General features: G+C 66.7%; 52 protein-coding genes (1 of these 52 running past the window's edge). 25 read left to right on the top strand and 27 right to left on the bottom strand.

The genetic code is table 11. From position 1 onward, the window contains the following. From BLR29_RS26060 to BLR29_RS26045, 4 genes are all read left to right on the top strand, one after another. Positions 1-405, top strand: the final stretch of a protein-coding gene (locus BLR29_RS26060) for a carbohydrate-binding family V/XII (protein ID WP_092141087.1). Its footprint begins 2,040 nt before the window's first position; the window shows 405 of its 2,445 coding nt (coding positions 2,041-2,445); its start codon lies beyond the left edge, outside the window; the stop codon is at positions 403-405. Positions 406-635: 230 nt separating this feature from the next. Then, positions 636-1,913: an efflux RND transporter periplasmic adaptor subunit gene (locus BLR29_RS26055; protein ID WP_092141085.1), complete on the top strand. Its 1,278-nt coding sequence runs from the start codon at positions 636-638 to the stop codon at positions 1,911-1,913. Positions 1,914-1,926: 13 nt separating this feature from the next. Continuing rightward, positions 1,927-5,100 carry an efflux RND transporter permease subunit gene (locus tag BLR29_RS26050; protein WP_255371448.1) on the top strand — a complete coding sequence of 1,058 codons (3,174 nt, stop codon included), beginning with the start codon at positions 1,927-1,929 and terminating at the stop codon, positions 5,098-5,100. After that, entirely contained in the window at positions 5,097-6,617 is a 1,521-nt protein-coding gene (locus tag BLR29_RS26045) for an efflux transporter outer membrane subunit (protein ID WP_092141083.1), read from the top strand. The genes BLR29_RS26050 and BLR29_RS26045 overlap by 4 nt, the downstream gene beginning before the upstream one ends. 75 nt (positions 6,618-6,692) lie before the next feature. Here BLR29_RS26045 and BLR29_RS26040 read toward each other — a convergent pair whose 3' ends face one another. From BLR29_RS26040 to BLR29_RS26030, 3 genes are all read right to left on the bottom strand, one after another. Continuing rightward, the gene (locus BLR29_RS26040; protein ID WP_092141081.1) at positions 6,693-8,063 is read right to left on the bottom strand and encodes an MATE family efflux transporter; all 1,371 of its coding nucleotides are present in this window, start codon (positions 8,061-8,063) and stop codon (positions 6,693-6,695) included. After that, positions 8,056-8,583 carry a winged helix-turn-helix transcriptional regulator gene (locus tag BLR29_RS26035; protein ID WP_092141079.1) on the bottom strand — a complete coding sequence of 176 codons (528 nt, stop codon included), beginning with the start codon at positions 8,581-8,583 and terminating at the stop codon, positions 8,056-8,058. The genes BLR29_RS26040 and BLR29_RS26035 overlap by 8 nt, the downstream gene beginning before the upstream one ends. 82 nt (positions 8,584-8,665) lie before the next feature. Beyond that, entirely contained in the window at positions 8,666-9,586 is a 921-nt protein-coding gene (locus tag BLR29_RS26030) for a LysR family transcriptional regulator (protein ID WP_092141077.1), read from the bottom strand. Between the two features lie 129 nt (positions 9,587-9,715). Here BLR29_RS26030 and BLR29_RS26025 point away from each other — a divergent pair, with 129 nt between their 5' ends. From BLR29_RS26025 to BLR29_RS26005, 5 genes are all read left to right on the top strand, one after another. Then, positions 9,716-11,242, top strand: a complete 1,527-nt coding sequence (locus BLR29_RS26025) for an acyl-CoA synthetase (RefSeq protein WP_092141075.1) — start codon at positions 9,716-9,718, stop codon at positions 11,240-11,242. A 55-nt stretch (positions 11,243-11,297) separates the two neighbouring features. After that, positions 11,298-12,278, top strand: coding sequence for a Bug family tripartite tricarboxylate transporter substrate binding protein (locus BLR29_RS26020; protein WP_092141073.1), 981 nt, complete (start codon positions 11,298-11,300; stop codon positions 12,276-12,278). Positions 12,279-12,399: 121 nt separating this feature from the next. Next, entirely contained in the window at positions 12,400-13,947 is a 1,548-nt protein-coding gene (locus BLR29_RS26015; protein WP_255371447.1) for a chloride channel protein, read from the top strand. Positions 13,948-14,123: 176 nt separating this feature from the next. Then, positions 14,124-14,432: a hypothetical protein gene (locus BLR29_RS26010; protein ID WP_092141071.1), complete on the top strand. Its 309-nt coding sequence runs from the start codon at positions 14,124-14,126 to the stop codon at positions 14,430-14,432. 84 nt (positions 14,433-14,516) lie between these two features. Continuing rightward, positions 14,517-15,272, top strand: a complete 756-nt coding sequence (locus BLR29_RS26005) for a hypothetical protein (RefSeq protein ID WP_092141069.1) — start codon at positions 14,517-14,519, stop codon at positions 15,270-15,272. Between the two features lie 172 nt (positions 15,273-15,444). Here BLR29_RS26005 and dapB read toward each other — a convergent pair whose 3' ends face one another. Together dapB and BLR29_RS25995 are read right to left on the bottom strand one after the other, a co-directional pair. Then, entirely contained in the window at positions 15,445-16,254 is an 810-nt protein-coding gene (gene dapB, locus BLR29_RS26000) for a 4-hydroxy-tetrahydrodipicolinate reductase (RefSeq protein ID WP_092141067.1), read from the bottom strand. A 43-nt stretch (positions 16,255-16,297) separates the two neighbouring features. Next, positions 16,298-16,747, bottom strand: a complete 450-nt coding sequence (locus BLR29_RS25995; RefSeq protein WP_092141065.1) for an Lrp/AsnC family transcriptional regulator — start codon at positions 16,745-16,747, stop codon at positions 16,298-16,300. A gap of 139 nt (positions 16,748-16,886) precedes the next feature. Between BLR29_RS25995 and BLR29_RS25990 the strand changes: the two genes are divergently transcribed. From BLR29_RS25990 to BLR29_RS25980, 3 genes are all read left to right on the top strand, one after another. Further along, positions 16,887-18,077 carry a saccharopine dehydrogenase C-terminal domain-containing protein gene (locus BLR29_RS25990; RefSeq protein WP_092141063.1) on the top strand — a complete coding sequence of 397 codons (1,191 nt, stop codon included), beginning with the start codon at positions 16,887-16,889 and terminating at the stop codon, positions 18,075-18,077. Next, the gene (locus tag BLR29_RS25985; RefSeq protein WP_092141061.1) at positions 18,074-19,597 is read left to right on the top strand and encodes an L-piperidine-6-carboxylate dehydrogenase; all 1,524 of its coding nucleotides are present in this window, start codon (positions 18,074-18,076) and stop codon (positions 19,595-19,597) included. Before BLR29_RS25990 ends, BLR29_RS25985 begins: the two co-directional genes overlap by 4 nt. A 282-nt stretch (positions 19,598-19,879) precedes the next feature. Continuing rightward, the gene (locus tag BLR29_RS25980) at positions 19,880-20,101 is read left to right on the top strand and encodes a hypothetical protein (protein ID WP_176861064.1); all 222 of its coding nucleotides are present in this window, start codon (positions 19,880-19,882) and stop codon (positions 20,099-20,101) included. A gap of 59 nt (positions 20,102-20,160) precedes the next feature. Here the strand turns inward: BLR29_RS25980 and BLR29_RS25975 are convergent, their stop codons facing one another. The 6 genes from BLR29_RS25975 to hemA all read right to left on the bottom strand — a co-directional run bounded on the left by BLR29_RS25975 (position 20,161) and on the right by hemA (position 25,346). Continuing rightward, positions 20,161-20,784 carry a UbiX family flavin prenyltransferase gene (locus tag BLR29_RS25975; protein WP_092141057.1) on the bottom strand — a complete coding sequence of 208 codons (624 nt, stop codon included), beginning with the start codon at positions 20,782-20,784 and terminating at the stop codon, positions 20,161-20,163. 8 nt (positions 20,785-20,792) lie between these two features. Continuing rightward, positions 20,793-21,104 (bottom strand): Grx4 family monothiol glutaredoxin, encoded by a 312-nt coding sequence (grxD, locus tag BLR29_RS25970; RefSeq protein WP_092141055.1) that lies wholly within the window; start codon positions 21,102-21,104, stop codon positions 20,793-20,795. 126 nt (positions 21,105-21,230) lie between these two features. Next, on the bottom strand, positions 21,231-22,112 hold the full coding sequence (prmC, locus tag BLR29_RS25965; protein WP_092141053.1) for a peptide chain release factor N(5)-glutamine methyltransferase: 882 nt from the start codon (positions 22,110-22,112) through the stop codon (positions 21,231-21,233). A gap of 144 nt (positions 22,113-22,256) precedes the next feature. Continuing rightward, positions 22,257-22,583 carry a hypothetical protein gene (locus tag BLR29_RS25960; RefSeq protein ID WP_092141051.1) on the bottom strand — a complete coding sequence of 109 codons (327 nt, stop codon included), beginning with the start codon at positions 22,581-22,583 and terminating at the stop codon, positions 22,257-22,259. A 249-nt stretch (positions 22,584-22,832) separates the two neighbouring features. Further along, positions 22,833-23,915 carry a peptide chain release factor 1 gene (prfA, locus tag BLR29_RS25955; protein ID WP_092141049.1) on the bottom strand — a complete coding sequence of 361 codons (1,083 nt, stop codon included), beginning with the start codon at positions 23,913-23,915 and terminating at the stop codon, positions 22,833-22,835. Between the two features lie 126 nt (positions 23,916-24,041). Then, complete coding sequence (hemA, locus tag BLR29_RS25950; RefSeq protein ID WP_092141270.1) at positions 24,042-25,346, bottom strand: glutamyl-tRNA reductase; 1,305 nt, start codon at positions 25,344-25,346, stop codon at positions 24,042-24,044. 157 nt (positions 25,347-25,503) lie between these two features. Between hemA and BLR29_RS25945 the strand changes: the two genes are divergently transcribed. Further along, positions 25,504-25,746 carry a hypothetical protein gene (locus BLR29_RS25945; protein ID WP_092141267.1) on the top strand — a complete coding sequence of 81 codons (243 nt, stop codon included), beginning with the start codon at positions 25,504-25,506 and terminating at the stop codon, positions 25,744-25,746. A gap of 60 nt (positions 25,747-25,806) precedes the next feature. Here the strand turns inward: BLR29_RS25945 and BLR29_RS25940 are convergent, their stop codons facing one another. Further along, positions 25,807-26,574, bottom strand: a complete 768-nt coding sequence (locus tag BLR29_RS25940) for a 5'-methylthioadenosine/adenosylhomocysteine nucleosidase (protein WP_092141047.1) — start codon at positions 26,572-26,574, stop codon at positions 25,807-25,809. Positions 26,575-26,755: 181 nt separating this feature from the next. Between BLR29_RS25940 and BLR29_RS25935 the strand changes: the two genes are divergently transcribed. The 3 genes from BLR29_RS25935 to BLR29_RS25925 are packed head-to-tail and all read left to right on the top strand — an operon-like array spanning position 26,756 to position 29,390. Further along, entirely contained in the window at positions 26,756-27,769 is a 1,014-nt protein-coding gene (locus tag BLR29_RS25935; protein WP_092141045.1) for a DUF2157 domain-containing protein, read from the top strand. Continuing rightward, complete coding sequence (locus tag BLR29_RS25930; protein WP_092141043.1) at positions 27,766-28,893, top strand: DUF4401 domain-containing protein; 1,128 nt, start codon at positions 27,766-27,768, stop codon at positions 28,891-28,893. The genes BLR29_RS25935 and BLR29_RS25930 overlap by 4 nt, the downstream gene beginning before the upstream one ends. Beyond that, complete coding sequence (locus BLR29_RS25925) at positions 28,890-29,390, top strand: GDYXXLXY domain-containing protein (protein ID WP_092141041.1); 501 nt, start codon at positions 28,890-28,892, stop codon at positions 29,388-29,390. Before BLR29_RS25930 ends, BLR29_RS25925 begins: the two co-directional genes overlap by 4 nt. A 134-nt stretch (positions 29,391-29,524) precedes the next feature. On the opposite strand, the gene ychF is transcribed toward BLR29_RS25925, so the two are convergent. Further along, positions 29,525-30,616, bottom strand: a complete 1,092-nt coding sequence (gene ychF / locus BLR29_RS25920; RefSeq protein WP_092141039.1) for a redox-regulated ATPase YchF — start codon at positions 30,614-30,616, stop codon at positions 29,525-29,527. A gap of 132 nt (positions 30,617-30,748) precedes the next feature. Here ychF and BLR29_RS25915 point away from each other — a divergent pair, with 132 nt between their 5' ends. The 5 genes from BLR29_RS25915 to BLR29_RS25895 all read left to right on the top strand — a co-directional run bounded on the left by BLR29_RS25915 (position 30,749) and on the right by BLR29_RS25895 (position 38,468). Beyond that, positions 30,749-32,056 carry a UbiH/UbiF family hydroxylase gene (locus BLR29_RS25915; RefSeq protein WP_092141037.1) on the top strand — a complete coding sequence of 436 codons (1,308 nt, stop codon included), beginning with the start codon at positions 30,749-30,751 and terminating at the stop codon, positions 32,054-32,056. 88 nt (positions 32,057-32,144) lie between these two features. Continuing rightward, positions 32,145-32,903 (top strand): DsbC family protein, encoded by a 759-nt coding sequence (locus BLR29_RS25910; protein ID WP_092141035.1) that lies wholly within the window; start codon positions 32,145-32,147, stop codon positions 32,901-32,903. A 129-nt stretch (positions 32,904-33,032) separates the two neighbouring features. Then, entirely contained in the window at positions 33,033-34,034 is a 1,002-nt protein-coding gene (locus BLR29_RS25905) for an acrylyl-CoA reductase (NADPH) (RefSeq protein WP_092141033.1), read from the top strand. A 109-nt stretch (positions 34,035-34,143) separates the two neighbouring features. Then, positions 34,144-35,958, top strand: a complete 1,815-nt coding sequence (locus BLR29_RS25900; protein ID WP_092141031.1) for a M61 family metallopeptidase — start codon at positions 34,144-34,146, stop codon at positions 35,956-35,958. Between the two features lie 8 nt (positions 35,959-35,966). Continuing rightward, positions 35,967-38,468, top strand: a complete 2,502-nt coding sequence (locus tag BLR29_RS25895; protein ID WP_092141029.1) for an FUSC family protein — start codon at positions 35,967-35,969, stop codon at positions 38,466-38,468. Here the strand turns inward: BLR29_RS25895 and BLR29_RS25890 are convergent. Together BLR29_RS25890 and BLR29_RS25885 are read right to left on the bottom strand one after the other, a co-directional pair. Further along, positions 38,465-39,889 (bottom strand): ABC transporter ATP-binding protein, encoded by a 1,425-nt coding sequence (locus tag BLR29_RS25890; protein WP_092141264.1) that lies wholly within the window; start codon positions 39,887-39,889, stop codon positions 38,465-38,467. The genes BLR29_RS25895 and BLR29_RS25890 overlap by 4 nt on opposite strands. Positions 39,890-39,899: 10 nt before the next feature. Further along, entirely contained in the window at positions 39,900-41,657 is a 1,758-nt protein-coding gene (locus BLR29_RS25885; RefSeq protein WP_092141027.1) for an ABC transporter permease, read from the bottom strand. 150 nt (positions 41,658-41,807) lie between these two features. On the opposite strand from BLR29_RS25885, the gene BLR29_RS25880 reads away from it, so the two are divergent. Then, positions 41,808-42,110, top strand: a complete 303-nt coding sequence (locus tag BLR29_RS25880) for an acylphosphatase (protein ID WP_092141025.1) — start codon at positions 41,808-41,810, stop codon at positions 42,108-42,110. A gap of 129 nt (positions 42,111-42,239) precedes the next feature. Here the strand turns inward: BLR29_RS25880 and BLR29_RS25875 are convergent, their stop codons facing one another. The 8 genes from BLR29_RS25875 to rpe all read right to left on the bottom strand — a co-directional run bounded on the left by BLR29_RS25875 (position 42,240) and on the right by rpe (position 49,729). Continuing rightward, positions 42,240-43,022 (bottom strand): uracil-DNA glycosylase, encoded by a 783-nt coding sequence (locus tag BLR29_RS25875; RefSeq protein ID WP_092141023.1) that lies wholly within the window; start codon positions 43,020-43,022, stop codon positions 42,240-42,242. 52 nt (positions 43,023-43,074) lie between these two features. After that, the gene (locus tag BLR29_RS25870; RefSeq protein WP_092141021.1) at positions 43,075-43,791 is read right to left on the bottom strand and encodes a CYTH domain-containing protein; all 717 of its coding nucleotides are present in this window, start codon (positions 43,789-43,791) and stop codon (positions 43,075-43,077) included. Positions 43,792-43,808: 17 nt separating this feature from the next. Further along, the gene (trpC, locus tag BLR29_RS25865; protein WP_092141019.1) at positions 43,809-44,612 is read right to left on the bottom strand and encodes an indole-3-glycerol phosphate synthase TrpC; all 804 of its coding nucleotides are present in this window, start codon (positions 44,610-44,612) and stop codon (positions 43,809-43,811) included. A gap of 5 nt (positions 44,613-44,617) precedes the next feature. Next, positions 44,618-45,646, bottom strand: a complete 1,029-nt coding sequence (gene trpD, locus BLR29_RS25860; protein ID WP_092141261.1) for an anthranilate phosphoribosyltransferase — start codon at positions 45,644-45,646, stop codon at positions 44,618-44,620. Between the two features lie 62 nt (positions 45,647-45,708). Next, positions 45,709-46,278, bottom strand: a complete 570-nt coding sequence (locus tag BLR29_RS25855; RefSeq protein WP_092141017.1) for an aminodeoxychorismate/anthranilate synthase component II — start codon at positions 46,276-46,278, stop codon at positions 45,709-45,711. 23 nt (positions 46,279-46,301) lie between these two features. Continuing rightward, on the bottom strand, positions 46,302-47,831 hold the full coding sequence (gene trpE, locus BLR29_RS25850; RefSeq protein WP_092141015.1) for an anthranilate synthase component I: 1,530 nt from the start codon (positions 47,829-47,831) through the stop codon (positions 46,302-46,304). Between the two features lie 438 nt (positions 47,832-48,269). Further along, the gene (gene gph, locus BLR29_RS25845) at positions 48,270-49,010 is read right to left on the bottom strand and encodes a phosphoglycolate phosphatase (protein WP_092141013.1); all 741 of its coding nucleotides are present in this window, start codon (positions 49,008-49,010) and stop codon (positions 48,270-48,272) included. Positions 49,011-49,027: 17 nt separating this feature from the next. Beyond that, a complete protein-coding gene (rpe, locus tag BLR29_RS25840) occupies positions 49,028-49,729 on the bottom strand; it encodes a ribulose-phosphate 3-epimerase (protein ID WP_092141011.1) in 702 nt (233 codons plus the stop codon). Positions 49,730-49,997: 268 nt separating this feature from the next. Between rpe and apaG the strand changes: the two genes are divergently transcribed. After that, entirely contained in the window at positions 49,998-50,372 is a 375-nt protein-coding gene (apaG, locus tag BLR29_RS25835) for a Co2+/Mg2+ efflux protein ApaG (protein WP_092141258.1), read from the top strand. 23 nt (positions 50,373-50,395) lie between these two features. Here the strand turns inward: apaG and BLR29_RS25830 are convergent, their stop codons facing one another. Then, on the bottom strand, positions 50,396-50,593 hold the full coding sequence (locus BLR29_RS25830; protein WP_092141009.1) for a hypothetical protein: 198 nt from the start codon (positions 50,591-50,593) through the stop codon (positions 50,396-50,398). A 96-nt stretch (positions 50,594-50,689) separates the two neighbouring features. On the opposite strand from BLR29_RS25830, the gene BLR29_RS25825 reads away from it, so the two are divergent. Next, positions 50,690-51,886 (top strand): murein transglycosylase A, encoded by a 1,197-nt coding sequence (locus tag BLR29_RS25825; protein ID WP_369804710.1) that lies wholly within the window; start codon positions 50,690-50,692, stop codon positions 51,884-51,886. Between the two features lie 49 nt (positions 51,887-51,935). On the opposite strand, the gene paaK is transcribed toward BLR29_RS25825, so the two are convergent. From paaK to paaG, 3 genes are read right to left on the bottom strand one after another with little or no spacing between them, the layout of a single operon-like run. Continuing rightward, positions 51,936-53,240, bottom strand: coding sequence for a phenylacetate--CoA ligase PaaK (paaK, locus tag BLR29_RS25820; protein ID WP_092141005.1), 1,305 nt, complete (start codon positions 53,238-53,240; stop codon positions 51,936-51,938). A 60-nt stretch (positions 53,241-53,300) separates the two neighbouring features. Then, complete coding sequence (gene paaI, locus BLR29_RS25815) at positions 53,301-53,744, bottom strand: hydroxyphenylacetyl-CoA thioesterase PaaI (protein WP_092141003.1); 444 nt, start codon at positions 53,742-53,744, stop codon at positions 53,301-53,303. A 47-nt stretch (positions 53,745-53,791) separates the two neighbouring features. Next, positions 53,792-54,634, bottom strand: a complete 843-nt coding sequence (gene paaG, locus BLR29_RS25810) for a 2-(1,2-epoxy-1,2-dihydrophenyl)acetyl-CoA isomerase PaaG (RefSeq protein WP_092141001.1) — start codon at positions 54,632-54,634, stop codon at positions 53,792-53,794. A gap of 242 nt (positions 54,635-54,876) precedes the next feature. On the opposite strand from paaG, the gene BLR29_RS25805 reads away from it, so the two are divergent. Next, positions 54,877-55,653, top strand: a complete 777-nt coding sequence (locus tag BLR29_RS25805; RefSeq protein WP_092140999.1) for an enoyl-CoA hydratase — start codon at positions 54,877-54,879, stop codon at positions 55,651-55,653. Positions 55,654-56,144: the final 491 nt, after the last annotated feature.

The following is a 56,144-nucleotide window of genomic DNA, read 5'->3' as shown; positions in this document are numbered from 1 at the left end:
AACGCACAGACGGGCCGGGTCGGTGCGGCGGAAGCCGGCGTGGCCGGCAACACGCAGACTGGAGCGCAAACGGCGGGTAGCCGCGGGTTTGTCGCCAATCCGGACAAGAACAACGCGGTTGCCTGGAACAACGGCAACGTCTACGCGGGCCACGACGGCAACGTCTATCAGCGCACGGACGACGGCTGGCAGAAACACACGAGTGACGGCTGGCAGCCAGTGCAGCCCAACAGCGATGTCAACAGCCGGCTGGATCAGCAGCGGCAGGCGCGGGAGGTGGGCCAGCAACGATTTGGGAATACGGCGGCGCAGCAGTGGCAGGGTCGCTTTGCCGGCGGAGGCTTCCAGGGGGGCGGTGGCCGCTTTGGCGGAGGTGGCGGCCATTTCCATGGCTTCCGCCGCTGACGTCGCGCCGGCAGCCTGAAGGCCGCGATGGCCATGCCGGGCGGCGGGCCTATGCCGCGATGGCTGCGTCGGGCGACGCAAGAAGCACCCACACGCCGCGCGATATCGCCGAAATCGCTTAATGCGGCGGCTAAAGATTTGAATGGTCGCGGCGACTGCGGCGACTTAACCTGCCGGATGGACGCAACGCGGCCAGCCGGCGTGACAATGCCTGACGGCAGGGAGTGCGAATGACCTTGGCAGACCTGGCAGCTCCGGCAGCGCAAGTGCGCCGGCCCGCGACAATCGGGCAGGCAACCCGCGCCATCGCGCTCACCGCCACGGTGCTCGCGCTGGCGGCGTGCGGCAAGTCCGAGCCGCCGCCCGCGGCGCAGCAGGCTGTCCCGGTCCAGGTCTTCAAGACGGTCGCGCAAGACTTGCCCGTGACCTTTGACTTCGTCGGCCAGACGCAGAGCGACCAGGCCGTGGATATTCGCGGACGTGTCGCCGGCTTCCTCGTCAAGCGCAACTACGTGGAAGGCGCGGTGGTCAAGGCCAACCAGTTGCTGTTCGAGATCGACCACAAGCCGTTCGAGGCGCAGCTCGACGCCGCAAAGGCGCAACTCGCGCAGGAGAAGGCCCGGCTGGAAGTGGCGCAAGCCAACCTGGCGCGCGTGAAGCCGCTGGCTGCGCGCAACGCGCTGTCGCAAAAGGATCTCGATGACGCCAACGGCAATTTCCATGCGGCGTCGGCGGGTGTCGAGCAGGCGCAGGCCGAGGTCGAGACCCAGAAGCTGAATCTCTCCTATACCTATGTGCGGTCGCCGGTGGACGGCGTATCCAGTTTTGCCGTGCTGCCCGTGGGGGCCTATGTCAGCCAGACCAACAGCCTGCTGACCACGGTTTCCACGCTGCAACCGATGCGCATCAACTTCAGCGTGTCAGAGCCGCAGACGCTGGCCTTGCGCGCGCAGCAGAAGGCGCATGCGCTCGTCGCGCCGGCGGACGAGCGTTATACGGTGACCGTGGTGATGGCCGACGGCACGCACTATCCGCACAAGGGCCTGATCACGTTTGCGGATGCCACCTACAACCAGCAGACCGGCACGTTCCTCGTGCGGGCGGAAATGCCCAACCCGGATGGCCAGTTGCGCCCCGGCCAGTTCGTGCGCGTGCTGGTCAACGGGGCCACGCGGCCCGGGGCCATCGTCGTGCCACAGCGCGCGGTCATGCATGGGCCCAAGGGCGATCTCGTGTTCGTGGTCGGCAAGGACAACAAGGCCGAGCCGCGTCCGGTGATGGTCGGCGAGCTTTCAGGGCCGATGTGGCGCATCGCCAAGGGCCTGCAGGCCGGCGAGACCGTGGTTGTCGACGGAGCCGGCAAGCTGACCGCAGGGGCGCCGGTGCACGTGACCGGCCAGGCGCCGGACGCCGCCGTGGGCGAAGGCAGCGCCCCGGCCTCGCTGCGCCCGGTCAGCGCGCCCGCCGCACCCGCCGCACCCGCCGCACCCGTGGCCGGCGTGTCCTGAACCGGAGGCCGCCATGCTTTCCGCCTTCTGCGTCAACCGGCCGATTTTTGCGATCGTGATGTCGCTGATCATCGTGATCGGTGGCGGCGTTGCCATGTTCGCGCTGCCGATCGCCCAGTATCCGGACATCACGCCACCGCAGGTGACCGTCACCGCCACCTACGCGGGCGCGGACTCGGACACCGTGGCCCAGACCGTTGCCGCGCCGATAGAGACCCAGGTCAACGGCGCGGACAACATGATCTACATGCAGTCCACGTCGTCACCCACGGGGTCGATGACGCTGAACGTCTATTTCGACATCGGCACGGACCCGGACACCGCCCAGGTGCAGGTGCAGAACCGCGTGAACCTGGCGTTGCCGCAGTTGCCGGATACCGTGCAGAAGACCGGCATCAACGTGCAGAAGCGGTCGTCCAGCTTCCTCCTGTTGATCGGCGTGTACTCCTCCGATGGTCGCTACGACCAGCAGTACATCAACAACTACGCCAACCTGTACGTGCTGGACGCGATCAAGCGCGTCAACGGCGCCAACCAGGCGCAGATCATGGGTTCCGCGGACCTGGCCATGCGCATCTGGCTGCGGCCCGACCGCATGGCGGCGCTCGGCATCACGGCGCAGGACGTGCAGCGCGCGGTGCAGAGCCAGAACGAGCAGTTCGGCGCCGGCAGCGTAGGCCAGGCGCCCAACGCCCGCCCGGTGGAGTTGTCGTTCCCGCTGGTCACGCCGGGCCGCCTGACCACGCCCGAGCAGTTCGATGACATCATCCTGCGCGCCGATAACAACGGCGCCGCCATCGTGCGTCTGCGCGACATCGGCCACGCGGAAGTCGGCCAGCAGCAATACACGTTGCGCTCGGCGCTGAACGGCAAGCCGGCGACGATCATCGCGGTCTACCAGCAGCCGGGCTCCAATGCGTTGCAGGTGGCGAAGGAAGTTCGCAAGACGCTCGACGAGATGTCGAAGACCTTCCCGGCCGGCGTGGCGTACAAGGTCTCGCTGGACACCACCGAGTTCGTCAGCGCATCCATCGAGGAAGTGGTCCACACGCTGGTCGAGGCCGTGATCCTGGTGGTGCTGGTGGTGTTCATTTTCCTGCAGAATCTGCGGGCCACCGTGATCCCGGTGGTGGCCGTGTTCGTGTCGATCATCGGCACGTTCGCGGGGCTGCTGGCGCTCGGATTCTCGATCAACCTGTTGACGCTGTTTGCGCTGGTGCTGGCCATCGGCATCGTGGTGGATGACGCGATCGTGGTGGTGGAGAACGTCGAGCGCAACATGGCGGAGTTCAAGCTGTCGCCACGCGACGCCACGCTGCGGGCGATGAGCGAGGTGACCGGGCCCGTGATCGCCATCGTGCTGGTGTTGTCGGCCGTGTTCATCCCGGTGGCCTTCGTGTCCGGCACGACCGGGCAGTTGTATCGGCAATTCGCGCTGACGCTGGTGATATCGGTGGTGATCTCCGGCTTCTGCGCGCTGACGCTGTCGCCGGCCATGGCCGCGATGATTCTCAAGCCCGGTCATCACACGCCGTGGCGCGGCTTTGTCTGGTTCAACCATCGCTTTGACTGGGTGGTCCATCACTACGGCAACTGGGTGCGCACGTTCATGCGCCGCGCCGTGATCGCGCTGGCGATGTTCGCCGTCATGCTGCTGGCCACCTGGCAGCTGTTCGCGCACATTCCCACCGCCTTCGTGCCGGCCGAAGACCAGGGCTATGTGCTGGTGGCGGTGATCATGCCGGACTCCGCCAGCCTGGATCGCACGGAAAAGGTGACGGCGCAGGTGGCCGAGATGTTCCGCCAGCATCCGGCCGTGGAGGATGCGTCCGCCTTGTCCGGGTACAGCTTTATCGACAGCCAGTACAAGACCAACGCCGGCACGGTGTTCGTTGGCATGAAGGGCTTCAAGGCGCGGGATTCCGCGGACCTGTCGGTGCCCGCCATGCTGGCGTCGATGACGGGCAAGCTGCGCGCGATACCGGAGGCCATCATTATCCCGGTCAACCCGCCGTCGATTCCCGGCCTGGGCTCGCAGGGCGGCTTCGAGTTCTGGATCCAGAATCGCGGCACCGGCGACACCGCCGAGCTGGAGGGCGTGACGCGTAAGTTCATCAAGGCGGCGGCCAGCCACAAGGAACTCGGGCGGCTGACCAGCACGATCCAGTCCGCTTCGCGCCAGATGCGGGTGGAGGTGGACAAGGAAAAGGCCGAGACCATGGGCGTGCCGATCGCGGACGTCTACGGCACGCTGCAGACGCAATTCGGTTCGCTCTATGTCAGCCAGTTCTCGCAATACAGCCGCGTCTGGCAGGTGATCCTGCAGGCCGAGCCGCAGTACCGCGCCTCGCCGGACAACCTGGAGTACCTCTATGTGCGTGGCCGCGACGGCAAGATGGCGCCGGTGTCCGGTCTGCTGCGCAACTACTACGCCAGCGGTCCGGATCTGCTTTCGCGCTTCAACAACTTCCCGGCCGCCAAGATCACGGGCGACGCCGCGGGCGGCTACAGCTCCGGGCAGGCCTTGGCGGCGATGGAGGCCGTCGCGAAGGAGACGCTGCCGGCCAGCTACAGCTTCGGCTGGAGTGGCGAAGCCTTCGAGCAGAAGAAGTCCGGCAACACCACCGTCATCGTGTTCGTGTTCGGCATCGTCATGGTGTTCCTGATCCTGGCCGCCCAATACGAGTCGTGGTCGCTGCCGCTGTCGATCCTGACGGCGGTGCCATTCGGGATTTTCGGCGCGCTCGTGGCGATCCTGCTGCGGGGGTTGTCCAACGACGTCTACTTCCAGATCGGCATGGTGACGCTGATCGGGCTGGCCGCGAAGAACGCCATCCTGATTGTCGAGTTCGCGGTGATGAAGCAGAAGGAAGGGCTGTCGCACGCCGACGCCGCGGTCGAAGCGGCCAAGCTGCGCTTGCGGCCGATCGTGATGACTTCGCTGGCATTCATCCTCGGTGCCGTGCCGCTGTTTATCGCCACCGGTGCGGGATCGAACTCACGACATTCGATCGGTACCGGTATCGTTGGCGGGATGATCGCGGCCACGTCGCTGGCGCTGCTGTTCGTGCCCTTGTTCTCGTGGCTCGTGGGCACGGCCGCCGACAAGTGGGCGGCGCGCGGTCGCAGTAAGAGTGAGCCCACATCCGCCACACCGGCCACACCGACAGTCGGAGAATCGCCATGAGCGCCGTAATCCGCAACCCCGTGATTCGCCCGGCTGCCATCCGGCAGGCCAGGCTCTGCAATGGCGCGTTGATCGCCGCCGTACTCGCGCTGGCGGGGTGTGCCGTCGGGCCCGATTACCAGCGGCCCGAGGTGGCGCAGCCCGCCACCTACCGGCTCGATACCGGCGTGCTTACCGTGGCTGCCGACAGCGACTGGTGGAACAGCTTCGACGATCCCGTGCTGACCGCGCTGGTGGAGACGGCGCTGCGCAACAACTATGACGCCCGCATTGCCGCCGCCCGTATCGACGAGTTTCGCGGCCAGTTGATGGTCGCGCGTTCGGGCTTCTATCCGCACTTGAATGCCACGGCGGCGGCCGGGCGGCAGAAGGGCGGCACGTTTGGCGGCACGTTGGCGACCGGGTCCGGTGGTCCGCGCAATTCTTATGAGGCGCTGCTCAACGCCAACTGGGAAATCGACCTCTGGGGACGCATCCGCCGGCAATCGGAAGCCGCCGAGGCGAGCCTGTGGAACGCGGAGTACACACGGCGCGGCGTGGTGCTATCGCTGGCGGCGTCGGTGGTGCAGGGCTATGCCACGCTGCGCGGCCTCGATGCGCAGCTGGACATCGCGCAGGCAACGCTGGAGACCCGCGGCCGCGCGCTGGATATCTTCAAGCAGCGCTACGAGGGCGGCGTGATCTCGCAGGTGGAGTTGTCGCAGTCGGAGAATGACTACTACTCGGCCGAGGCGACGATCCCGCCGCTGCGCACGGCAATCGCCCAGACCGAGAATGCGCTGTCGGTGCTGCTGGGAAGAGAGCCGGGCCCGATCGAACGGGGCAAGTCCGTCATCGAGTTGCAGGCGCCGCCTGCCGGGGCCGACCTGCCGGCAACCTTGCTGTCGCGTCGGCCCGACGTGCTGCAGGCCGAGCAATCGGCGGTGGCCGCGAACGCCCAGGTGGGTGCGGCCCAAGCGCTGTTCTTGCCGGCGGTGAACCTGTCCGGACTGTTTGGTGCGCTTGCGACATCGCCGGCCGGGCTGTGGCACAGCGCATCGGAGGTATGGGGCTTTGGCGCCAGCCTCACGCAGCCGGTGTTCCAGGGCGGCGCGATTCGCGGGCAGGTGACGAGCGCCGAGTCCGTCCGCGACCAGTCGATGCTGGCCTATCAGGCGAGTGTGCTGAACGCGTTGGCCGACGTGAACAGTGCGCTGGCCAACGGCATCGAGACGCGCAACCGGCTGGGCAGCCTGCGCAGGCAGGAGCAAAGCCTGACGATCTACGCGGACCAGTCCGACGCGCGCTACGAGGGCGGATATTCGAGCTACCTTGAGGTCACCGACGCGCGGGAGAAACTGTTCGCGGCGCAGCTGGCCGCGGTACAGGGACAGGTCGATGTACTCACGGGCACCGCGGCGCTGTACAAATCGCTGGGCGGCGGCTGGACGGCCGTGCCGGCGGATGTGCGGGACGCCGGCCTGGGTGGGGAGGCGAAAGCCGTGGCGCGCCAGCAGGCCGATTCCCCCAAGCCTTGATCGCTGGCGCCGGTGGGCGACGATCGACGTGCCCACAAGAAGGCGATGCCGCGCCCAGCCGGGGGAGCGGCGATCTCAGGCGCGCGGCGACCACTCGCCCTTGCGTACGCCGATCGCCGTGATCAGCCCGTAAGAGGTGATCCCCAGCGCCACGCCCAGGAAATGGCCATCGAGGCCCATGCCCGCGACGTTGGCCAGCAGCCACCCGCCGCCGGCCGCCAGCGCGATGCGGCACAGTCCTGCCACAATTGGCCAGCGCATCCGTCCCGCACCCATCGACGCGAAGTAGAGCGCCATGCCCAGCCCGAAGCCACCGAACGCCGGGCCGACCCAGGACAGCGCGCGCGCCGCGATTGCGCCCACCTCGGCATCCTTCGTGAACATCGCCGCGAATTGTGCGGGCGCGAGGCCCACGGCCGCGCCCACCGTGCCGGCGATGACCAGCGCCAGCAGCGCGCCCACCCAGGCGGTGCGGCGCGCGGTATGCCAGTCGCCGGCACCCACGGCGCCACCGACCAGCGCGGTCAGCGCCGAGCCGACGCCGAAGGCCAGCGGGATCATCAGGAATTCCAGCCGCGCCGAGATGCCATAGGCCGCCACCGCCGTGGTGCCGAAGTGCCGCAATTGCGCGGTGATCAGGATCGTGGTCAGGTTGGCGACGGATGCCAGCGCGCAGGCCACCAGCCCCACCGACAGGATCTGATAGAACAGCGCGCCGGACGGCCGCACGCGCAGCGTCGGCACAAAGCCCGCCCCGCCCCGGATCACGACAAGCGCCATGGCCAGCGCAGCCGCCCATGACACGGCGGCCAGCGCGGCGCCGATGCCGGCGAGGCCCATCCCCACGCGCTCGGCCAGCCACCACGACAGGATCGGGAAGACGATCCACATGCCGCACAGCACGCGCGCGGCCAGTGCATGACGTCCGCCGCCGCGCAGTACCGAGGCGAGGGTGTTGGCCAGCCACGCGGGCACCGCGCCGGCACCGAACAGCCAGATCGCATAGGGCGTCGCGGCCTCCGCCGCGGTGGCGCCGGCCACGGCGCCAAACACGCGCTCCGGAAAGCCGGCCAGTGCGATGGCAAAGGCCAGGCCCGCCGTCACCGCGATGATCACGGCATGGAGCACGAGCGAGGATGCTTCCTCGCGCCGTCCGGCGCCGAGGGCGCGGGCGATGGCGGACACCACGCCGCCGCCCATCGCCCCGGCGGACATTTGCTGGAGCAGCAGCGCGAACGGCAACACCACGGCCCAGCCGGCCAGCGCCGCCGTGCCCTGGCGCGCGGCCAGACAGGTTTCGATCAGTTGGGCACCCGCTTGCAGGATGGCGACGAGGCTGGTTGGCGCCGCCAGTACGGCGATGCGGCGCGCGATGGCCGTCGCGGGCACGAAGTCGCCCATGGTGGGCGAGGTGCCGTCGAGCACGAGGGCGTCCGGCTTAGTCATGACTCCCGGCCTTCGTGTCGGCGGTGACATCGTCGGCCGCGGGTTCGCCGAAGCGGGAGCGCAGGTAACGGCCGGCACCGGGTCCCGGGCGCACGCGCAGATCGTCGACGGTGATCGCGCTGCCGTCCGGGCGCGCCAGGGTGGCGGCAACAATCTCCTTGCCGTCGCGCTTGTCTTCGAGCACGGTCAGCGGACCCTTTTCATCGGCCATCCAGCGGTCGGCCCAGCCCTTGAGCGCAACGTAGACCGGGAAGAAGTCGCGGCCCATCTCGGTCAGCGTGTAGATGTGGCGCGCACCGCCGCCGGGCGCGGGCGACTTCTCCAGCAGCCCGTGGCTGACCAGCGTCTTCAGCCGCGCGCTGAGGATATTGGGGGCGATGCCCAGATGCCGTTCGAATTCATCGAAGCGCGTGCTGCCGTAGTACACCTCCCGCATCAGCAGGATCGCCCAGCGCTCGCCGAGCATCGCCATCGACCGGGCGACGGGGCAGGGCATGTTGGCAAAGTCGGTGGGGGCCATGGTCTCGTCGTTTTACTTTTGAAATGCAAGTAAAAACGGATCATAGCTTGCGAACTGAAAGCTCGCCGGAAAAATCCGTGATCTATTCGGCAGTGAAGACGTCGAGGCCCGCGATGGCATCCCGGAGAAACGTGATCAGCGCCCGCGTCGCCATCGACAGGTGCGGATTCGGCGTAGTGATGATGTACAGCCGGTTGCCGAGCCCCTCGGGTTTCCAGTCCGGCAGCACGGGCACCAGCGTGCCGCGCCGCACGTCCTCCCAGCCCGCATAGACCGGCAGCAGGCTGATGCCATGGCCCTCGCGCACCGCGTGCATCAGGAACGTGAAGTGCTCCGACTGCAGGGAGGGTGCGATCTCCACGTCTTCGCGCTCCGGGCCGTCGCACGTGTCTCGGCCCAGCGTCAAGACGAAACGTCTCGATGTGTAGGGCGGGCACAGGAAACGGCATTTGGCCAGGTCCGAGGGGGTCCGCACGGGCGGAATGCTGGCGAGGTAGTCCGGCGATGCGCACAGCTGCCAGCGGATCGCACAGACGTCGCGCGCCACGGTGTCCAGCGGCGGCGTGGACGTCACCTTCAGCGCCACGTCGATTTCCGCCGCGATCAGGTCCGTCACGCGATTGGCGAAGAACACCCGCAGCGAGATCCCCGGATGCCGCCTGGCGAACTGCAGCAACAGCGGGGCGATGAAGGCGTCGCCGAGGCCGGTGGGCACGCTCACACGCACGTGTCCGCGCAGCGTCTTGCCCAGGCTGTCGATCTCCGCCTGCGCCGCGGCCACTTCCTGCAGGATGCGCAAGCCGTGTTCGTAGAGAGATTGCCCCGGGTCGGTCATTTCCAGCCGGCGCGTGGTCCGGCGTAGCAGCCGGATGCCGGCCTGCTCTTCCAGTTGCGCCAGCTGCCGGCTGATTTGCGATCTCGTGACGCCGCGCCGGCGGCCGGCTTCCGCGAGGTTGCCGGCTTCCACGATGTCCACGAAGGCCTGGATCAGGTTGAGGTCCATGCGAGGCGTCCGAATGATTGTCGAGTCAGGCGCAACATTGTGATTCCGGGGCACCGCATTGTCGATAGCCGCATGCACCGCTACAGTGGCCGTTCGCCCGGCTTCAGACCGGGAATGATGGAGACGAGAATGCCCGCAGACCTCTGGTTCGAATCGTTGCACCGCCCCGGCGCGGAAGTCCAGGACCGCGGCACGCGGCTGGCCGGGGGATTGCGCCGGCTGGGGCTGGAAGAGGGCGCGGTCGTCGCCGTCCTGCTGCGCAACGATCCGGTCTTTGCCGACGTGGTGTTTGCGTGCCGCACCGCCGGCACCTACTACTGCCCGATCAACTGGCACTTCACGGCGGAGGAAGTCCGCTTCCTGCTGGAAGACAGCGCCGCAAGCGTGCTGATCGTCCATGCAGACCTGCTGCCTGCGATCCGAGGCGTCGTTCCGGCCGGCGTCGCCGTGCTGACCGTCGGTGGCCGCCATGACGGTGAAAGCGGTGATGTGGAGGGTGACGGTGGTGGCGCCTCGGCATACGAGCCCTGGCTTGCCGGGCAACCCGCCTATGACGGCCCGCGCGTGGCGCCGCGCGGGCACCTGGCCTATACGTCGGGAACCACGGGACGCCCGAAGGGCGTGCTGCGGCATCCCGTGCCGCTCGACGAACTCGACGACCAGCTCGCCCGCATGCGTTCCGTCGTGGCCAAGGCCATCGGCATCGTACCGGGCTGCCGTGCCCTGATGTCGGCGCCGCTCTATCACAGCGCGCCGGGGGTGTTTATCCAGAACGCGCTGCAGATGGCCGAGCGCCTGGTGCTGACGCCGCGCTTCGATGCCGAGCAGGTGCTGGCGCTGGTGGAACGGCATCGCATCGACGTGCTCTACCTAGTGCCAATCATGTACGTGCGGCTGCTGAAACTGCCGCCGGAGGTGCGCGCGCGCTATGACCTGTCGTCGATTCGCTTCGTGGCCTCCACGGGTTCGCCTTGCTCGCCCGAGGTCAAGCGCGCGATGCTGGACTGGCTCGGGCCCGTCATCCACGAGACCTATGCCTCCAGCGAAGCCGGCATGATCACGGTGGCCACGCCGGCCGATGCGGCCGAGCGACCCGGGACCGCAGGGCGCCCGGTCGATGCCGCCAGCCTGCGCATCCTCGACGAAGCCGGCAACCCCTGCGCGCAGGGAGACGTCGGCCTGATCTATGTACGCCAGCCCGCCTACCCGGACTTCACCTACCTCAACAACAACGTCGCCCGCCGCGCCATCGACCGCGACGGTCTGGTGACGCTTGGCGACATGGGCTATGTGGATGCCGACGGCTACCTGTTCATCTGCGACCGCGCATCGGACATGGTGATCTCCGGCGGCGTGAACATCTATCCGGCCGAGATCGAGCACGAACTCGTGCGCTACCCCGGCGTGGCCGATTGCGTGGTGTTTGGCGTGCCCGACGACGAATACGGCGAGCGCCTGCATGGCGTGGTCCAGCCCGTGCAGGGCGTGACGATCGAGCCCGCCGCGGTCATCGACTGGCTCAAGGGCAGGCTGTCCGGCTTCAAGGTGCCGCGCACGATCGAGGTCACGGCGCAATTGCCGCGCGACGAAACCGGCAAGCTCGCCAAGCGTCGGCTGCGCGATCAGCACTGGGCGGGACGGCAGCGCCGCGTCTGAGTACCCCCGCGACGCCTTGCCACAGCAATCCACAATAAGAGAGAGGAGACCACCGATGTATCGCAGAACTGCCATGCTGGCCGCCAGTGCGCTCGGACTTGCCGTCGCCGCCGGCGTCGTGCCGACTGCCCATGCCGCCTACCCCGAGCGCCCGATCAAGCTGGTCGTGCCCTACACCCCGGGCGGCTCGACCGACCAGTTCGGCCGCGCGCTGGCCGAGGGGATGTCGCGCGAACTGAAGCAGCCCGTGGTCGTGGAGAATCGCCCGGGCGCCAACACGATGGTCGGCACGCAGAGCGTGTCGCGCGCCCAGCCGGACGGCTACACGATCCTGATGGGCACCAGCGCCAGCATGGTGCTCAACCCGATGCTCTACAAGAAGCCCGGCTACGATCCAAAGGACTTCAAGGTCATCACGATCGGCATCGAAGTGCCGCTGGTCGTTGTCACCAACAACCAGGTGCCGGCCGGCAACACCCGCGACTTTGCCGGTTATGCCAAGGCCGCTGGCGGCAAGCTCAACTACGCGTCCGTCGGGCTGGGCAATCCGCTGCAGTTGGCCACCGAGATGCTGAAGTCCGAACTCGGCGTCGACATCACCCATGTGCCATACAACGGCAGCGCGCCGGCATTGTCCGCGCTGCTGGCCAACGACGTGCAGCTGATGGTGGATGTGGTCAGCACCTCGCTGCCGCATATCAAGGCTGGCAAGCTCAAGGCGCTGGCAGTGACCGGTCGCTCGCGGCTGGACGTGCTGCCCAATGTGCCCACGGTGGCGGAAAGCGGCTATCCCAATTTCCACGCCGCCACGTGGTTCGGGCTGGCCGTTCCGGCGCAGACCCCCGCCGATGTCGTGGGCAAACTGCAAGCCGCAGCGGCGCGTGTGCTGGTCGATCCGCAGTTCCGCAACACGTTTGGTGCGCTGGGGCTGGTCGTCCAGGCGCCGCGCACGCAAGCGGAAATCGACCGCTATGTGACGGCCGACCGCGAGAGCTGGGGCAAGGTCATTCGCGCCAACCACATCAGCCTGGACTGATCGGCGGCGCGGGGCCGGGATCGGCGGGCTATAGTACGAGGACGCTGCGGCATGCCCGGTGCGGCTACCGCCGCAGGGGGCGCGGCGGACGTCTTCGTTGCCACTGCTCTCGCGCGCCTCCATGACCGAGTCCGTCGAACCGCCTGATTCGCCCCGATCCGTCCCGCGTCGCGATGCGGCCAAGCCGACCGATGAGTCGGATTTATCGCGTGAATCGGATCGACCGGATCGCACCACTGCCTCCACCTCACCTCCCGAATCCGCCCCCGGTCTCCCCCTCGATGACAAGCCCAGCGGGGCGCGCCGGCTGCGACAGCAAGCCGCGCGCGCCGCGCAACGCAAGACGCGGCAGGTCGGCCGGATATCGCGCACGTCGCTGCGTTACGCGGTGTTCATGTGCGGCGCCGGCTGTGTGGCGCTGTTTTCGATTCTCTTTGCCTATATCGCCGAACTGGCATTGCGCTGGAACGGGCGACTGACTTCGGCCACGCCGTGGCTGGCGTTTGTGATGCTGCCGTTCGGGCTTGCCGCGCTGCGCTGGCTCACCATCCGGCTGGCGCCGCAGGCGCGCGGCAGCGGCATTCCGCAAGTGATCGCCGCCGTCACGCTGCCGCCGAACGGCGTCGCGCAGAATGTGCTGGTGTCGTTCCGGCAATCGATGTGGAAGGTGTTGCTGACAACCGGCGCGCTGCTCGCCGGCGCATCGGTCGGCCGCGAAGGGCCGTCCGTGCAGGTGGGGGCTGCGGCCATGCTCGCCTGGGGCCGGTGGTGCCAGGAAAAGCTCCGGTTCCGCATTGGCTTTCACCCCAACGCGCTGATCGCCGCCGGCGCTGCGGGCGGCCTCGCGGCGGCGTTCAACACGCCGCTGGCGGGGGTGGTGTTCGCCATCGAGGAACTCGGGCGCGGCACGGCCGTACGCTGGGACAGGCTGGTGCTATCGGGTGTGCTGACCGCGGGTTTCCTGTCGCTGGCCGTGTTCGGCAACAACCCGTATTTTCACGTCGAGGTGCCGATGCTGGTCCTCCACGAGGCGTGGGGGCCGGTGCTCCTGTGCGCGGTGGTCAATGGCGTCTTCGGCGGGTTGTTCGCCAAGGTACTGGTCGGTGGCGTGCCGGGCCTGCTTCCCGTGAAATGGCGGGGATGGCCCACGGCGCATCCGATCTGGGTCGCCTTTGGCTGCGGACTGATCGTCGCGATCCTGGGCTGGGCGACGGCGGGCGCGACCTTCGGCACGGGCTACGAGCAAGCCTCCGGCCTGATCAATGGCGAACCCCACAGCACGTTGTGGTTCGGGTTTGCCAAGCTGGTTGCCACGGTGGTGTCGTACTTCGCCGGCATCCCCGGCGGTATCTTCACGCCGGCGGTGGCGATTGGCGCGGGTATCGGCGAGACCGTCGCGCATTTTCTTCCCGGCATCACGGAGCCGCGCGTGCTGGCGCTGGTGTCGATGGCGGCCTTCCTGGCCGCGGCGACGCAGGCACCGATCACGGCCAGCGTGATCGTCATGGAGATGACCCGCACGCAGGACCTGACGGTGTATCTGCTGGCGGCATCGCTGCTGGCGTCGTTCCTGTCGCGCCAGTTCAACCCGCATCCGTTCTATCACCACATGGCCCACGGGTTCCGTCGCGAGGCCGTGGCGATCAGCCGCAAGGGGGTGTCCACCTGAGTGTGTGGGATTCACCTCACCGACTGGCAGCGTACCGGTAGCGCATGGAGCGTCTTTGTCTTAACATGTGCCGCGCACGGATCGCCGGCAACAGACCGGTCGGCCGTGTAGTGTTCCGGCGGCACATCTGACTCGCCGGTTTTGCGTATCGCAGGACTTCGGGAGGGGAGTACAGGATGGCCACGCAACGACCGGCCGGCACACGCCAGGCCAAGGCGCCCACAAACAAGCCAGTCAAGGCGCCAATCCAGAGGCCGGCCGCGACGCCTGCCAAGGACAGGCCGCCGCTACGCGATCTGGGGGCAGATACGACGATCTGGCACACGCGCGGGCTGCAGACCAATTCCCGCATGCGCATCCCGCTGGTGCAGCGCACGCCGCCGCGCCAGTTGCCGCCGAGCGCCGTGCCACGCCTGATCCTGTGGGCCGTGCTCCTGGGCGCCGCGCTGGTGCTCTATCATTTCGGGAAGCAAATGCTTCGCTAGGCACCTGGCGCCACTCGACAGGGCGCGACAGGAACCCCTGGCCCGAGGCGGGCTCCAATCGGGAGCCGTTTTCAGGAGTGTGTTTTGAGATTTCCTCTTGCCGGGCTGGCTGCGGCCAGCCTGCTGGCGACGTCTGTCGCCCTTGCTGCACCCGCTTCCGCACCCGCATCTGCACCCGCGGCCGCCGCGCCGCAACCCGCCACCGCAACAAACACCGCCACCGCTGCCACCGCCGATACCGGTGCCCTGGCGCCCGTGCTCGACACGCTCGTCATCGGCAGTCCGCTGCCCGCGCTGCCCGATTGTGCCGACCATCGCACCCCCGACGGGCGGGACGTGACCGCGTTCTGCGTGGAGTTGCGCGGCGATGGCGTGATGCGCCAGGTCGGCGTGCCGCGCGACAAGCGACCCGCGTTCATGGATGGCCCGAAGCTGCTGGCGCTTGTCGATGGCAACGCGCTGGTTGGCGTGATGTTGCCAACGGACGGCATCCGCTCGCAGGACGCTGCGGTACGGGCGCTGAGCACGCGCTTTGGCAAGCCGTTTCGCCAGGAACAGGTCGACATGAAGGACAAGGCGGGCAAGCCCGTCAAGAGCGTTCACGCGGGCTGGATGCAGCGTCCGCTGACCGTGGAGCTCTACGCGATTCCCGAAGATCCGAACGAAGGGACGATCGAGTTGCTGCTGCCGCAGGCGCGCGCGCTGATGGCGAATCGCGATGCGGAGGTGGAGAAGTCGCTCGCGCCGCCGGCATCGGGCGCGGCAGCGAAGAAGCCGGAGAAGACTGAAAAGTCGGACAAGAAGGCGCCGGCGAAGCCGGTCAATCCGGGTAGCTGGTAAGCCCGGGCGGAGGGCCGGGGAGACTGCTCCGCGAAAGGCCTTTTGGAGGATTTTCGAGAGGGGCCGAAGCCGCCGGACTGCCGGGAAAGCCTCCCGTCGTGAACTGCACCCCAGAAGTTGGACACCTGTTCAACCTTTGGGGTGTTTTTCATGGCGGGCGGCAACGCCCGCGTCAGAGTCCTTCCATCACCTTGTCCAGCCCCCGTACCACGCCGCGCAAGGTGTGGACCTTGCGGATGGCCAGCAGCGCGCCGGACACGTAGGGCTTGGACCCGTCCCCGGCCTGGTGTTTCAGGTGCAGGCGCTGGCCGTCCGCGCCAAAGATCACCTCTACCCCGAGCTGGTATCCCGGCAGCCGCACCGCGTGCACCTGCGTGCCGGAGATCGTCGCGCCACGCGTCTCCCTCGGGCCGCTGACCTGGTCCACCGGCACCGCCTGCGCGGCGGCTTTCACCTGGCCAAGCCGGAACGCCAGCTCGCGCACCGTGCCCGACGGCACATCGACCTTGCCCGCCTTGGCGTAGTCGATGATTTCCCAATGGTCGAGGTGTCGCGCCGCCATTTCCGCGAATTTCTGCAACAGCACCACGGTAATGGCGAAGTTGCCGCAGGCCAGCACGCCACGGTCGGCCTTGCGCGCGGCCGCGTCGATCTCCGCATAGTCGTCGTCGGACAGCCCCGACGTACCCACCACCACGTGCGCGCCGTGGGCCAGCGCCTGCAGGATGTTGTGCTTGGCGATGGCCGGCCTGGTGTACTCGACGTAGACGTCGTAGGGCGTAGCGCCGAGGGCCTCGATGCTGGCCGCGGCCACGCCGGGTGTATCGGCATGGCCGGTCAGTTGCGACAGGGGTTGTCCCGCCGCGCCGCGCGACAGGCCGGCCACCAGGGTCATGTCGGGTGCGTGCGCTACGCCGCGCGCCAGCTCGCCGCCGGCCCAGCCGGTGACGCCGCCCACGGCGACGCGAATGCCAGTGCTCATCGTCTTCTCCTGATTCGGTTTGAAAGCGATCAAGGATAGCGCGCTAGCCGGCCGCGCGCCGGCGGTCGATCTTGCGGGCGAGCACGATCGACGTCGTGGTGTGGTTCACGCCATCCAGCATGCCGATTTCGTCCAGCAACGTGTCCAGCCGCGCGTGGGTGTCGCAGCGAATCACGGCCATATAGTCCACCGGGCCGCTGACGGAGTTCAGCTCTTCCACCTCCGGCAGGCGCTGCAGCGCGCGGACCACGGCCGGCGCAGCCTTGGGTTGCACGGACAGGCCGCAGAACGCGAGGATCGCGTTGTCCTCCATCTGGCTGCCCATGCGCACGCCATACCCGGCGATCACGCCAGTTTTCTCTAGCCGGGCGATCCGCGCCACGACCGTCGTGCGGGCGATGCCGAGCACGCGGGCGAGGTTGGCCGCGCTCTCGCGCGCGTTGCCCTGCAGCAGCGACAGCAGGTGCCGGTCGATTTGGTCGAGGTCCGCCATGGCAGTCTGACGTTTCGTCACAAAGGATGGTCGATGCGTCGGATTATGCCGGGCTTTCGTCAATCTTGCGGGTGTAAAACGTGCGCGGCGCTGCCCATACTTCAGTCACGGGTTTTCATGCTTTTCGACGGAGTCAGCCATGCAGCCATCCACCCTTGGTCCCGCCACCCGGGACATGACCAAAGCCCCCCGCCCGCTTTCCGTGGTGGTCCTCGGCGCCGGCAAGATCGGCCGCGTCATCGCCGCGATGCTGGACCAATCCGGCGACTACCGTGTCTGCCTGGTCGATCACGACGCGCACCGGCTGGATGGCTTGCCGCGCACCATCGCCGTGCGTGCCGGCGACCCCACCGAGCCCGGCACCTGCGCCGCACTGCTGGCCGGTGCCGACGCGGTGCTCAACGCGCTGCCGTTCCACGCGGCCGTCAGCGTCGCCACCGTGGCGGCGCGGCTGGGCGTGCACTACTTCGACCTGACCGAGGACGTGGCCGCAACGCATGCCATCCGCCAGCTTGGCCAGGGTGCGCGCTCGGTCCTGATGCCGCAGTGCGGGCTGGCGCCGGGGTTTATCGGCGTGGTCGGTCATGACCTGGCCCAGCGGTTCCTGCGGGGCGGCGGCGACCTGTTCGACCTGCGCATGCGCGTGGGTGCGCTGCCGCGCTATCCCAGCAACGCGCTCAAGTACAACCTGACCTGGAGCACGGAAGGCCTGATCAACGAGTACTGCAACCCCTGCGAGGCCATCGTCGACGGCCGCCGGGTCGAGCTGCCCGCGCTGGAAGGCCTTGAAACCTTTGCGCTGGACGGGATCGAGTACGAGGCCTTTAATACTTCTGGAGGCCTCGGCACGCTGCCCGATACCCTGGCCGGCCGGGCGCGTCAGGTCGACTACAAATCCATCCGCTATCCCGGCCATTGCGTGCAGATGAAGCTCTTGCTGAACGACCTGCGGTTGCGCGAGCGGCGCGGCTGGCTGCGCGAGATTTTCGAGAACGCCATCCCGATGACGGAACAGGACGTGGTGATCGTATTCGCCAGCGCGACGGGCCATCCGCCCGGCGTGAAGGGCGAAGGCAAGCGCGGGCCGCTCACGCAGGCGTCTTTTTCCGCGCGTATCGGTGGTGTGGACGACCTTGGCGGCGCGGGCCACGCCAATGCCATCCAGCTGACGACGGCAGCCGGCATCTGCACGGCGCTGGACCTCGTGGCCTCCGGCGTGCTGCCTCAGGCAGGCTTTGTCCGGCAGGAGGCCATGCCGCTGGATCGCTTCCTGGCGAACCGGTTCGGCCAGCATTACACCCGGCATCCGTTGCAGGAGATGTCCGCATGAAAGCGCAAGAGATCGCGGCGTGCTGGCAGGCCATGGGCCTGCGGCAACCATGGGAGGCTGGCGGCGCCGGTGGCCCCGGTGCATTGCCCCTGCGCTCGCCGGTCGATGGCGAGGTCTTCGGCCAGTTGCCGGTCTGCACGCCGGCTGACGTCGATGCCCGGATTGCCCGCGCGCACGCCGCGCAGACCATCTGGGCACTGGCGCCGGCTCCGGCACGCGGCGAGGTGGTGCGGCGCCTGGGGCTGGCCTTGCGCGAGCACAAGACCGCGCTGGGCCGGCTGGTATCGCTGGAATCCGGCAAGATCCTCCAGGAAGGCCTCGGTGAAGTGCAGGAGATGATCGATATCTGCGATTTCGCCGTGGGACTGTCACGCCAACTGCATGGGCTGACGATCGCATCGGAGCGACCCGCGCACGCCATGCGCGAGACCTGGCATCCGTTCGGGCTCTGCGGCGTCATCTCCGCCTTCAATTTCCCGGTGGCGGTATGGGCGTGGAATGCAGCGCTCGCGCTGGTTTGCGGCAATGGCGTGGTGTGGAAGCCCTCGGAGAAGACACCGCTCTGTGCATTGGCGGCGCAGGGTCTGCTGGACCGCGTGCTGGAAACCTCCGCACCGCAGTACGCGGGCCTTTGCTGTGTGCTGCCGGGCGGTCGCGCCGTCGGCGCCCAGTTGGTCCAGCATCCGGCGGTGCGGCTGATGAGCGCGACGGGCTCCACGCGCATGGGCCGCGAGGTCGGCATGGCCTGCGCCGCGCAGTTCAAGCGCGCGATCCTGGAGCTCGGCGGCAACAACGCGGCCATCGTCGCACCGTCGGCCAACCTGGAGCTGACCGTTCGCGCCATGACATTTGCCGCAGCGGGCACCGCGGGGCAACGCTGCACCACGCTTCGCCGCGCATTCGTCCATGTCGATCTGATCGAAACCGTGACCAGCCGGCTGCGCCAGGTCTATGCGCGGCTGCCCGTCGGCGATCCGTTGCAGGAGGGCACGCTGATCGGCCCGCTGATCGATGCGGCGGCCGGCGATACGATGGCCAACGCGCTCGCCAGTTGCCGGGCGCAGGGCAACGTTGTCCACGGCGGCGAACGGCTGCTCGGCGACCGCTATCCGCACGCCTGCTATGTGCGGCCCGCGCTGGTGGTGACCGACACCCAGCACGACACGATGCTGACCGAAACCTTCGCGCCGATTCTTTACCTGATGCCCTATACCTCGCTGGACGAAGCCATCGCGCTCAACAACGCGGCGTCGCATGGGCTGTCGTCATGCATCTTCACGGAATCGCTGCGCGAGGCGGAGTGCTTCCTGTCGACAGCGGGCAGCGACTGCGGCATCGCCAACGTCAACATCGGCACGAGCGGGGCGGAGATCGGGGGCGCGTTCGGCGGCGAGAAGGCGACGGGCGGCGGACGCGAATCGGGATCGGATGCGTGGAAGGGCTACATGCGGCGCGCCACCAATACGATCAACTATGGCGACGCCCTGCCGCTGGCGCAGGGGATCCGGTTCGACGTATAGGCTGGCGTACGGTTGACGACTCAGAGGTTGCTTCAAAATGAAGCGAAGCGGTCCTGGCTAGACGCGCGGCCGCAGACAGTACAAGTAGTACGGCAAACGAGTGTGGCCAACCCGGCAACGACGCCAGGATCTTTTTGAAGCAGCCTCTTACGTGCGCGAAGTCGTTGCGAATCGTAACAAGGGTTACAGCGGCTTGACGCTGTATTACCAGACCCACCCGTATAACGTTCTTAAGGGCAGAGCACTGCCGCAGGCAATGCCTGAGACGTTAAGGACGATACGATGAAAACAATAGTGATGGGTTTGGCGGTGGCTGGCGCAGCAATGCTGGGCGGCTGCGCGGTGTATCCGACCCCGTATGGCCCGGTCGTGGAGCCCGCGCCCATTGCCGTGGCGCCGGCCCCGGTCTACTACGGCGGGCCGGCAGTGGTCGTGTCACCGCGAGCGTATTACGGCGGTGGATATTACGGTGGCTACTACGGCCGCCGCTATCGCCACTGGTAATGCGCCGCACGCCGGGCGGCAGCGCCTTGTTGTCGCCCGGCTGGTGATTCGTTGTAGCTTCAGTTGCCACCCTCGGACGCCGTGGCGTTCAGCCCGCCCCAGCTGGGCGCGAGGGTAGCGCCAATCTCTGGCAGGTCGACGAGGTCCAGCACGCGGCCGACTGTGTGGTCGACCAGTTCGGCGATCGTTCGCGGCTTCTGGTAAAAGCCCGGCACGGGCGGAAACACGATGCCGCCCATCTCCGTGACCGCCGTCATATTGCGCAGGTGCGCCAGGTTCAACGGCGTTTCGCGCACCATCAGAACCAGCTTGCGCCGCTCCTTGAGCGTGACGTCCGCCGCGCGCGTGATGAGATTGTCGGAAAGACCATGTGCGATGGCTGCCAGCGTACGCATCGAGCACGGCGCCACGACCATGGCATGCGCGCGGAACGATCCGCTGGCGATGGTCGCGCCGATGTCGCGCACGTTGTGGACCACATCGGCCAGCGCTTCCACCTGGGCGCGGCCGATATCGAGTTCGTGCTGAAGGTTCATGACCCCCGCCGGCGAGATCAGCAGGTGGGTTTCCACCCCCGCCACGCCTTGCAGGACCTGCAGGAGCCGGACGCCATAGATGGCGCCGGTGGCGCCCGTGATGGCGACGATCAGCCGTTGCGGCGCGCCGCCTGATGTCACGGGCATGGCCAGCCTCAGGCCTTGAGCAGCGATTGCAGTTCGCCGTTCTGGTACATCTCCATCATGATGTCCGAGCCGCCGATGAACTCGCCGTTCACGTAGAGCTGCGGGATGGTCGGCCAGTTGGCATATGACTTGATGCCCTGGCGGATGGCTTCGTCTTCCAGCACATTGACCGTGGTCGGTGCGTCCACGCCGCAGGCCTTCAGGATCTGGATGGCGCGGCCGGAGAACCCGCACATCGGGAACTGCGCGGTGCCCTTCATGAACAGCACCACGGGGCTGCCCTTCACGATCTGGTCGATCTTCTGCTGTACGTCACTCATGATGAAAGTGTTTCCGGTTGCGCGCGGTGCCGGATCAAGCCGGCGCCGCCATTTGGGGGTGATTCGGGTGCGCGCATCCGCGCACGGGGGACAAGCCAGCAATTTTACCGGAATCGCGGGCCGGCTTCAGGTGGGGTCTTTCTGCGCCGCGGGCAGGCGTCCGCCGCTGCACCGTTCCAGTCCGGCCAGGTCGCGAGCGGTGTAGACGTCCTCAAAACCGGCACGGGTCAGCAGGCTGCGCATGGAAGCGGCCTGATCGTAGCCATGTTCCATCAGCAGCCAGCCGTCCGGCAGCAGCCGCGCGGTTGCGCCGGCCACGATCGCCGCCAGGTCCGACAGGCCGTCTTCGTGGTCCGTCAGGGCGTCGATCGGCTCGAAGCGCAGGTCGCCTTCCGCCAAATGCGGGTCGCCGGCGGCGATGTACGGCGGATTGCTGACGATCAGGTGAAAACGCACGCCGTCTGGCACGGATTGATACCAATCCGATACCAGGAAGCGGATGTTGTCCGCCTGCAGCGCCCGGGCGTTGTCCTGGGCGACCAGCACGGCGCCGGGGGAGATATCGGTGGCCCAGACCTCGGCATCGGGCCGTTCGCGCGCAATCGTCACGGCCAGGATGCCTGAGCCGGTGCCCATGTCCAGCACGCGCGGGGCGTGCACGTTGGCGATGCGCGCCAGCGAGGCCTCCGCTGCGATTTCGGTGTCCGGCCGCGGGATCAGCACATCCGGCGTCACACGGAAGGTGCGACCGAAGAATTCGCGCTCGCCGAGCAGGTAGGCCATGGGCTCGCCGGCCAGCCGCCGCGCCAGCAGGGTGGCAAACGCATCACGCTGGGCGGCGGTCAGGTGATCGGTATCGCGCGTAATCAACTGGGTACGGCTGAACCCCGTCACGTGGGACAGCAGCATGCGTGCCTCTAACGCCGGTAACCCGGCCATGGCTGGCAGGGTCTGGGCTTCACGCAGCGTGGGATCGGGCGGCAGCGCGCCCGGAGGGGTGGAGGACATCGGAATACTTGTTGGGAACCCGGAGGCCGGGTGCAAAAAACCCCGTCGGGCGATTGGCCTGACGGGGCTTTGGCAATGCTTTGCAACTGGCGCCTAGTGTAAGCCGATTCCGGCTGTCGCGGTCGCCCTGATTGCGGAGGGCGATTACTTGTTGACGGCGTCCTTGGCCTTGTCGGCCGTGGTGTTGACGGCGTCGCGCGCGGCTTCCTTGGCGTTGGCCATGGCGTTGCCCGCATCGACCTTGGCCTTGTCGGCGGCGGCGGAGACATCGGCAGCAGCACCGCTGGCGGCAGCCTTGGCGGCATCCGCGGCGTTGCTGGCGGCGGCGGCGGCATCGCTGGCGGCGGCCTTGGCCGATTCCGCGGCGCTTTGCATGGCCTTGTCGGCGCTGGAGGCTGCGGGAGCCTCTTCCTTCTTGCTGCAAGCAGCCATGGCAGCGGTGATCATCAACAGCGCGAGCAGTTTTTTCATGATTTCATCCTTGTGTCTGTTTGAGGAGGTCGACATCAGCCCAGACTTCGCGTGTAACCCGATCAGAAAAGTGACGTATCGGGGCGGTCTGGTCGAAATCGATTATAGACACCGCGCTTTTGTCTGCCAGTGCTGTTTCAAGCATTTACCTCAGTTACAAACGCTTGCTGGCGGGTTCAGGTGCCGATGCCTGCACGATCCGGCAATGCCGGTTTGGAGCGAACGCGTGAAATCAGCGGCGACGTCGCTTCAGCCTTCGTCGCCGAGGGCCGCCAGTTGATCTGCCTGGTGCTCCGCGGCCAGTGCGGCGACCAGTTCATTCATGTCGCCGTCCATGATCATGTCGATCTTGTAGAGCGTCAGGTTGATGCGGTGGTCGGTCACGCGGCCCTGAGGGAAATTGTAGGTGCGGATGCGATCGCTGCGGTCGCCCGAGCCGATCAGGTTGCGGCGCGTGCTGGCCTCCTTGGCCTGCGCGGCACGCAATTGCATGTCCTTGATCCGCGCGGCCAGCACTTTCATCGCCTTGTCCTTGTTGCGGTGCTGGCTGCGGTCGTCCTGGCATTCCACCACGATGCCCGTGGGCAGGTGGGTCAGCCGCACGGCCGAATCGGTCTTGTTGACGTGCTGGCCGCCCGCGCCGGACGCGCGGAAGGTGTCGATGCGCAGATCGGAAGGGTTGATCTCGACTTCGCCGACTTCGTCGGCCTCGGGCATCACTGCCACCGTACAGGCCGAGGTGTGGATACGGCCCTGCGCCTCGGTGGCCGGCACGCGCTGCACGCGATGACCACCCGATTCGAACTTCAGCTTCGAGAAGGCCGCATCCCCGGCGATCCGCACGATCACTTCCTTGTAGCCGCCGAGATCCGACTCGGACTCGCTCATGATCTCCACCTGCCAGCGCTGCCGTTCCGCGTAGCGCGTGTACATGCGCAGCAGGTCCGCGGCGAACAGCGCGCTTTCCTCGCCACCGGTGCCCGCGCGGATTTCCAGCAGCAAGTTGCGGTCGTCGTTGGGATCCTTGGGCAGCAGCAGCGTCTGCAGACTTTGCTCGAGGACTTCGAGCCGATCGCGCGCGGCGCCGATCTCGTCGGCGGCAAAGTCCTTCATCTCGGGATCGTCCAGCAGCGCCTGCGCCGTGGCCAGGTCCTCCTGCGCCTGCCGATACTGCCCGTATTGCTCTGCCACCGGCGACAACTCGGCGTGTTCGCGGGAGAGCTTGCGGTACTGGTCGATGTTGGCCGTGGCGTTCTCGCGGGCGAGCAGGGCGTTGACTTCATCGAGTCGCTCGGCCAACTGGTCGAGCTTGGAGAGCATGCTGGCTTTCATGGGAATCCGGAATCTGGAGCGGGGGGCGCGGGGCGCGGCGAAGGCCGTCGGGCGAATCGGCAGTGGTTGCCGGCGGGCTGGCGGCAACCCGGTTCGGGCAGCGGCCGGCAAAGTGCGCGAGCGGGGCTAGCGCTCGGAGTGGCTGCTGTGGCGGAACAGGCCCGGAACCAGGCGCAGCAGCGCCTCGCGGTCCTCGCCCTGGGTGTGATTCAGCGCGTGGGTCGGTCCGTGCAGGAACTTGCGGGTCAGCGCGCCGGAGAGGGCCTCCAGCACCGCTTCGGGGTCGTCCCCGCGCGCCAGCATGCGGCGTGCGCGCTCCAGTTCGGCCTGGCGCATCGCCTCGCCCTGAGACTGGATTTCCCGGATGACTGGCACCACGCTGCGGGTCTCCAGCCAGTGCATGAAGTTCTGCACGCGGGTTTCGATGATGGCTTCGGCCTGCGCCACGGCGGCCTGGCGCATCGCGTTGCCCTCGCGCACGATGCCGCCGAGATCATCCACGGTGTACAGGAAGACATCGTTCAGGCGCGCGACCTCGGGCTCCACGTCACGGGGCACGGCCAGGTCGACCATCATGATCGGGCGGTGCTTGCGACGCTTGACCGCGCGCTCGACGGCGCCGAGGCCGATGATCGGCAGGGAGCTCGCGGTGCAGGACACGACGATGTCGAATTCGTGCAGGCGTTCGCCCAGGTCCTGCAGGCGGATCGCCTGCGTGGTCAGGCCTTGCCCGGCCAGTTGTTCGGCCAGCTTTTCACCGCGTTCCACGGTCCGGTTGGCCACCACGATCTGTCGCGGCATCTGCGCGGCAAAGTGCGTGGCGCAGAGTTCGATCATCTCGCCGGCGCCGATGAACAGCACGCGCTGGGTGGAGATGCTCTCGAAAATGCGCTGGGCCAGGCGGACGGCCGCGGCGGCCATCGAGACGGAATGTGCGCCGATCTCGGTCTGGCCGCGGACTTCCTTGGCCACCGCGAACGTGCGCTGGAACAACTGGTTCAGATACGTGCCCAGCGCGCCGGCTTCTCCGGCGGTACGCACGGCATCCTTGAGTTGCCCGAGGATCTGGGTTTCGCCCAGCACCATCGAATCGAGGCCGCTGGCCACGCGGAAGGCATGGCGGACGGCCTCGGATTGGGGCAGGGCGTACAAATGCGGCGCCAACTCACCTGCGGGCACGTTGTGGTGCTGTGCCAGCCAGCGCAGCGTGTGCTCGAAACCGTCCGTGCCGGGCTGCAGCACATCGGTGGCGCAGTAGATTTCCGTACGGTTGCAGGTGGAAAGAATGGCGGCTTCGGTGCCGCTGCGGCCCGCCAGGTGGGTGCGCAGGGCGCCCAGGGCCGGTTTGATCTGCTCAAGCGGAAACGCCACCCGCTCGCGTAGCGAGACAGGTGCCGTTGTGTGATTGATGCCGATCGCGAGCAGTTGCATTTGTGGGGATTCGTTGCCATCCGGGATGCTGCCGGAAGCGATGGCCATTATACCGCCGGGCTGCAAAGTTGCAGGCGACTGGGGTGTTTTGTTCCAGCTGCAGTATTGTTACGCGGCTGGCCGCGGCATTGTGGCTGGAAAGACACAGGAGGTGCCGATGTTGGGCTTGGTGGTGGTAGGGGCAATCGTTGGGCTGGCAGGGCGCCAGTTCCATCCGGGCGGGAGGGTTGTCAGCCTGCCAGCCGCGCTGGTGCTGGGCGTGCTGGGGGCGCTGGCCATGTTCTACGGTGGCCGGGCGGCGCGGTTGTTCACGGATGGACAACTTACCGGATGGGCAGCGGCCATCGCCGGCGCGGCTGTGCTGGTCGGCGTCTGGGGCGTGGTCCGGCCTCGCCGGTAACGACTGAACAGACGAAATTGTTGCGAATTGGCTACCGCCTCTGGTGGTCGCCAAACAACGTCAGGCGCGGGCGTCCAGGAAGCGTCGCAGGATTGCGCTGGAATAGTGGCTGGCGACATCCCGTAGAAATGCCGAAAAATCCACATGCGCGGAATCGTCGGCGCGGTCGGAAATCGTCCGCATCAGCGCGTAGGGGACATCATATTCAAAGCAGATCTGGGCCAGCGCGGCGCCTTCCATTTCCACCGCCTGTAGTCCGGGCAGGCGCGCGCATAACTCGGCCACGGCCTGCGGCGCGTTGATGAACTGGTCGCCGCTGGCGACCATGCCCACGTGCAGCCGGGGCTGGGCCACTCCAAAGCGCGCCAGCACGCCGTCGGGCACTTCCGTGGCCAGGTCCTGACGCAGAAAGTCGTCCGCCGCATTGCGCAGTGCGGCGGTCAGTCCGGGGTCTGCCGGAAATTCGGTCCGGTCCAGCAGCGGTACCTCGTGGCGCGGGAAAAGCGGTCGCGCATCCAGGTCGTGCTGGATCGCCCGGTCGGCAACGACGATGTCACCGACCCGTACCTCGCTGCCCACGCCACCGGCGAGCCCGGTGAACACGATTTCGTCCACGCCGAATTCCCGGATCAGCGTCACTGTGGTGGCCGCCGCCGCCACCTTGCCCACGCGCGCCAGTACCAGCACCACGGGCTGGCCGTGCAGGGTGCCGACGTGGTAGTCGCGCATGCCGATCGTGCGCACGGTCGCGCGCGCATCTTCATGCCGCATGGCGGCGATCAGCCCATCGACTTCATCGTGGAGGGCGGCAAGGATGCCCAGTGTCATGACGCAACTGCCCAGGTGGCTTGGAGGAAGCGCAAGCATACCGGCGGCCGGGAGACTGCGGAAGGGACCACGGCAGGTCACGCCGGCTTTTCAGATTCGTCGCAGGTGCATCCGCGCGGACGGTTTGCTACAGTGCGCCTGACATCGCATTCCGGGATGCAACCTCTCAGGAGATTGCCGTTTGGAAACCTCTTCACATCGCCGCGCCGTGCAACAGGCGCTGGCCGACTGGCGTGCCCAGGACCAGCTTGGCGCCGAGGACTGCGCCCTGGCGTGGGCCCCCACGATGCCGACGCGATCGCACTGGCATCAATGGCTCGACCGCACCCTCCTGATCCTCGGCACGGCACTGCTCTGTGCCGGCGTGATCGTCTTCTTTGCCTTCAACTGGCAAGCCCTGCACAAGTTCACGAAGTTCGGCCTGCTCGCGGCGGTGCTGACGGGGCTGGCCGCACTGGCTGCGCTGCGCCCGGCCGGCGACATGGCGGGTCGTGCCGCGTTGGCCGGCGCGCAGGTCATGGGCGGGGTCCTGCTCGCCGTCATCGGCCAGACCTACCAGACCGGTGCCGATGCGTGGCAGTTGTTCGCGCTGTGGACCTTGCTGGCCGTGCCGTGGGCGCTGGCGGCACGGGCCGCGCCGCACTGGTGGCTGCCGCTCGTGGTCGGCAACGTCGCGCTGCTGCGCTATTGCAGCATCAGCCTGGGCGTCGGCGGCATGTTCGAGTTGTTGTTCTCGGCGCTTCACGCGCGGGAAGCCACGTTCTTCCTGCTGGCCGCGTCGGTGATCCAGCTGGTGCTCTGGTACCTGCTCGCGACGTGGGCTGGCGCGTGGGGGTTTCGCGGCGTCACCGGGCCGCGCCTGATTGCGGTGCTGGCCACTGCCTATGCGGCTTGGGTCGGACTGGCCAGCCTGATGACCACGCACGTGGACGGCATCGGGTTGCTTGTCGGCTTCGTTGCCCTGGTCGGGCTCGGCGCCTGGTTCCGCTGGCGGGTCTTCGATATCGTTGTGCTGAGTCTGGTGTGCCTGGCCGGCATCGGACTTGTCGTTTCGGCGCTTGGCCGGTTGCTGTTCGAAGGCCGCGGCGACTTCGGCGCGTTCCTGCTGCTGGCGCTGGTCACGATCGGACTGGCCGCGGCAGCGGCCGCGTGGCTGCTGCGCGTATGGCGCGACATGGCTGGGAGGTCGACATGAACGCAGACCAAATCGAACGCTCGCTTTGGCAGACGCTGGCCGCCCGCGGCGCGGTGCGCGGCGAGTACGCGGGCACGCTGCGTACGCCGTGGCCGATCCGCCTGCTGATGGGGGCGGCTGGCTGGCTCGGCGCGCTGTTCTTTCAACTGTTTCTCGTCGGCTCGGTATTCGCGGCGGCACGCGGCAATGGGCCGGCGATGGCGGTGACCGGCATGGTCATGATCGGCATCGCGGTCGTGCTGTATCGCGTGGCGGGACAGGGCACCGGACGTATCGCGCTCGGACAGTTCGCACTGGCCGCCAGTCTCGGCGGGCAGGGCATGCTGGTCTTCGGCGCTGCGGAGGCGCTTGGCGGCGAGCGACTGGTGAACACCGCGCCGTTCTGGGTGGGCGTGGCAGTGTTGGAGGCGGTCCTGTACCTCATCGTGCCAAACCGCTTGCACCGGTTCCTTGCGGCACTCGGCGTGTGGCTGGCCGTGGCCTTCGCGCTCAACATCGCGCTGGCAGGTGCGGTGCGCTACGCGTGGGCGGTGCTGCCATGGTCGCTGGGCTGGCTGACGCCAGTGGCGTGTGGGGCGGTGACGGTGTTCGTCCTGATCGAGGCAATGCTCGCGGCCCGGGGACGCCTGGCTCGCTGGGAACCCGCTGCCGACGCGACGCTGGTTTTCGCGCTGGGTGCGGCGTTGCTGGTAACTGGCGCCACGCATCCACTGGCGATGGTCTTCAACGAGAACGGCGCGCCGCGTCTGCCCGGGGCGTGGCTGGCAGGTGCGCTGATCGGTGCCGTGTTGCTGGGGTTCGCGCTGAGCGAGTGTCGCCGGTTGCAATGCGCGCCACCTGTCAGCGCGGGCGTGACGGTCGTTACGATCGCCTTTGGCGCGCTGATGGTCATGGCGCCGGCCGTTGCGTCCGGCGTGCTGGCACTCGGCCTGGCGTTACGGCGCGGATCGCTGCCGTGGCTTGGCCTGGCGATCGCAACCGTCGCACTCGGCTTTATCTGGTACTACAGCACATTGCAGTGGACGCTGCTGGCCAAGTCGGCCACGCTGGTCGCGTCGGGGGCGTTGTTGCTGGTTGCGCGTAGCGTGCTGATGCGGCTGCCGCGAACGGAGGTCGTCGCATGAAACGCTGGATCTTCGTCGGCTGGCTCCTGGCAATCGGCATCGCATTGGCCGGCATCGTCGGCAAGGAGCGTGTGCTGTCGCATGGCGACGTTCTCTATTTGCGTCTGGCGCCGGTGGACCCACGGTCGCTGATGCAGGGTGACTACATGGCGCTGAATTTCGCGATTGGCATGGAGATCACTGCGGCTGGACGTCGCAATTCCGCTGACCGCGCGCGGGAGGAACTCGTGGTGATCCGGCGCGACGACAGTCAGGTGGGGCACCTGGTTCGGCTGCATGAAGGCGGGCCGCTGGCCGACGGTGAGAAATTGTTGCGCGTCCAGAACGTGCCGTCCCGGTGGGGTGGCACGATGGTGCAGGTGTCGACCGATGCCTGGTTCTTCCAGGAAGGGCAGGCCGAACGGTTCGCCAGGGCCCGCTACGGAGAATTCCGCGTCGATGCGAACGGGCAGGCGTTGCTGGTGGGCATGCGCGACGAACACCTGCAGCCGCTCTGACAAGCCCGCATCGCGCGGGCGCCGTGGCGTCTCACAATCCGCAGGCAACAAAAAGCCCGGCGATTTGCCGGGCTCTTGTTTTCGACTTGGTGTCGACCTGTTGTCGACACGGTCCGTCGATCAGTCGCTTTGGCTTAGACGTTGAACAGGAAGTTCATCACGTCGCCGTCCTTGACGACATACTCCTTGCCTTCGGCGCGCATCTTGCCGGCTTCTTTTGCGCCTTGCTCGCCCTTGAACCCGATGAAGTCGTCGTAGGCAATGGTCTGCGCGCGGATGAAGCCGCGTTCGAAGTCCGTGTGAATCACGCCGGCCGCCTTCGGGGCGGTGTCGCCCACGTGGATGGTCCAGGCGCGCACTTCCTTCACGCCAGCGGTGAAGTACGTTTGCAGGCCCAGCAATGTGAAGCCGGCACGGATCACGCGGTCCAGGCCCGGTTCTTCCATGCCGAGGTCGGCCAGGAACTCGGCCTTGTCGGCGTCGTCCAGGTCGGCAATCTCGGCTTCGATTGCGGCGCACACCGCGACCACCGGCGAATTCGTATGCTTGGCGTATTCGCGTACGGCGTCGAGGTGCGGGTTGTTCTCAAAGCCGTCTTCACGCACGTTGGCCACGTACATCGTCGGCTTGGCGGTGATCAGGCAGAACGGACGGATCGCTTCCCACTCCTCGGGCGACAGATCCAGCGTGCGCACCGCCTTGGCCTGGTCCAGCACAGCCTGGGCCTTTTCCAGAACGGCCACCAGACGCAGCGCTTCCTTGTCACCCGCGCGGGCCGGCTTGATGTAACGGGCCAGGGCCTTTTCCACGGTAGCCAGGTCGGCCAGCGCAAGTTCGGTATTGATGACTTCGATGTCCGACAGCGGGTCGACCTTGCCGGCCACGTGAATCACGTTGTCGTCCTCGAAGCAGCGCACCACATGGGTGATGGCGTCGGTCTCGCGGATGTTGGCCAGGAACTGGTTGCCCAGGCCTTCGCCCTTGGACGCACCCGCCACTAGGCCGGCGATGTCCACGAATTCGACGGTCGCCGGCAGGATGCGCTCCGGCTTGACGATCTCGGCCAGCTTGGCAAGCCTCGGATCCGGCACTTCCACGACGCCGACATTGGGCTCGATCGTGCAGAACGGATAATTTTCGGCGGCGATGCCGGCCTTGGTCAGGGCATTGAACAGCGTGGACTTGCCGACGTTGGGCAGGCCGACGATGCCGCATTTGAGGCTCATGGTATCTGGCTGGAAATAGCAAAACCTGTATTCTAGCGGATGGCCGCTGCCTGCCGAGGGGGCCGACTCCGCCGGGCATGGCTTTGCGCGGTGTCACCGATGGCTGCGACGTCACGTCGCTATAATCCAGCCATGACTGGCCTTGCTGCACCGGCGCGCCGCGCCGCCACATCCTATATGTCCTCGACTCCTTCCTCCCGCTTCCAGATTGCCGTCGTCGGCGGTGGCATCGTCGGCAAGGCCTGCGCGCTGTTGCTGGCCCAGCAGGGCATGCAGGTGGCGCTGGTGGCGCCACGCCCGGCAGGCAATACGGCCCATGCTGGCGAGGATGACTGGGACAGCCGGATCTACGCGTTCTCGGCCAGCTCGCAGGCGCTGCTGGAGCGCCTGCGCGTGTGGGAGGCACTGGACCCGGCGCGCGTACAACCGGTGCGCGACATGCGCATCTGTGGTGACGTCAGTGCTGCCGAGACCAGCCCCTCTCCGCACGGCGACCTCCATTTCTCGGCGTATGCCGCCGCGGTGCCGCAATTGGCCTGGATCATCGAATCCGGTCATGTGGAGCGCGTGCTCGATACCGCGCTGCGCTTCCAGCATCAGGTGCAGTGGTTCGACGATACAGCCGAGGCGCTCGATCGCGATCTCGACGGCGTCACGCTGACGCTAGCCAGCGGTGTGCACGTGCGGGCGAATTGCCTGGTGGGCGCGGACGGCGCCCGGTCGTGGGTACGCCAGCAATGCCATATCGCCACCACGCAGCGGCGCTATCGCCAGCTCGGCGTGGTAGCCAACTTCCGCTGCGAACTGCCCCATCAGGAAACCGCATGGCAGTGGTTCCTCGGTGCTCCGGAAAAGCTGATGGCCGACGAGGAGCCCGCCAACGGCGAGATCCTGGCGATGCTGCCGCTGCCCGGCAACCGGGTATCGATGGTCTGGTCCGCCGATGAAGCGCACGCCCGGGAACTGGTGGCACTGACGCCCGAGGCACTCGCCGCCACCGTGGCACAGGTCGCCAGCGGCGCCGTGGGTGCGCGCTTTGGCACACTCCGCGCCATTACCCCCGCGCAAGGCTTTCCGCTGGTGCTGCAACGCGCCGAGCAGTTCGTCCAGCCGCATGTGGCGCTGGTGGGCGATGCCGCACATGTGGTGCATCCGCTGGCCGGGCAGGGCATGAATCTGGGATTGCGCGATGTCGCGGAACTCGGGCGCGTGATGGCCGACAAAGAATCGTTCCGTCCCGAGGGCGACCTGCGCCTGCTGCGCCGCTACGAACGCGCACGCGCCACGGACCTGCTTTCGCTGACCGCCGCGACCGACGGATTGCACCGGTTGTTCTCGCTGCCGGGATCCCCGGCGCGCGTGGTACGCAACGCTGGCATGCGCGCCGTGGGCAGCCAGGGACTGCTCAAGCGGTTTCTGATTGGCCGCGCGCTGGGGTGACGGGCTTCGTGCCCACGGCAACGTTCGACGAACCACCGAAAAAGCTCGCGCCGGCGCACTGACCGGCACATCGATACCTGGAGTCAACATGTTTCAACTATTCCGCCGCCGTTCCACCGGCTTCACCGCGATTGCCGCCCTGGCAAGCGGCGTGGCGTTGGCCGGATATGCCCTGCACGCGATGGCCGCGGACGAGCCGGGCACCGATCGCATCAAGGCATCGATTCAGAAGATGCTGGGTAACCGCGCCGAGGTGAAGAGCGTGACCAAGGCGCCGGTGCCTGGCCTGTACGAAGTCAACGTCAGCGGCCAGATCGTCTACACCGACGCCAGCGGCCGCTACATCCTCAACGGCGAGTTGATCGATACCAAGACCAACACCAATCTGACCGAAGAGCGACTGGCCGAGCTCAACAAGATTAAGTGGTCGGACCTGCCGCTGGCGCGCGCCATCAAGTGGACCAAGGGCGATGGCAGCCGTACCGTGGCCGTGTTCTCGGACCCGAACTGCGGCTATTGCAAGAAGATCGAGCAGACCTTCCAGCAGATGGACAACATCACGGTCTACACCTTCCTCTACCCGGTGCTGTCGCCGGATTCGGCGGTCAAGGCCAAGCAGGTCTGGTGCTCCACGGACCGTACCAAGGTCTGGCGCGACTGGATGCTCAGCCACGTGTCGCTGGTGGGCAACGGCGGCTGCAAGACGCCGATCGACGATAACCTGGCGCTCGGCCAGAGCCTGAACATCACCGGCACGCCCGCCGTCTTCTTCATGGACGGTTCGCGTATCCCGGGGGCCGCCGATGTGGCCACGCTGGAGCGCAAGCTCGCAAGTCTCAAAAAGTAGTCGCGGCGCCGGACCTGACCCGGCTGTCTGAAGCGGCCGGCACAGTCCGGCCGCTTTGCATTTCCGGTATCCCAAACACTTCCGTCACAAGACAAGACCGCGCCGGCGCGGCGCCCCCAAGGAGACATCATGACCTTCCAGGCTTTGTTACTGACCCAGGCGGATGGCAAGACGCAGGCCGAAATCGCCGGGCTTGACGAAAACCAGCTGCCCGCCGATGGCAACGTGCTGGTGGCCGTGGACTATTCCACCATCAACTTCAAGGACGGGCTGGCGATCACCGGTCGTTCACCGGTGGTGCGCAAATGGCCGATGGTGGCCGGCATCGACGGCGCCGGCACGGTACTCGACTCCGGCGACCCGCGCTGGAAAACCGGGGACCGCGTGGTGCTGAATGGCTTCGGCGTGGGCGAGACCCACTGGGGCTGCCTGGCGCAGCGGGCGCGGCTCAAGGGCGAATGGCTGGTCAGGCTGCCCGATGCGTTCACGACCCGTCAGGCGATGGCGATCGGCACGGCGGGATATACGGCGATGCTGTCGGTGCTGGCGCTGGAGCGCGGCGGCATGAAAGGACCCGTGCGCCCCGGCGATGGCGATGTGCTGGTGACCGGCGCGTCGGGCGGCGTCGGATCGGTGGCCATCGCCATCCTGTCCAAACTCGGCTATCGCGTGACGGCGTCCACCGGCAAGACGTCGGAGGCAGACTTCCTGCGGGCGCTGGGCGCAGCCGAAGTCATCGACCGCGCCGAACTGGGCGCTCCGGGCAAGCCGCTGCAAAAGGAGCGTTGGGCCGCCGTGATCGATTCGGTGGGCTCCCATACGCTGGTCAACGCCTGCGCCCAGGTGCGCTATGGCGGCGTGGTGACCGCATGCGGGCTGGCGCAGGGCATGGACTTTCCGGCATCCGTGGCGCCGTTCATCCTGCGTGGCGTGACGCTGGCAGGCGTCGACAGTGTGCAGGCGCCCATGTCGCTGCGCGAGACCGCGTGGAAGCGGCTGGCTCAGGATCTGGCACCGGACCGGCTGCAGGCCATCACGCGCGAGATCAGGCTGGCGGAGGCCATCGACGCGGGGCGGATGATTGTCGAAGGGGGAATGCGCGGGCGTGTGGTGGTCGATGTGAACGGTTGATGCCGCGCGGCCGGCTGCGCTGCCGCGCGCGCGATCGTGCGATGGAACTCGCCGGTCGCGCCATCCGGTGTCCCCGACGGCACCGGGACGTGACGCTACAATCGTGACCATGACTTCGATCCGCTACGCCATCGCCCCGCTTCATCTCGAAGCCCACGTGTTTGCCGTCACCGTGACGGTGGACATGCCCGATCCCGCCGGCCAGGTCTTCACGCTGCCCGCGTGGATCCCGGGCAGCTACATGATCCGCGACTTCGCACGCAATATCGTTCGCATCCGTGCCGATGCGGGCGGCAGGCAAGTGCCGCTGACCAAGCTGGACAAGCAAAGCTGGCAGGCCGAGCCCATCGGCGCCGAAGACGGCCCGCTGGTGCTCAGCTACGAGGTCTACGCGTGGGACTTGTCCGTGCGCAGCGCGCACCTGGATACCACGCACGGCTTCTACAACGGCAGCTCGGTGTTCCTGCGCGTGGAAGGCCAGGACCACCTGCCTTGCACCGTCGACATTCATGCCCCGGCAGGCGCCGCCTATGCCGACTGGCGCGTGGCCACCGCGCTGCCCGAAGCTCGCGGCCCCGGCGGCGCGCGTCGCTACGGCTTCGGCCGCTACCAGGCTTCGGATTACGACGAGCTGATCGATCATCCCGTGGAAATGGGCACGTTCGCGCTGGCCAGCTTCCGTGCCTGCGGCACCCAGCACGATGTGGTCTTCACGGGCCGCGTCCCGCAACTCGACCTGCGGCGCATCTGCCGTGACCTGAAGCAGATCTGCGAAGCGCAGATCCGCATGTTCGAGCCGCGTACGGCGCGCGCACCGTTCCTCGACAGCAACCGCCGCTACGTCTTCATGACGATGGTCACGACCGATGGCTACGGCGGCCTGGAGCACCGCGCCAGCACGGCGCTGATGTGCGCGCGCGGCGACCTGCCGGCGCGTGGCGATAGCGAGACCAGCGAGGGATATCGCACATTTCTGGGGCTGTGCAGCCACGAATATTTCCACACGTGGAACGTCAAGCGGATCAAGCCGGCGGCGTTCGTGCCATACAAGTTGGCGCAGGAAACCTACACGCCGCTGCTGTGGCTGTTCGAAGGATTCACCAGTTACTACGACGATCTGATCCTGGCCCGCACCGGGCTGGTGACGGAGGCGCAGTACGTCGAGATGCTGGCCAAGACCTGGAACGGCGTACTGCGCGGCAATGGCCGCACGAAGCAGAGCGTGGCCGACAGCGCCTTCGATGCATGGACGAAGTACTACCGGCAGGACGAGAACGCGCCGAACGCGATCGTCAGCTATTACACCAAGGGTTCGCTGGTGGCGCTGGCGCTGGATCTCACTATCCGCGAGAAGACGCGGGGCCGCAAGTCGCTGGATGACATCATGCGTGCGCTGTGGCAGCGCTACGGGCGCGACTTCTATGCGCCGGGCGCGAAGCAGCGTGGCGTGACCGAAGCCGAGGTCCATGCGCTGTTCGACGAGGTCACCGGGCTGCGGCTGGGATCGCTGTTGCGGGCGCTGACCGAGGGCACGGGCGAGATCGGCCTGGTGCCGCTGTTCCGCGCGTTCGGCATCAAGGCCGAAGTGCAGAAACCGGCGGCCGGCGCCGCGCTTGGCATCAAGACCCGCACCGAGGATGGCTGGGTGCGCGTGAGCCAGGTGCTGGACGGCGGCGCGGGCCAGGCGGCGGGTGTGTCGGCGGGAGACCTGCTGGTGGCGCTCGATGGTCTGCGGCTGGCCCCGGGCCAGCTCGACAAGCTGCTGGCGCGCTATCGGCCGGGCGATCGGGCCGAGCTGCACGTGTTCCGCCGTGACGAGCTGCAGGTGCTGCCCGTCACGCTGGCGCGCGAGCCGGCCGTGCAGTACAAGGTGTCCGTGGAGTCCGGCAAGCATGCGGCCCGCGTACGCTGGCTGGGTCACTAAGCTGTCCCATGGAATACGCGCACGATCCTCGTACGTTTCTTTACTCGCACTACCTCTACCGTGGCCTGCGGTCGGCCACGGGCGTGATTGGCGCGACGCTGGTGGCGATGCAGTTCATGGACCTGCCCAGCGCGATGGTGGTGTCGATGGGCGCGCTCTGCACCAGCCTGATGGACCTGCCGAGCCCGCTGAACCACAAGTTCAACGAGATGCTGGCCAGCGTGCTGCTGTGCACGGCGGTCACCGGCGTGGTGGCGCTGGCCACGCCGTTTCCGCGCGTGATGCCGCTGGTGCTGGTGCTGGTCACGTTCCTGGCCGGCATGATGACGGTCTACGGCAACAAGACGATGCCACTGCAGTTCTCGGCCTTGTTCGTCATGACGTTGACGGTCAACGAGGACTTCGTCGTGCGCAAGGCACTGGCGCACGCGGCGCTGTTCGGCGGCGGGGCCCTGGCCTACATGGCCTACGCCATGGTGGTCAGCTGGGTCATGGAGCGGCGTACCCGGCAGCAGATCCTGGCCGAATCGCTCTACGAGATGGCTCGCTACCTCGAGATCAAGGCCGCCTTCTACGACGCCGGCACGGACTACGAGGAACAGTTCAACCAGCTCGTGCGCCAGCAGATCGTGGTGGCGGAACGCCAGCAGGCGGCGCGCGACCTGGTCCTGCGCGGCAACAAAACGAAACGTGACGGCCTGCTGGTGCAGACCCACCTGCGGATGCTCGATCTCTACGAGTACATCCTGTCCACCAACACCGACTACCCCCTGCTGCGCCAGACCTTCGGCGGCACGCCGGTGCTGGATGCGCTGCGCCGGCTGGTGCTGGGCATGTGCAAGGACGTGGAGGAAATTGCCTACGACGTCACGCGCGGCAAGCCGTCGTACAGCGCCTACGACTACGGCCCCGACCTGCGCGTGGTGGAGCGCGAGATTGCGCAGTTGCGACACCATCACGTGTCGCCCGCGGCGATGACCGCGCTGTCCGATACGCTGGACATGATTCGCGGCGCGGCCACGCTGGTCGGACAGTTGCACGAGGCGTCGCGCACGCCCGTGGAGCCGGCGCAGGTATTGCCGGGGGTGGACATGACGCCGTTCCTGACGCGCCAGAAGTACGAACTGGACGTGGTGCGCGACAACCTCCACTGGCGGTCCCCGGCCTTCCGCTTCTCGCTGCGGATCACGATGGCGGTGGCGGTGGGTCTCTGGATCGGCGAGCACCTGCCGTACGCCTCGCACGGCTACTGGATCCTGCTGACGATCATCGTCATCCTGAAGCCCAACTACAGCATGACCAAGCAGCGGTACAACGACCGCCTGATCGGTACGCTGATTGGCTGCATCATCAGCGTGGTCGTGCTGCGCTTCATCCACGATCCGCTGCTGCTGCTGGGCGTGCTGTTCGCGGCGCTGGTGGCCAGCGCGACGTTCTCGACAATCAAGTACCGCTACACGGCGATTGCGGCCTGCGTGCAGGTGCTGATCCAGATCAACCTGCTGATGCCCGGCAGCCAGACCGTGGTGGGTGAGCGGCTGATCGACACGGTCATCGGCGGCGTCATCGCGTCGATCTTCAGCTTTGTGCTGCCCAGCTGGGAATACCGCGCGATTCCCAAGCTGGTAGGCAACGTGCTGCAGGCCAACCGCCGCTATATCGCCGCCACGCGGGACTTGCTGTTGCGACGCGCGAAGGATGATTTTGCCTATCGCGTCCAGCGCAAGCAGTTCATGGACGCCTTGTCGGCGTTGATTGGCGCGTTCCAGCGGATGCTGGACGAGCCGCGCAGCCGGCATCGCGCGGTGGATAACCTGAACCGGTTCATCGTGCAGAACTACCTGGTTGCCGCCCACGTGGCCGCCGCGCGCATCCACGTGCGGCAGCACTACGGCGAGCTGGATATCCCGGCGGCGGAGGCGGCGATCGAGCAGGCGACCGACGCGGCCCTGCGCAGCCTGACGCTGGCCAGCGAGCGTCTGGCCGGCGAGGAAAGGCATGGCCCGCGCGGCGCGGGTTTCATCCGCACGCCGGCCGAGACCGCGGTGGCCGGCGTCGGGCTGGTGCATCAGAGCGGCGTGCCCGAACCCGCGCTGGCGGCTGTCGGGCCGAATGTGGGGGCGAGCGGGGGAGCAAGCGTGGGAGTATCCGAAGGCGGCGCGGCCCCGGCAAGGGCCATCGATCCGGTGCCCGGGGCGGCGGCCGGATCGATGGCCGGATCGCTGGCAGTGAGCGATCGCGATGCCGATGACGCCAGCGATCGCCGCGCCCGTATCGCCGATTCGGCCGACCGCCGCAAGGCGGACGTGCTGGTGCAGGCGGCGGCGGCCGGCGAGATCGGTGCCAACGATCCGTTGCAGAAATCCCCGCGCGCCGAATCCACCGCCAGCTCAACCGGCCGTGTCGCGAACGCGGTGCTGGAGCGTCGCCTGCGCGCTTTGCGTGAGGACGCCGCGAAGATCGCGCTGCGGACCGGCGCGATTGGCCGTGCGATGCGGATGGGCGTCTAGCTGCCTGCGCTGTCCTCTTTGTCCTCTTTGTCCTCTTTGTCCGCTTTGTCCGCTTCGTCCGTTTCTTCCCTATGGGGCCGGCGGTCGTCTTCCACCGCGATCTCCGGCGCCGGCAACGTCAGCATCCCGCTGTTGTAGGAATACGCGTAGACCTCGCCGTAGCGGCCCCAGCCGATGGCGATGGTCAGCACGCGCTTCGCTTCGTCCGGCTTCAGGTACGCCTCCAGTTCACGCAGCACCGCTTCCTCGCCGACCTCGCCATCGACGCTGGTCTGCAGTTCATGGCGGATGTGGGCGGCCAGCGCCACGTGCATCAGCAATTGCTTGCCGAACAGCACCTTGCGCTCGGGCGGCTCGGTCTCGTAGTAGGCGCGGCCCAGCGGCGTGGCGGTGATGTCGCCGCGCTCGATCGTGGCCAGCCCCAGCAGTTGCAGTGCTTCGCAGGCGGGCAGCAGTTCGTCGTCGGTCAGGCCGGCTTCGTTGGCCAGGTGCGGCAGGTCGGCACGGCCGAAGAACGGCGACTCGTGCAGCAGGTCCAGGATGGCCTCCATCTGGCTGATATCGGCATCCGGCAGCCGGTAGCCGATCTGCTGTGCCGCCGCCATCGCCGGCACGCGCGGGCCGAGCGTCACAGGCGAAGTCATCAGCGTATAGACCTCGTCGATCAGCGCACGCACCTGCGCGTCGTCACGGTTGCGCGGACGCGGGAACGGCACGCGCACCTCGGCCCGCACGCGGCCCGGATCGCTCGACAGGATTACGATCCGGTCCGCCATCATCACCGCTTCCTCGATGTTGTGGGACACAATCAGAATGCTCTTGATGTTGGCGCGGCCCGAGGCCCACAGTTCGAGCATTTCGTCGCGCAGCGTTTCCCCGGTCAGCACGTCCAGCGCGGAGAAGGCTTCGTCCATCAGCAGGAGATCGGGCTCGGTCACCAGTGCCCGCGCGATGCCTACGCGCTGGCGCATGCCGCCCGAAAGCTCGCGGGGCAGGGCGCCGTTGAAGCCCGACAGCCCGATCATGTCGATCGCGGCCTCGGCGCGGCGGGCGCGTTCGCCGCGCGCCACCCCCTGTGCCTCCAGCCCCAGTTCGACGTTCTGCTGCACCGTCAGCCACGGAAACAGCGCGAATGACTGGAACACCATGGCGATGCCCTCGGCGGTGCCGGCCAGCCGGCTGCCGCGGAAGCGGACTTCGCCGCGGTCCGCACCGACCAGCCCGGCCATGATGCGCAGCAGGGTGGATTTTCCCGAGCCCGATTTGCCGAGCATGGCGACAATCTCGCCTTCGCGCAGGGTCAGGTCGACGCCCTCCAGCACCGCGCGGTCCGTGTGGTCGGCGGTGCGGAAGATCTTGCCGACATTGCGCAGCTCGATCACGGGCGCGGCGGCGGGGGAATGATTGTCGTGCAGTGCCATCGCGGATTCTTCAGAGACGGGTGCGCGCCTGCGCGAGGTCATAGAGGCGGTTCCAGAGCAGCCGGTTGAATCCGACCACGAACAGGGCCATCACGCAGATGCCCAGCGCGATGCGCGGGAAGTCACCGCGCGCGGTCATTTCGGCGATATAGCTGCCCAGCCCGGTCGCCACCAGCGTGCGGTCGCCCCAGGTCACGTATTCGGACACGATACTCGCGTTCCAGGAGCCGCCCGCCGCCGTCACGAGGCCGGTCAGCAGGCTGGGGAACACGGCCGGTATCAGGAAGCGGCGCCAGAGCAGCCAGCCTTTCAGGCCGAAGTTGCGCGCGGCCAGCCGCAGTTCCGTGGGAATGCCGGACGCCCCGGCCACCACGTTGAACAGGATGTACCACTGCGTACCGAAGATCATCAGCGGGCTCAGCCAGATTTCGGGATTCAGGCCCAGTTTGACGATGGCCATCACGGCCAGCGGGAACATCAAGTTGGCCGGGAAGGCCGCCAGGAACTGGGCTACCGGCTGGGCAACGCGGGCCACGGCGGGATTCAGGCCGATACGGATGCCCACCGGCACCCAGACCAGCGCGGCCAGCGCGATCAGCACGATCACCCGGATCATCGTCAGCGCGCCGAGCCACAGCACGCGTGCCGCCTCGGCCCAGCCGACTTCGCTATGCACGAAGTGGATGACGCGATACAGCGCCAGCACGGCGATGGCGATGATCACCGCGTCGCGCAGCCGGTCGATCCACGGCGCGAAGCGCGCGGGCGCCGCCGGAATGGCCACCATGCCGCGGTGCCTGGCGCTCCAGGCCAGCGTACGGCCGCCCAGCCCGGCCGCCCACTTCAGCAGCGCGTGCACCCAGGCCGAACGGCGCAACAGGTTCAGCAGCCACGATTGTGGCGCGTCGTCCTGCGCCAGGGTCTCAAAGCGGAAGCGATCGGCCCACGCCACCAGCGGGCGAAACAGGAGCTGGTCGTACAGGACGATGCCGAAGAGCATCGCCACGATGGCCCAGCCGATTGCCGCCAGGTCCTGTTGCTGGATCGCCAGCGCAATATACGAACCGATGCCGGGCAGCCGGATGTCATGGCCGGATACCGAAATCGCTTCCGATGCGACCACGAAGAACCAGCCGCCAGACATCGACATCATCATGTTCCACAACAGGCCCGGCATGGCGTAAGGCACTTCCAGCCGCCAGAAGCGCTGCCAGGGAGAGAGCCGGAACATCGACGCCGCTTCCAGCAGGTCACCCGGGATCGTGCGGAATGACTGGTAGAGGCTGAAGGCCATGTTCCAGGCCTGCGAGGTAAAGATCGCGAAGATCGCCGCGCATTCCACGCCGGCGAGGTTGCCGGGGAACAGCGCGATAAAGCCTGTGACCGTGATCGACAGAAAGCCCAGTACGGGGATGGACTGGAGGATGTCCAGCGCAGGCACCATCACCTTTTCCGCCGTGCGACTGCGCGAGGCCAGCGCGGCAAAGGCAAAGGAAAATAATAGCGACGCGGCCAGCGCGGCCAGCATGCGGATGCTGGTGCGCATCAGGTAGTAGGGCAGCCACGCCACATCGAGGTGGACGGCCAGTGCTTCGCCGGGTTGGTACGGCACGTCCATCTGCCGCGCCGCATAGGCGACGATGACGATGACAGCCAGGATGATCGGCAGCAGCGCGAAGTCGAACCGATTGGGCGGCGCGGTCAGCAACTGGCCGACGTAGCCGGGCGCCGGCGCGGACTTGGCGGAGAATTCGGGCGTTGGCGGCATGGCGGCGGTCTCGGTCTGCGAACAGGGATGGAGCGCGGGATGCCTGCTGCGGCACAATTCCGTGAATCGCCCACCTAGGTAACGTCTGGAGGTCCTAGGGAGTTTACCTAGGCTGCATGAGAATGATGACGATCGAACAAGGAGCTTTCCATGGCACCGGCCAATGACGCGAATGAAGCCAATGAAACCTGGCGCCTGCTGGCGCACGGCCGCGTGCAGGGCGTGGGCTATCGCGCGGCCTGCGCGGATCGAGCGACGGCACTTGGCCTGAGTGGCTGGGTCCGCAACCGGGCCGGCGGAACCGTGGAGGTGATGGCCTGCGGCGCGCCTCGAAAGCTGCAGGCGCTGCTCGCCTGGATGGCGTCCGGGCCGCCCGCGGCGCGGGTGACGAATGTGGACGTTTCCCCGGGGGAGGGAACGTTCGAAGGATTCAGCTTGCAGCCCACGGCCTGACCGGTTGCGGCGGGCAGGTCAGGTGGGCTGAGCGGCGGCGCTCGGCGCGGTGCGTGGGTCGGTGGGCTCTGCCTATATGCCCGACTAGCCGCGTGCAGACTCGCCGCTTGCTGGCTGACGTCTGGCCAGTCAGGCCGACAGCCAGTCGATACCGGTACGTCCGTGACGCGCCAGCCAATCGTTGGCCTGGCGGAAATGCCCGCAGCCCAGGAAGCCCCGGTGTGCCGACAGCGGCGACGGATGCGGTGCTTCCAGCACGCAGTGCGACTGGCCTTCCAGCAGCGCGCGCTTGGCCTGCGCGTGGCTGCCCCAGAGCAGGAAGACCAGGTTCGGCCGCGCGACGGCCAGCGCATGGATCAGGCAGTCGGTCACGGCTTCCCAGCCGCGCCGCGCATGACTGGCCGCCTGCCCTTGTTCCACCGTCAGCACGGTATTCAGCAGCAGAACACCCTGCCGCGCCCAACCTTCCAGGTTGCCGGAAGCGCGGGTCGGCTCGGCGCCATATTCGGCACCGATCTCCTTGAAAATATTGCGCAGGCTCGGCGGCACCTTGACGCCGTCCGGGACGGAAAAGGCCAGTCCGTGCGCTTGCGGGATCTCCACGCCGCCGACCGCCCCGGTGCCGTGATACGGGTCCTGGCCGAGAATGACGACCTTGACCGTGTCGGGCGGCGTCAGGTGCAGGGCGTGGAACACCGCGTGCGGAAATACCGGCTTGCCGGCCGCGCGCTCGCCGTCAACAAAGGCAGCCAGTGCCCCCCAGGCGGGGTTGCCCAGGCACGGCGCCAGCAGTTCGCGCCAGGCGGCGGGCAGGGCGTCCACCTGTGCTTGCAGGCTGGCGATGGTCGGGACGGGCGTGGCGCTCGTGACGAGGGTGGCGGGCGCGGCGGTGGCGAACAGGTCAGCTTGCATGCGGAATGAGAAAAGTCGCGGAACTCCCGCGACATGCGGGAGGCAGGCAGTATTACAGAAGCTGGCCGCCTGTCAGGCGATATCCACGCGCGGCCTTGCTGAGGTCGGATGGCGTGAGCGGCGCGACGTGTGCAAGCCGACGCCCGAAAGCGCGCAGCGCGGCTTCGACCCGGACGTTGGCGCTATCGGCAGTCTGATCGCTGGTCTTTGCGTTGGCCCGATCCTTCGCGCCGCCGTCGGCCTTGGCATGAATGGGCGACTCATTGGCGGGCAGGTCACCGGGTAGCCATTCGAGCTCCAGTTCCTGGATGTGCTCGGACTTGTCCGTCCCGGGCGCCGTGATGGTGCCCGTATCGAGCGCGGCTTCAATGCACACGCCGTCCTGCTCGACGATCCATATCCGGCGGACGAAGTCGGTCCGGAACACCGGGGCGAGCTTGCCCGCGAGCGGCGCGAGCACCTTGCGGGCCTCGTCGGGAAAACGTGCGAGATCGAGAGCCTGGCCGACCACCTCGGTTTCCCATTCATGCCGGGAAGCCAGACCGCCAGCGCTGCTGCCCGCCGTCTTCAGGGTTTGCAGCCACTGCGCGCCCTTCTTGCGCAGTCGCAGCGCGGCGCGGGCTCGCGCCAGGTCGCGGTCGGGCGTGTCGAGATAGACGTTGAGCAACGTGGTTTCGCCGCGCGGCTGACCGTTGGCGTCCAGCCATGCCGCGACGGCCGCCAGTGCCGCATCGGGCACGGCCAGCTTCAGTTCGATTTCACGTGCCATGGTCCGGGCTCTGATGATCAGGCAAACAGCCGCGCCAGCTCCACGCCCGGATCGGGTGCGCGCATGAAGGCCTCGCCGACGAGGAATGCATTGACGTTGGCGTCCCGCATGCGTTTTACGTCGGACGGGCCGAGGATGCCCGATTCGGTCACCACCAGGCGATCCGCCGGCATGCCGTGCAGCAGGTCCAGCGTGTTGTCGAGCGAGACCTCGAACGTGCGAAGGTTGCGATTGTTCACGCCCACCAGCGGCGTTTTCAGACGCAGCGCGTGGTCGAGCTCGTCGGCGCCGTGCACTTCCACCAGCACATCCATGCCGAGTTCGAGCGCGCAGGACTCCAGGTCTCCCATCAGGCCAGGATCCAGCGCCGCCACGATCAGCAAAATGCAGTCGGCCCCCCACGTGCGGGCTTCGTAGACCTGGTACAGGTCCATCATGAAGTCCTTGCGCAGCGCGGGCAGCGGGCAGGCGCCGCGCGCGCGCTTCAGGTAATCCGCGTGGCCCTGGAAGAAGTTCACGTCGGTCAGCACCGACAGGCAGGCCGCGCCATGACTGGCGTAGGTCTCCGCGATGGCTTCGGGCACGAAGTTCTCGCGCAGCACGCCCTTGGAGGGCGACGCTTTCTTGACCTCGGCGATCACGGCGGCGTGTCCGGCCGCGATCTTGCCGCGCAGTGAGCGCTCAAAACCGCGCGGGGCCAGCCCGGGTTCGTGACGCAGGCTTTCGGCTTCCGCGCGCAGGCTCGTCAGGTCGCGCTTCTTGCGTGCGGCGGCCACTTCGTCGGCCTTCACGGCCAGGATCTTTTGCAGGATGTCGGACATGGCGTTTACTTGAATTGCTGCGTGGCGCGCACGAACTGGTCGAGCTTCTCGCGCGCGGCCCCGCTGGCGATGGCCTCGCGCGCACGGCGGATGCCATCTTCGATCGAACCGGCGACATTGGCGGCGTACAACGCGGCCCCGGCGTTCAGCGACACGATCTCGCGCGGCGTACCGGGCACGTCGGTCAGCGCTTCGAGCAGCATCTCCTTCGACTCCGCCGCATCGGCCACCTTCAGGCCGCGATTGGAAATCATCGACAGGCCGAAATCTTCCGGATGGATCTCGTACTCGCGGACCTCGCCGTCCTTGAGTTCGCCCACCAGCGTGGCGGCGCCCAGCGAGACCTCGTCCATGCCGTCCTTGCCATAGACCACCAGCGCGTGCTTTGCGCCGAGGCGCTGCATCACGCGTACCTGAATGCCAACCAGATCCGGGTGGAATACACCCATCAGGATGTTAGGCGCGTCTGCAGGGTTGGTCAGCGGGCCCAGGATGTTGAAGATCGTGCGGACGCCCATTTCCTTGCGGATCGGCGCCACATTCTTCATGGCGGGGTGGTGCGTCGGCGCGAACATGAAGCCGATGCCGGTCGCCTCGATGCATTGGCCTACCTGTTCAGGCGACAGCATGATGTTCACGCCAAGGGCTTCCAGCACATCGGCGCTGCCCGACTTGGACGACACCCCACGGTTGCCGTGCTTGGCGATCTTCGCGCCCGCCGCGGCCGCGACGAACATCGACGCCGTGGAGATATTGAATGTGTGAGAGCCGTCGCCGCCCGTGCCGACGATATCGACGAAGTTCTCGCGATCGGTCACGGCCACCTTGTTGGCGAACTCGCGCATCACCTGCGCCGCCGCGGAAATCTCGCCAATGGTCTCTTTCTTGACGCGCAGGCCGGTCAGGATGGCGGCCGCCATCACGGGAGAGATCTGCGCCTGCATGATTTGCCGCATCAGGTGCAGCATTTCGTCATGAAAAATCTCGCGGTGTTCGATGCAGCGCGTCAGCGCTTCCTGCGGCGTGATGGACATGGCGGATTCTTGGGTTTCGTGGGCGATGGGGGCGGGCGCGAGCGTCGAGGGGTCGAGCCGCTTCATCGTGGTGCCTTGATGAAATTGGCCAGCAGCGCATGGCCGTGCTCGGACAGGATCGATTCCGGGTGAAACTGTACGCCCTCCACGGCCAGCGTCTTGTGCCGCACCCCCATGATCTCGCCATCCGGCGTCCAGGCGGTGACTTCCAGGCAGTCCGGCAGCGTCTCGCGCTCGATTGCCAGCGAATGATAGCGCGTCACGTCGAAGTGCCTGGGCAGCCCGGCGAACACGCCTTCCTGCGTGGTTTCGATCGTGCTCACCTTGCCGTGCATGACCTGCTTGGCGCGGATCACCTTGCCGCCAAAGGCTTCGCCGATGGCCTGGTGGCCCAGGCACACGCCCAGCAGCGGCACCTTGCCGGCGAAGTGCTGCAGCACGGCTACCGAGATGCCCGCTTCGCGCGGGCTGCACGGGCCCGGCGAGACGCAGATGTGGTCGGGCTTCAGGGCTTCGATCTCTTCGATCGTGATCTCGTCGTTGCGGTAGGTCCGCACGTTGGCGCCCAGTTCGCCGAAGTACTGCACCAGGTTGTAAGTAAACGAGTCGTAGTTGTCGATCATCAGCAGCATGGTCGCTTCTCCATTTCCTGGGGTCAGAGGTCGGCGTCCAGGCCGTCCTGGACTTGCTCGGCGGCGCGGATCACGGCGCGCGCCTTGGCCTCGGTTTCCTTCCATTCGGATTCGGGGTCGGAGTCCGCGACGATGCCGGCTGCCGCCTGCACATAGAGATTGCCGTCCTTGATGATGCCGGTGCGGATGGCGATCGCCAGATCCATCTCGCCACCAAACGACAGGTAGCCCACCGCACCGCCGTAGATGCCGCGCTTGCGCGGCTCCAGCTCGTCGATGATTTCCATCGCGCGGACCTTGGGCGCGCCGGACAGGGTGCCGGCCGGGAAGGTGGCGCGCAGCACGTCCAGGTTGCTCATGCCTTCGCGCAGCGTGCCTTCGACGGAACTGACGATGTGTTGCACGTGGGAGTACTTCTCGATGACCATCTTGTCGGTGACCTTGACCGAGCCGGTCTCGGCGATGCGGCCGATGTCGTTGCGTGCCAGGTCGATCAGCATCACGTGCTCCGCGATCTCCTTGGGATCATGGAGCAGTTCCGTGGCCAGCTGGGCGTCGCGTTCCGGCGTGCTGCCACGCGGGCGCGTCCCGGCCAGCGGGCGGATGGTCACGATATGGGCGTTCTGCGTGTCGCCGTTGGCTTCGCCGCCCTTGCCGACCTTGCGGGTTTCCTGCCGCACAAGGATCTCGGGGGAAGCGCCCACCACCTGGAAATCGCCGAAGTTGTAGAAGTACATGTACGGCGACGGGTTCAGCGATCGCAGCGCGCGGTACAGCGACAGCGGGGAGTCGCGGTAGGGCTTCATCAGGCGCTGGCCGATCTGCACCTGCATCATGTCGCCAGCCATGATGTATTCCTTGGCCTTGTGCACCGCAGCCAGGTAGTCCGGCTTGTTGAATTCGCGATAGACCTCGGTCTGCACGGAAGGGCTGGTCACCGGCACATCCACCGGCTGGCGCAGCTTCATGCGCAGGTCGCGCAGGCGCTGGCGGGCGCGGGGGTAGGCCTCGGGCGTGGTCGGGTCGGCGTAGACGATCAGGTAGAGCTTGCCGGACAGGTTGTCGATGACGGCCAGCTCTTCGCACAGCAGCAGCTGGATGTCGGGCAGGCCAAGGTCGTCGGGCTTCTGCGTATCGGCCAGCTTCTTTTCGATGTAGCGCACCGCGTCGTAGCCGAAGTAGCCGGCCAGGCCGCCGCAGAATCGGGGCAGGCCCGGGCGCAACGCCACCTTGAAGCGCTTTTCGAACTCGGCGATGAAGTCGAGCGGGTTGCCTTCGTGGGTTTCCACGATCTTGCCGTCGGTGACGACCTCGGTACGCTGGCCGTAGGCGCGGATCAGCGTGCGGGCATGCAGTCCGATGAAGGAGTAGCGGCCAAAGCGCTCGCCACCCACCACCGATTCCAGCAGGAAGGTGTTCACGCCGCGCGTCTGCGACTGGGCCAGCTTGAGATACAGCGACAGCGGCGTTTCCAGGTCGGCCAGCGCCTCGGCGATGATCGGAATGCGGTTGTAGCCCTGGTCGGCCAGCGATTTGAATTCCAGTTCGGTCATGTCGATCCTCTTCTTGCAGCGCCCGCCGGTCGGTAGGTGGGGCGGCGCCGCGATGTCGGCAGGGGAGGGCTGGAGAAGTACGGCAACCCGCCCCGGGGGCGGACCGTGGTGCAAACGACTTGGGCACAAGCGCGCACACGGCCGGGGTGGCGTGCGGCGCGTTCTTGAGCTAACCGTAGCACAGGAAAAACCGGCCACGGCGCTGGCGGAGGGATCTGCTTGGGAAGCCGGTACTCAGACCGGTCCGGCGGAGCTTGAAGGGGGAGGAGGAAACCCTGCAGAAAGACTGAGGAAATCCGGGACACGCCCCGGCAAGCCCGTCAGGAGACTCGCGAACGCACTTTACGCCTGTTCAGAGGCGCGCCAGCGACGCCAGGGCCAGGCCTGCCGATCACTGCCAGAAAAGATGCGTTTGCGGTTGAGGAACATTGAATGTGTTCAGCGTTGATTTGACCGGTGTGCGGCAAGAAGCGCCGCGGCACGGGCAATGTCGGCGACTATACCATCGGCGTCGACGCCTTGTACAGGGTTGCCATGGTTGTAGCCATAGGGCACAAGCAGCACTCCCATGCCCGCCGCGCGTGCCGCCTGGGCATCGTTTTCCGAGTCGCCGATGGCCAGCACGGCGCCCGGGTCCAGGTGGAAGGCGTCCGCCACCTTGAGCAGCGGGAAGGGGTCGGGTTTGCGCAGGGGGAAGGCGTCGCCGCCGTAGACCAGCTCGAAGTACTGCGCCAGCCCTGTCTTGGCCAGTAGCGGTTCCGTGAAATTCCACGGCTTGTTCGTCACGCAGGCCATGCGCAGGCCAGCCGAGCGCAGCGCCGCCAGTCCTTCTCGCACATTGGGATAGACCGTGGAGAACTGGCCGTTGATGCGCACGTACTCGCGGTCATAGAGCGCGTAGGCATCGGCGAACAGGCCGTTGGCGTGCAGTGGCGAGAACCGCGCGTCCAGCACGCGGCGGATCAGGTTCTCCGAACCCTTGCCGACAAAGCTGACGATCTCCTGCGCGGTCATCGGCTCCACCGGACCCAGGTTCGGATGCCGGTGGACCAGCGCCAGCAGCATGGCGTTGACGGCGGCGTGGAAATCGCCGGCGGTATCGACCATGGTGCCGTCAAGGTCGACGATCACCGCCTGGATGCCGCTCCAGTCCGTGCGGCGCAGGATTTCGAGACTCATCGTATTGACCCGCCCGGTTACTTGCCGACCTTGGCCAGTTCCCCGCGCAGGGCGCCGAGAATGCCGTGGTATCCGCCATCGGCGTCGGGTTTGCCGAACACGGCGGAGCCGGCCACGAAGGTATCGGCGCCGGCGGCGGCGATTTCAGCGATGTTGTCCACCTTCACGCCACCGTCGACCTCCAGCAGGATCTGGCGGCCGGTGCGGGCCGTGTACTCATCGATGCGCTTGCGCACGGCGCGCAACTTGTTGAGCGTCTCGGGGATGAACGACTGGCCGCCGAAGCCCGGGTTGACGGACATCAGCAGCACCACGTCCAGGCGATCCATCACGTGGTCCATGTGGTGCAGCGGCGTGGCCGGGTTGAACACCAGGCCGGCCTGGCAGCCGTTGTCGCGGATCAGCGCGAGCGAGCGATCAATATGGTCGCTGGCCTCGGGGTGGAAGGTGATGATATTGGCGCCGGCCTTGGCGAAGTCCGGAATGATGCGGTCCACCGGGCGGACCATCAGGTGCACGTCGATGGGCGCCGTCACGTGCGGGCGGATGGCCTCGCAGACCAGCGGGCCCACCGTCAGGTTGGGCACGTAGTGGTTATCCATCACATCGAAGTGGATCCAGTCGGCGCCGGCTTCGGTCACGCGGCGGACCTCCTCGCCCAGGCGGGCAAAGTCGGCGGACAGGATGGACGGGGCGATGCGGTAGGTCGGCGTGCTCATGGTCGTGGGTCTTGGCGTGGCAGCGGCAGGGCCTGCGGGCCGACCCCGGATTGGCGCCGGGGCTGGCGTCGGGCTGCCCCGGACAGGGGTGGCCGGGGTGCCTGCTGTATGGAATGGCGCGTATTTTACGCCGGACGGGCCGAGAGGCGCCCGCCTTCCTCCGGAGAACGCCGCTTGCCGCTGTCAAGGGCTTGCCGCACAATGCGGACACCTCGGCCGCGGCACCCCGCCGCTGGCCGGTTTGCTGTTCTTCCTGACCCGTCGACCCATGAGCGAGTACGCTTTTTCCGTGGCTGTACGCACCCAGTACCTGCCGGACCAGTCGGACCCCGAGCGCGGGCGCTATGCGTTTGCCTACACCATGACCATCCATAACACCGGCGAAGTGGCCGCACAGCTGATCTCGCGGCATTGGATCATCACGGACAGCGACAACAGTGCGCAGGAAGTGGCCGGACTCGGCGTGGTGGGCCACCAGCCACTGCTCAAGCCGGGCGAGCACTTCGAATACACGAGCTGGGCGACCATCTCCACCCCGGTGGGGTCGATGAAGGGCGAGTACTTCTGCGTGGCCGAAGATGGCCATCGCTTCGAGGTGCCGATCCCCGAATTCGCACTGGTGCTACCGCGCATGCTGCATTGAGCGATGCAGGGCGCTCCGGGAACCTAGCCGTTGGACGGGGTGTCTGCGTCTTTCGACGCGTCGGTGGCTCGGGAGGCATGGTCCTTCGGCGCGCGGGTCGGCCGCGGATGCTTCCGGGCGGTGCTCATCGTCCAGACCACGATGAAGATCAGCAGGAACAGCGCCACCCCGGCTTCTGCCGCGAGCAGCAACGCGGGATGGTCTTCGAAGAACTGGCTCATCTCCGTCTCGATAGGTGAGGGACGCCGGTTGTGCCGGCCGATTGCGAGGGGCGCGGCGCGTTGCGCACGCACCGGACAGGGTTGAGATTGTAGGACATGCGTGCAGTCGTAAACCGGCACGCCATGCGAAGAACGAACAAGATGGCATATCAGGCTTCCTCCGGCGCGGTTGCACGCGCCTCCTTCCCGACTGCCGGCGCTCCGTGGCGTGGCTGGCTGGCACTTGCCGGCGCCGCGGTGCTGCTGGCCGGCTGCATGAGCGGCCCGCCACCACGCGTCGAGGGGCCGGGCGGGACGACCGGCGGCACCACGGCGCCGCCGGGCTCCAGCGCCGCAGGCCGCCTGCAGCCGGCGAACTGGGCTGACATCGGCGGCTGGAGTCAGGACGACGTCCGTGCCGCCTGGCCGGCGCTTCAGGCCAGCTGCCAGGCGCTGAAGAAGCGTGCCGAGTGGAATCGCGTGTGCACGATCGGCCTGCTCGTCGATGCCGGCGACCTTGGCGCCATGCGGGAATACTTTGAATCGAATTTCCAGCCGTATCGCGTGGTCAACGGCGATGGCACCGATAGTGGCCTGATCACTGGCTACTACGAGCCGATTCTGCATGGATCGCGCACGCGCCAGGGTCCGTACCAGGTTCCCCTGTATCGTCGCCCGCCCCAGTTGGGCAAGGGGGCGTTGCCGCCGCGCGCCGAATTGCTGCAGAACCCGGCCATGCGCGGCAACGAAGTGGTGTGGGTCGATGACGCGGTGGAGGCCGCTTTCCTGCAGATCCAGGGCTCAGGACGCATTCGGCTGGCGGATGGCACCGTGATGCGCGTCGGATATGGCGGCACCAATGACCAGCCATTCCGCTCGTTCGGCAAATGGCTGCTCGATCGCGGCGAGATCACACCTGTTCAGGCCACGATGCAGGGCATCAAGGCCTGGGCGCGCGCCAACCCGGCCCGCGTGGATGAGATGCTCAACGTGAATCCGCGCTTCGTTTTCTTCCGTGAACTACCGCCGACCAATGAAGGTCCGGTCGGCGCGCTGGGTGTGCCGCTCACGGCGGAGCGTTCCATCGCCGTGGATCCGGCGACGATTCCGCTGGGAGTGCCGGTGTTCCTCTCCACCACGCGCCCACTGTCGACGGAACCGATCCAGCGGCTCATGTTTGCGCAGGACACGGGATCGGCGATCAAGGGCGGCGTGCGGGCGGACTTCTTCTGGGGCGCCGGCGATGCCGCCGGCGAAACAGCCGGCCGCATGAAACAGGGTGGCCGGATGTGGGTGTTGATGCCGCGCAGCTAGGCGGCACGTCGGGAAGGGGTTTCCGTCCCCTCCCTCACACCATTCCTGGCTAGCGCGGCCGGTGATCGACGATCCGCCGGGCCTTGCCCACCGAACGCTCCACACCGCCTTCCGGCAGGATCTCGATGCCGGCCGTGACGCCGATATACGCCTTGATGTCGTGTGCCAGCCCGGCTTGGGCCTTTCCGGCGATCGACGGGTCAGCGCCGTGCGCGCACTCGACCCGCACAGTCAAGGTATCGAGCGGACCTTCCTTCTCGAGCACGCACTGATAGTGTGGCGCCAGTTCGGCATGCTTGAGGATCAGTTCCTCGATCTGTGACGGGAAGACGTTCACGCCGCGCACGATCATCATGTCGTCAGTCCGGCCCGTGATCTTCTCCATGCGACGGAATGCGGCGCGCGCCGTGCCGGGCAGCAGCCGCGTCAGATCGCGCGTCCGATAGCGGACCACGGGCATGGCTTCCTTGGTCAGAGACGTGAAGACCAACTCCCCGAATTCGCCGTCGGGCAGCACCTCGCCGGTATCCGGATCGATGATCTCGGGATAGAAGTGGTCCTCCCAAATCGTCGGGCCGTCCTTGGTTTCGGCGCATTCGTTGGCCACGCCGGGGCCCATCACCTCGGACAGGCCGTAGATATCCACAGCCGAAATTCCCATGCGTTTCTCGATCGCGAGTCGCATTTCGGGCGTCCACGGCTCGGCGCCGAAAATGCCGATCTTCAGCGAGGTCGACGCGGGGTCGATCCCCTGACGCTCGAATTCATCGGCGATCGCCAGCATGTAGCTGGGCGTGATCATGATGATCTCCGGCTTGAAGTCCTGGATCAGCTGCACCTGACGCTCGGTCTGGCCGCCGCCAAACGGAATCGCGGTCAGACCGGCCTTCTCCACCCCGTAGTGCGCGCCCAGGCCACCCGTGAACAGGCCATAGCCATAGCTCACGTGGACTTTGTCGCCGCGCCGGGCGCCCGATGCGCGGATCGACCGGGCCATGACGGTCGCCCAGGTTTCAATGTCACGCAGCGTGTATCCGACCACGGTGGGTTTGCCGGTGGTGCCCGACGACGCATGGATGCGTGCGATCCGGTCCTGCGGCACCGCGAACATGCCGAACGGATAGTTGTCGCGAAGGTCCTTTTTGGTCGTGAACGGAAAGCGCGCCAGATCGGCCAGTGACTGCAGCTGGTCGGGATGGACGCCAGCTTCGTCAAACTTGCGCCGATAGACCGGCGAATGCTCGTAGGCGTGGCGAAGCGACCATTTCAGTCGGTCCAGTTGCAGGGCCAGGAGCTCCTGCCGACTGGCAGTCTCGATCGGCTCCAGGGGCAGATCGGTGAGGCGCGTACTCATGTTGTCTCCACGTTCTCGGAAGGGATGCGCTACGTTGGCGCTGGGTGCTGGCGTCAGGCGTCAGGCGTGACTGGCCGGTGGCACGACGTGCCCCTTGATCTGCGCCGACTTGCCGCGGAACATCGCCACAGGCTCTCCGGCCCGATTGGTCACGCGGATGTCGTAGATGCCATGGCGCCCGGACAGGATCTGTTCCGTCGCCTCGGCGGTCAGGACATCGCCGCCATGGACGGGGCGCAGGAACTCGATCGAACATCCGGCGGCCACGGTGTTGATGTTGTGGCTGTTGCAGGCAAAGGCAAAGCTGGAGTCCGCCAGCGTGAACATCAGCCCGCCGTGGCAGATACCGTGGCCGTTCAGGAATTCCGGGCGGACGGGCATCGACAGTCGTGCATAGCCGGGCCGCACGGCTTCCACGACGATGCCCAGCCAGCGGCTGCACGCATCGGTGTCATACATGGCGGCGGCGGCCGCCTCGGCAAGCGCCTGGGGATCTTGGGTCAAGCGGGTCTCCTGGGGTGCGGAGCCGGGATGTCCGGCTCCCGATGCGGCTATTGACCGGTGAAGCGGGGCGCGCGCTTTTCCAGGAAGGCATTCACGCCCTCCATATAGTCATGCGACTGCCCGAGAGCCTTCTGCAGATCGCGTTCGAGGTCCAGTTGTGCGTCAAATGTCTGGGTTGCACTGGCGTGCATCGCCTGCTTGATGGCTGCCAATGCTCGCGTCGGCTGGGCGGCAAGGTGAGTGGCCAGTGCCATCGCTTGCTCCGCCAGAAGCGGGTCGTCCATCGCCTCCCATATCAGGCCCCACTTCTCGGCCTCGTCGGCCGAGAGCTTGTCGCCGGTCATTGCCAGACCGAGCGCCCGCGCCATGCCCAGCCGCTTGGGTAGCAGCCAGGTCCCCCCCGAGTCCGGTACGAGACCAATTTTCACAAACGCCTGGATGAAGCTGGCCGAGCGCGCGGCGAGCACCATGTCGCAAGCGAGAGCCAGATTGGCGCCAGCGCCGGCGGCCGTACCGTTGACGGCGGCAATCACGGGCAACGGCATCGCCTGCAGGCGGCGTACCAGCGGGTTGAAGTAAGTGTCGATAAGCTCGCCCAGATCGGTGGCATGGCCAGGTGTGAAATCGAGGTCGGCCAGATCCTGCCCGGCGCAGAAGCCGCGACCCGCGCCTGTCAGCAGCAGCGCACGGGCGCCGCCGGCTTCCACATGGTCCAGCGCCTTGGCCAGCGCCAGGTGCATTTCACGGGTGAAACTGTTGAGCTTGTCGGGGCGGTTAAGCGTGACGACGGCGACATCGCCCTGCCAGCGCAGCAGGATAGGACCGGAATCGAGGCTCGCCCGCGTAGCGGGTCGTGCGTTGGTTGGGGGCATGGTTGTCTCCTGCGCCATATTGTTGTCCGGCTCTGGTGGGTGGGCTTGACGTCACCGCGAACGCCCGGGGCATTGTAGTCAACCGGATTCGCATTCAAGCTACGTTGGAGTTTAAATTAACCGACCAGTCGGTCGGAAAATAGTAGTGGTACTGTCAGCCGGGCGCAAGAGGCTGCCGCTGTCTTGACCGTGGCGGTGGCCCCGCGCGAGTATCGTGCCGCTGGCAACAATGCAGACCCCTTTTATCGTAAGGAGCAGACATGTCGTACGAGAACATCCTGGTGGAGACGCGCGGCCGCGTGGGCCTGGTGACGTTGAATCGCCCGAAAGCCCTGAACGCGCTCAATGATGCCCTGATGGACGAACTGGGCGCGGCACTCACGGCCTTCGACCAGGACGAAGATATTGGATGCATTGTCATCACTGGCAGCGAGCGCGCGTTCGCGGCGGGTGCGGATATCGGCATGATGGCCGGTTACTCCTTTATGGATGTCTACAAGGGCGACTACATCACCCGCAACTGGGAAACCATCCGCCGCATTCGCAAGCCGGTCATTGCGGCTGTGGCTGGTTATGCCCTCGGCGGCGGCTCCGAACTGGCCATGATGTGCGATATCGTCATTGCTGCAGACAGCGCCAAGTTTGGCCAACCCGAGGTCAAGCTCGGCACCATGCCTGGCGCCGGTGGCACCCAGCGGCTGCCCCGTGCAGTGTCCAAGGCCAAAGCCATGGACTTGTGCCTGACCGCTCGCATGATGGATGCCGACGAAGCGGAGCGCGCCGGACTGGTCTCTCGCGTCGTACCGGCCGAGAAATTGCTCGATGAGGCGTTCTCCGCGGCCGATGCCATTGCCAGCTATTCATTACCCGTGGTCATGATGATCAAGGAATCGGTCAATGCTGCCTATGAGACGACTCTGAATGAGGGGGTCCGTTTCGAGCGCCGTCTATTCCATGCGACCTTCGCTACAGAGGATCAGAAGGAAGGGATGGCCGCATTTGTGGAGAAACGGGCACCCAAATTCCAGCACCGCTGAAAACTTGATTAGGGAATACCCGAGGAGAGCGGAGGGGTATTCAAAATGGCAGCGATTTATTTTGAGATCACTTTCCCTTTCCGATCAACAAGTTGACGAGGTTATTCACAGGGCCTCGACATGCTTGCATGACAAGCTTGTTGCAAAGCCTCAGAAACACGCCTACTATTCGTCCCCTCGCAACACAAACCGCCGCTGCAAGGCAGCACTGGCAAGGGTTGCGGGGTGGATGGGGGGTTGGGGTCGCGAAGGAATGCGGCGCTGACCGAAGCGAAAAAAACTTCGCTGCCCTGTTGACGAAACGCAGGTTGTTCTTCATAATCTCGTTTCTCTGCTGCTGACGCAAACGACGCAGCGACGCAGACGGCAAAGCCGGATGCGCAAGTTCTTTAACAACCAAACAACCGATAAGTGTGGGCGCTTGATGGCGAACGCGCCGAAGGCTTCGGTCTTCGGAATGCTTCAAAAGTTATCAGTGCTCGCACAGTAAA

It is taken from the genome of Cupriavidus sp. YR651 (assembly GCF_900101625.1).
Classification (GTDB): domain Bacteria; phylum Pseudomonadota; class Gammaproteobacteria; order Burkholderiales; family Burkholderiaceae; genus Cupriavidus.
The sequence above is the reverse complement of the archived record's forward strand: the minus strand, read 5'-3'. Positions and strand labels throughout refer to the sequence as shown.

Coding starts and splice junctions, on each gene's coding strand:
- BLR29_RS26055 (WP_092141085.1), top strand. CDS start 636: ATGACCTTGGCAGACCTGGCAGCTCCGGCAGCGCAAGTGCGCCGGCCC.
- BLR29_RS26050 (WP_255371448.1), top strand. CDS start 1,927: ATGCTTTCCGCCTTCTGCGTCAACCGGCCGATTTTTGCGATCGTGATG.
- BLR29_RS26045 (WP_092141083.1), top strand. CDS start 5,097: ATGAGCGCCGTAATCCGCAACCCCGTGATTCGCCCGGCTGCCATCCGG.
- BLR29_RS26040 (WP_092141081.1), bottom strand. CDS start 8,063: ATGACTAAGCCGGACGCCCTCGTGCTCGACGGCACCTCGCCCACCATG.
- BLR29_RS26035 (WP_092141079.1), bottom strand. CDS start 8,583: ATGGCCCCCACCGACTTTGCCAACATGCCCTGCCCCGTCGCCCGGTCG.
- BLR29_RS26030 (WP_092141077.1), bottom strand. CDS start 9,586: ATGGACCTCAACCTGATCCAGGCCTTCGTGGACATCGTGGAAGCCGGC.
- BLR29_RS26025 (WP_092141075.1), top strand. CDS start 9,716: ATGCCCGCAGACCTCTGGTTCGAATCGTTGCACCGCCCCGGCGCGGAA.
- BLR29_RS26020 (WP_092141073.1), top strand. CDS start 11,298: ATGTATCGCAGAACTGCCATGCTGGCCGCCAGTGCGCTCGGACTTGCC.
- BLR29_RS26015 (WP_255371447.1), top strand. CDS start 12,400: ATGACCGAGTCCGTCGAACCGCCTGATTCGCCCCGATCCGTCCCGCGT.
- BLR29_RS26010 (WP_092141071.1), top strand. CDS start 14,124: ATGGCCACGCAACGACCGGCCGGCACACGCCAGGCCAAGGCGCCCACA.
- dapB (WP_092141067.1), bottom strand. CDS start 16,254: ATGAGCACTGGCATTCGCGTCGCCGTGGGCGGCGTCACCGGCTGGGCC.
- BLR29_RS25995 (WP_092141065.1), bottom strand. CDS start 16,747: ATGGCGGACCTCGACCAAATCGACCGGCACCTGCTGTCGCTGCTGCAG.
- BLR29_RS25990 (WP_092141063.1), top strand. CDS start 16,887: ATGCAGCCATCCACCCTTGGTCCCGCCACCCGGGACATGACCAAAGCC.
- BLR29_RS25985 (WP_092141061.1), top strand. CDS start 18,074: ATGAAAGCGCAAGAGATCGCGGCGTGCTGGCAGGCCATGGGCCTGCGG.
- BLR29_RS25980 (WP_176861064.1), top strand. CDS start 19,880: ATGAAAACAATAGTGATGGGTTTGGCGGTGGCTGGCGCAGCAATGCTG.
- BLR29_RS25975 (WP_092141057.1), bottom strand. CDS start 20,784: ATGCCCGTGACATCAGGCGGCGCGCCGCAACGGCTGATCGTCGCCATC.
- grxD (WP_092141055.1), bottom strand. CDS start 21,104: ATGAGTGACGTACAGCAGAAGATCGACCAGATCGTGAAGGGCAGCCCC.
- prmC (WP_092141053.1), bottom strand. CDS start 22,112: ATGTCCTCCACCCCTCCGGGCGCGCTGCCGCCCGATCCCACGCTGCGT.
- BLR29_RS25960 (WP_092141051.1), bottom strand. CDS start 22,583: ATGAAAAAACTGCTCGCGCTGTTGATGATCACCGCTGCCATGGCTGCT.
- prfA (WP_092141049.1), bottom strand. CDS start 23,915: ATGAAAGCCAGCATGCTCTCCAAGCTCGACCAGTTGGCCGAGCGACTC.
- hemA (WP_092141270.1), bottom strand. CDS start 25,346: ATGCAACTGCTCGCGATCGGCATCAATCACACAACGGCACCTGTCTCG.
- BLR29_RS25945 (WP_092141267.1), top strand. CDS start 25,504: ATGTTGGGCTTGGTGGTGGTAGGGGCAATCGTTGGGCTGGCAGGGCGC.
- BLR29_RS25940 (WP_092141047.1), bottom strand. CDS start 26,574: ATGACACTGGGCATCCTTGCCGCCCTCCACGATGAAGTCGATGGGCTG.
- BLR29_RS25930 (WP_092141043.1), top strand. CDS start 27,766: ATGAACGCAGACCAAATCGAACGCTCGCTTTGGCAGACGCTGGCCGCC.
- BLR29_RS25925 (WP_092141041.1), top strand. CDS start 28,890: ATGAAACGCTGGATCTTCGTCGGCTGGCTCCTGGCAATCGGCATCGCA.
- ychF (WP_092141039.1), bottom strand. CDS start 30,616: ATGAGCCTCAAATGCGGCATCGTCGGCCTGCCCAACGTCGGCAAGTCC.
- BLR29_RS25915 (WP_092141037.1), top strand. CDS start 30,749: ATGACTGGCCTTGCTGCACCGGCGCGCCGCGCCGCCACATCCTATATG.
- BLR29_RS25910 (WP_092141035.1), top strand. CDS start 32,145: ATGTTTCAACTATTCCGCCGCCGTTCCACCGGCTTCACCGCGATTGCC.
- BLR29_RS25905 (WP_092141033.1), top strand. CDS start 33,033: ATGACCTTCCAGGCTTTGTTACTGACCCAGGCGGATGGCAAGACGCAG.
- BLR29_RS25900 (WP_092141031.1), top strand. CDS start 34,144: ATGACTTCGATCCGCTACGCCATCGCCCCGCTTCATCTCGAAGCCCAC.
- BLR29_RS25895 (WP_092141029.1), top strand. CDS start 35,967: ATGGAATACGCGCACGATCCTCGTACGTTTCTTTACTCGCACTACCTC.
- BLR29_RS25890 (WP_092141264.1), bottom strand. CDS start 39,889: ATGGCACTGCACGACAATCATTCCCCCGCCGCCGCGCCCGTGATCGAG.
- BLR29_RS25885 (WP_092141027.1), bottom strand. CDS start 41,657: ATGCCGCCAACGCCCGAATTCTCCGCCAAGTCCGCGCCGGCGCCCGGC.
- BLR29_RS25880 (WP_092141025.1), top strand. CDS start 41,808: ATGGCACCGGCCAATGACGCGAATGAAGCCAATGAAACCTGGCGCCTG.
- BLR29_RS25875 (WP_092141023.1), bottom strand. CDS start 43,022: ATGCAAGCTGACCTGTTCGCCACCGCCGCGCCCGCCACCCTCGTCACG.
- BLR29_RS25870 (WP_092141021.1), bottom strand. CDS start 43,791: ATGGCACGTGAAATCGAACTGAAGCTGGCCGTGCCCGATGCGGCACTG.
- trpC (WP_092141019.1), bottom strand. CDS start 44,612: ATGTCCGACATCCTGCAAAAGATCCTGGCCGTGAAGGCCGACGAAGTG.
- trpD (WP_092141261.1), bottom strand. CDS start 45,646: ATGTCCATCACGCCGCAGGAAGCGCTGACGCGCTGCATCGAACACCGC.
- BLR29_RS25855 (WP_092141017.1), bottom strand. CDS start 46,278: ATGCTGCTGATGATCGACAACTACGACTCGTTTACTTACAACCTGGTG.
- trpE (WP_092141015.1), bottom strand. CDS start 47,831: ATGACCGAACTGGAATTCAAATCGCTGGCCGACCAGGGCTACAACCGC.
- gph (WP_092141013.1), bottom strand. CDS start 49,010: ATGAGTCTCGAAATCCTGCGCCGCACGGACTGGAGCGGCATCCAGGCG.
- rpe (WP_092141011.1), bottom strand. CDS start 49,729: ATGAGCACGCCGACCTACCGCATCGCCCCGTCCATCCTGTCCGCCGAC.
- apaG (WP_092141258.1), top strand. CDS start 49,998: ATGAGCGAGTACGCTTTTTCCGTGGCTGTACGCACCCAGTACCTGCCG.
- BLR29_RS25830 (WP_092141009.1), bottom strand. CDS start 50,593: ATGAGCCAGTTCTTCGAAGACCATCCCGCGTTGCTGCTCGCGGCAGAA.
- BLR29_RS25825 (WP_369804710.1), top strand. CDS start 50,690: ATGCGTGCAGTCGTAAACCGGCACGCCATGCGAAGAACGAACAAGATG.
- paaK (WP_092141005.1), bottom strand. CDS start 53,240: ATGAGTACGCGCCTCACCGATCTGCCCCTGGAGCCGATCGAGACTGCC.
- paaG (WP_092141001.1), bottom strand. CDS start 54,634: ATGGCGCAGGAGACAACCATGCCCCCAACCAACGCACGACCCGCTACG.
- BLR29_RS25805 (WP_092140999.1), top strand. CDS start 54,877: ATGTCGTACGAGAACATCCTGGTGGAGACGCGCGGCCGCGTGGGCCTG.